At 41.4% G+C, this 48,609-nt stretch carries 39 protein-coding genes, 3 tRNA genes and 1 pseudogene; 18 read left to right on the top strand and 25 right to left on the bottom strand.

Annotation, left to right across the window (positions count from 1 at the left end; all coding sequences use genetic code 11):
- The first annotated feature begins 229 nt into the window (after positions 1-229).
- The 10 genes from H6A27_RS10345 (at position 230) to H6A27_RS10300 (ending at position 10,614) form a co-directional block, all read left to right on the top strand.
- Complete coding sequence (locus H6A27_RS10345; RefSeq protein WP_204508618.1) at positions 230-1,255, top strand: threonine aldolase family protein; 1,026 nt, start codon at positions 230-232, stop codon at positions 1,253-1,255.
- Between the two features lie 84 nt (positions 1,256-1,339).
- Positions 1,340-2,860, top strand: a complete 1,521-nt coding sequence (locus tag H6A27_RS10340; RefSeq protein ID WP_204508617.1) for a THUMP domain-containing class I SAM-dependent RNA methyltransferase — start codon at positions 1,340-1,342, stop codon at positions 2,858-2,860.
- 119 nt (positions 2,861-2,979) lie between these two features.
- Positions 2,980-5,214, top strand: a complete 2,235-nt coding sequence (locus H6A27_RS10335; protein WP_420867852.1) for a S9 family peptidase — start codon at positions 2,980-2,982, stop codon at positions 5,212-5,214.
- 101 nt (positions 5,215-5,315) lie between these two features.
- Positions 5,316-6,590 (top strand): phosphoribosylamine--glycine ligase, encoded by a 1,275-nt coding sequence (gene purD / locus H6A27_RS10330; protein WP_204403099.1) that lies wholly within the window; start codon positions 5,316-5,318, stop codon positions 6,588-6,590.
- A 45-nt stretch (positions 6,591-6,635) separates the two neighbouring features.
- Entirely contained in the window at positions 6,636-7,553 is a 918-nt protein-coding gene (locus tag H6A27_RS10325; RefSeq protein WP_204508615.1) for a hypothetical protein, read from the top strand.
- Entirely contained in the window at positions 7,541-7,999 is a 459-nt protein-coding gene (locus H6A27_RS10320) for a YqaA family protein (RefSeq protein WP_204508614.1), read from the top strand. The genes H6A27_RS10325 and H6A27_RS10320 overlap by 13 nt, the downstream gene beginning before the upstream one ends.
- 4 nt (positions 8,000-8,003) lie before the next feature.
- Positions 8,004-8,684, top strand: coding sequence for a tRNA (5-methylaminomethyl-2-thiouridine)(34)-methyltransferase MnmC2 (mnmC2, locus tag H6A27_RS10315; protein WP_204508613.1), 681 nt, complete (start codon positions 8,004-8,006; stop codon positions 8,682-8,684).
- Between the two features lie 31 nt (positions 8,685-8,715).
- Positions 8,716-9,582, top strand: a complete 867-nt coding sequence (locus H6A27_RS10310) for a metal ABC transporter solute-binding protein, Zn/Mn family (protein WP_204508612.1) — start codon at positions 8,716-8,718, stop codon at positions 9,580-9,582.
- A 14-nt stretch (positions 9,583-9,596) separates the two neighbouring features.
- On the top strand, positions 9,597-10,373 hold the full coding sequence (locus H6A27_RS10305; protein WP_204403213.1) for a metal ABC transporter ATP-binding protein: 777 nt from the start codon (positions 9,597-9,599) through the stop codon (positions 10,371-10,373).
- Positions 10,374-10,543: 170 nt separating this feature from the next.
- A tRNA-Gln gene (locus tag H6A27_RS10300) sits at positions 10,544-10,614 on the top strand.
- Positions 10,615-10,888: 274 nt separating this feature from the next.
- On the opposite strand, the gene H6A27_RS10295 is transcribed toward H6A27_RS10300, so the two are convergent.
- A complete protein-coding gene (locus tag H6A27_RS10295; protein WP_204508611.1) occupies positions 10,889-12,583 on the bottom strand; it encodes a SulP family inorganic anion transporter in 1,695 nt (564 codons plus the stop codon).
- A gap of 215 nt (positions 12,584-12,798) precedes the next feature.
- Here H6A27_RS10295 and rbr point away from each other — a divergent pair, with 215 nt between their 5' ends.
- The 4 genes from rbr to H6A27_RS10275 all read left to right on the top strand — a co-directional run bounded on the left by rbr (position 12,799) and on the right by H6A27_RS10275 (position 15,188).
- A complete protein-coding gene (gene rbr / locus H6A27_RS10290; protein WP_204508610.1) occupies positions 12,799-13,377 on the top strand; it encodes a rubrerythrin in 579 nt (192 codons plus the stop codon).
- Between the two features lie 181 nt (positions 13,378-13,558).
- A complete protein-coding gene (gene eno / locus H6A27_RS10285) occupies positions 13,559-14,839 on the top strand; it encodes a phosphopyruvate hydratase (RefSeq protein WP_204508609.1) in 1,281 nt (426 codons plus the stop codon).
- A gap of 171 nt (positions 14,840-15,010) precedes the next feature.
- Positions 15,011-15,087, top strand: a tRNA-Asp gene (locus H6A27_RS10280).
- A 27-nt stretch (positions 15,088-15,114) separates the two neighbouring features.
- Positions 15,115-15,188 (top strand) — tRNA-Asp (locus H6A27_RS10275).
- Between the two features lie 199 nt (positions 15,189-15,387).
- On the opposite strand, the gene H6A27_RS10270 is transcribed toward H6A27_RS10275, so the two are convergent.
- The 9 genes from H6A27_RS10270 to H6A27_RS10230 form a co-directional block, all read right to left on the bottom strand.
- Positions 15,388-16,209 carry a hypothetical protein gene (locus tag H6A27_RS10270; RefSeq protein ID WP_018452794.1) on the bottom strand — a complete coding sequence of 274 codons (822 nt, stop codon included), beginning with the start codon at positions 16,207-16,209 and terminating at the stop codon, positions 15,388-15,390.
- Positions 16,210-16,218: 9 nt separating this feature from the next.
- Positions 16,219-17,040, bottom strand: a complete 822-nt coding sequence (locus H6A27_RS10265; protein WP_071150056.1) for a DUF4377 domain-containing protein — start codon at positions 17,038-17,040, stop codon at positions 16,219-16,221.
- Between the two features lie 312 nt (positions 17,041-17,352).
- Positions 17,353-18,756, bottom strand: a complete 1,404-nt coding sequence (locus H6A27_RS10260; protein ID WP_204482635.1) for a coiled-coil domain-containing protein — start codon at positions 18,754-18,756, stop codon at positions 17,353-17,355.
- 226 nt (positions 18,757-18,982) lie between these two features.
- On the bottom strand, positions 18,983-19,942 hold the full coding sequence (locus tag H6A27_RS10255; protein ID WP_204482636.1) for a toprim domain-containing protein: 960 nt from the start codon (positions 19,940-19,942) through the stop codon (positions 18,983-18,985).
- Positions 19,943-20,148: 206 nt separating this feature from the next.
- A complete protein-coding gene (locus H6A27_RS10250) occupies positions 20,149-21,225 on the bottom strand; it encodes an AAA family ATPase (RefSeq protein ID WP_204482637.1) in 1,077 nt (358 codons plus the stop codon).
- Positions 21,226-21,239: 14 nt separating this feature from the next.
- The gene (locus H6A27_RS10245) at positions 21,240-21,548 is read right to left on the bottom strand and encodes a DUF3853 family protein (RefSeq protein WP_204482638.1); all 309 of its coding nucleotides are present in this window, start codon (positions 21,546-21,548) and stop codon (positions 21,240-21,242) included.
- Between the two features lie 223 nt (positions 21,549-21,771).
- Positions 21,772-22,791: a hypothetical protein gene (locus H6A27_RS10240; RefSeq protein WP_204482639.1), complete on the bottom strand. Its 1,020-nt coding sequence runs from the start codon at positions 22,789-22,791 to the stop codon at positions 21,772-21,774.
- Positions 22,792-22,798: 7 nt separating this feature from the next.
- A complete protein-coding gene (locus H6A27_RS10235; RefSeq protein WP_154043674.1) occupies positions 22,799-24,094 on the bottom strand; it encodes a PDDEXK nuclease domain-containing protein in 1,296 nt (431 codons plus the stop codon).
- 69 nt (positions 24,095-24,163) lie between these two features.
- Positions 24,164-25,447 carry a site-specific integrase gene (locus H6A27_RS10230; protein WP_204482640.1) on the bottom strand — a complete coding sequence of 428 codons (1,284 nt, stop codon included), beginning with the start codon at positions 25,445-25,447 and terminating at the stop codon, positions 24,164-24,166.
- Between the two features lie 411 nt (positions 25,448-25,858).
- On the opposite strand from H6A27_RS10230, the gene H6A27_RS10225 reads away from it, so the two are divergent.
- Entirely contained in the window at positions 25,859-27,094 is a 1,236-nt protein-coding gene (locus H6A27_RS10225) for a site-specific integrase (RefSeq protein WP_204508608.1), read from the top strand.
- Positions 27,095-27,191: 97 nt separating this feature from the next.
- Here the strand turns inward: H6A27_RS10225 and H6A27_RS10220 are convergent, their stop codons facing one another.
- The gene (locus H6A27_RS10220; RefSeq protein ID WP_204508607.1) at positions 27,192-27,470 is read right to left on the bottom strand and encodes a helix-turn-helix domain-containing protein; all 279 of its coding nucleotides are present in this window, start codon (positions 27,468-27,470) and stop codon (positions 27,192-27,194) included.
- A 260-nt stretch (positions 27,471-27,730) separates the two neighbouring features.
- Here H6A27_RS10220 and H6A27_RS10215 point away from each other — a divergent pair, with 260 nt between their 5' ends.
- On the top strand, positions 27,731-28,936 hold the full coding sequence (locus H6A27_RS10215) for a site-specific integrase (RefSeq protein WP_204508606.1): 1,206 nt from the start codon (positions 27,731-27,733) through the stop codon (positions 28,934-28,936).
- 416 nt (positions 28,937-29,352) lie between these two features.
- On the opposite strand, the gene H6A27_RS10210 is transcribed toward H6A27_RS10215, so the two are convergent.
- The 4 genes from H6A27_RS10210 to H6A27_RS10195 all read right to left on the bottom strand — a co-directional run bounded on the left by H6A27_RS10210 (position 29,353) and on the right by H6A27_RS10195 (position 34,521).
- Entirely contained in the window at positions 29,353-30,675 is a 1,323-nt protein-coding gene (locus H6A27_RS10210; RefSeq protein WP_204508605.1) for an HD domain-containing protein, read from the bottom strand.
- A 125-nt stretch (positions 30,676-30,800) separates the two neighbouring features.
- Positions 30,801-32,636 (bottom strand): reverse transcriptase domain-containing protein, encoded by a 1,836-nt coding sequence (locus H6A27_RS10205; RefSeq protein ID WP_204508604.1) that lies wholly within the window; start codon positions 32,634-32,636, stop codon positions 30,801-30,803.
- Between the two features lie 154 nt (positions 32,637-32,790).
- Positions 32,791-33,531, bottom strand: a complete 741-nt coding sequence (locus tag H6A27_RS10200) for a hypothetical protein (protein WP_204508603.1) — start codon at positions 33,529-33,531, stop codon at positions 32,791-32,793.
- Between the two features lie 6 nt (positions 33,532-33,537).
- Positions 33,538-34,521: a CHC2 zinc finger domain-containing protein gene (locus tag H6A27_RS10195; RefSeq protein WP_204508602.1), complete on the bottom strand. Its 984-nt coding sequence runs from the start codon at positions 34,519-34,521 to the stop codon at positions 33,538-33,540.
- A gap of 283 nt (positions 34,522-34,804) precedes the next feature.
- Between H6A27_RS10195 and H6A27_RS15585 the strand changes: the two are divergent.
- Positions 34,805-34,925 (top strand): annotated as a pseudogene (locus H6A27_RS15585) (IS982 family transposase); the annotation flags it as partial.
- A 681-nt stretch (positions 34,926-35,606) separates the two neighbouring features.
- Here H6A27_RS15585 and H6A27_RS10190 read toward each other — a convergent pair.
- The 8 genes from H6A27_RS10190 to H6A27_RS10155 form a co-directional block, all read right to left on the bottom strand.
- Positions 35,607-35,843, bottom strand: a complete 237-nt coding sequence (locus H6A27_RS10190; protein WP_394800084.1) for a helix-turn-helix domain-containing protein — start codon at positions 35,841-35,843, stop codon at positions 35,607-35,609.
- 138 nt (positions 35,844-35,981) lie between these two features.
- The gene (locus tag H6A27_RS10185) at positions 35,982-37,226 is read right to left on the bottom strand and encodes a site-specific integrase (protein ID WP_204508601.1); all 1,245 of its coding nucleotides are present in this window, start codon (positions 37,224-37,226) and stop codon (positions 35,982-35,984) included.
- A 483-nt stretch (positions 37,227-37,709) separates the two neighbouring features.
- Positions 37,710-37,892 (bottom strand): hypothetical protein, encoded by a 183-nt coding sequence (locus tag H6A27_RS10180; protein ID WP_022510850.1) that lies wholly within the window; start codon positions 37,890-37,892, stop codon positions 37,710-37,712.
- Positions 37,893-37,935: 43 nt separating this feature from the next.
- Entirely contained in the window at positions 37,936-39,720 is a 1,785-nt protein-coding gene (locus H6A27_RS10175; RefSeq protein ID WP_204508600.1) for an HsdM family class I SAM-dependent methyltransferase, read from the bottom strand.
- A gap of 3 nt (positions 39,721-39,723) precedes the next feature.
- Positions 39,724-40,308 (bottom strand): HNH endonuclease, encoded by a 585-nt coding sequence (locus H6A27_RS10170; RefSeq protein ID WP_204508599.1) that lies wholly within the window; start codon positions 40,306-40,308, stop codon positions 39,724-39,726.
- A 3-nt stretch (positions 40,309-40,311) separates the two neighbouring features.
- Complete coding sequence (locus H6A27_RS10165; RefSeq protein ID WP_087384149.1) at positions 40,312-40,944, bottom strand: hypothetical protein; 633 nt, start codon at positions 40,942-40,944, stop codon at positions 40,312-40,314.
- A gap of 2 nt (positions 40,945-40,946) precedes the next feature.
- Positions 40,947-43,250: an ATP-binding protein gene (locus H6A27_RS10160; RefSeq protein WP_087384146.1), complete on the bottom strand. Its 2,304-nt coding sequence runs from the start codon at positions 43,248-43,250 to the stop codon at positions 40,947-40,949.
- Positions 43,251-43,285: 35 nt separating this feature from the next.
- Positions 43,286-43,483, bottom strand: a complete 198-nt coding sequence (locus H6A27_RS10155; protein WP_087384143.1) for a helix-turn-helix transcriptional regulator — start codon at positions 43,481-43,483, stop codon at positions 43,286-43,288.
- A 525-nt stretch (positions 43,484-44,008) separates the two neighbouring features.
- Between H6A27_RS10155 and H6A27_RS10150 the strand changes: the two genes are divergently transcribed.
- Complete coding sequence (locus H6A27_RS10150) at positions 44,009-44,752, top strand: NigD1/NigD2 family lipoprotein (RefSeq protein WP_204508598.1); 744 nt, start codon at positions 44,009-44,011, stop codon at positions 44,750-44,752.
- Here H6A27_RS10150 and mutS read toward each other — a convergent pair.
- Entirely contained in the window at positions 44,745-47,363 is a 2,619-nt protein-coding gene (gene mutS / locus H6A27_RS10145) for a DNA mismatch repair protein MutS (RefSeq protein WP_204508619.1), read from the bottom strand. The genes H6A27_RS10150 and mutS overlap by 8 nt on opposite strands.
- Positions 47,364-47,467: 104 nt before the next feature.
- Positions 47,468-48,280, bottom strand: coding sequence for a CPBP family intramembrane glutamic endopeptidase (locus tag H6A27_RS10140; protein ID WP_204508597.1), 813 nt, complete (start codon positions 48,278-48,280; stop codon positions 47,468-47,470).
- Between the last annotated feature and the right edge of the window lie 329 nt (positions 48,281-48,609).

Raw genomic sequence — 48,609 nt, 5'->3', positions numbered from 1 at the left:
AGCTTTATTGTAAATTAATAGTTTGATCACTTCTAATTTACTAATAATCAGCGATAAGCACAACCTTTTATACATATTTATTTTATCAATTTAATTCCGCCAACGGGTAGATATAAGTTATATTTACAGAAAAAGTTTGGAAATTTAATAGAATATAAAGAGGCAATTCCTACATCATAATTCATTTATCATGTATATATTTGCACCCGAATTATAAAATCGAACAACAATGCTATACTTTTATACAGACTATATGGAAGGGGCACACCCTGAAGTGATGCGCCGACTGATGGAGACCAATCTTGAACATACCACAGGATATGGCTCCGACCAATATACACAGAGAGCCAAACAGCTTATCAGAGAGGCTTGCGGACAACCTGAAGCCGCAGTTCATTTCCTCGTGGGAGGTACACAAACCAATGCAACAGTGATTGACGCACTGCTCATGCACCATGAAGGAGTATTGGCTGCAGAAAGCGCACATATCAACGTTCACGAATCGGGAGCGATAGAGGCTACAGGACATAAGGTGCTGACTCTTCCTCAATATGATGGCAAAATAAAGGCTGAGGATATAGAGAAATATATATCCGACTTCTACCGTGACGAGACTTACGAACACATGGTCGCACCGGGAATGGTATATATCTCTCATCCTACGGAATACGGAACACTATACACACTTGAAGAACTGGAAAGCATCAGCCGTGTATGCCGCAAAGCGGATATTCCACTGTTCATGGACGGGGCACGATTAGGCTACGGGCTGGCTGCAGAAGGCACTGACATCACTCTGAAAGATGTGGCAAGACTGTGTGACGTGTTCTACATTGGAGGAACAAAAGTAGGCGCCCTCTTCGGCGAGGCTGTTGTAGCCGCAAATCCGAAACGTCTGCCTCACTTCTTCCCTCTGATAAAACAACACGGTGCACTGCTGGCAAAAGGAAGACTGCAGGGAATCCAGTTCGAGACTCTGTTCACCGACGGGCTATACCTGAACATCGCAAAACACGCTGTCCGAATGGCAATGAAGCTGAAACAGGCTTTCAAGGACAAAGGATATAAAATCCATATCGACTCGCCTACAAACCAGCAGTTCGTATGTCTGCCCAATACAGAGATTGACAGACTTTCACCTCATGCCGGATTTGAGCTCTGGGGACCGCGCGGAGAGAAGGAAACAGTGGTAAGATTTGTCACCAGTTGGGCCACACGCGAGGAAGACGTGGACGCTTTTATAGAATTATTATAAGAAACACCGCTAAATCGTTGATTAAGCGACTGAAATTACGTAATTTTGTACCCTAAAACAAAATTACGTAATTTTTTTTCAAACATGAATCAAGAATTCGAGCTTATCGCCAAAACATTCCAGGGACTGGAAGAAGTATTGGCACAAGAACTCACTGAATTGGGAGCCGGCAACATCGAAATTGGTCGCCGCATGGTTTCTTTCACAGGCGACAAGGCAATGATGTACAAAGCAAACTTTTGCCTGCGTACTGCAATCCGCATTCTTAAACCAATCAAACATTTTACTGCCAACTCGGCCGACGAAGTTTACGATGCTGTAAAAAGCATTGAATGGGATGAATATCTTGACAATATGAGCAGCTTCAGTGTAGATGCTGTAGTATTCTCTGAAGAATTCCGTCATTCAAAATTCGTTGCATACAAGGTAAAAGATGCCATTGTGGACTATTTCCGCGAAAAGACAGGAAACCGTCCTTCGGTACGTATCAACAAGCCTGATCTGGGTATCAACATCCACATTGCAGAAAACCAGTGTACTTTGTCACTCGACAGCTCCGGCGAGTCTCTTCACCGCCGCGGTTACCGTCAGGAACAGGTAGAAGCTCCGCTTAACGAAGTTCTCGCTGCCGGAATGATATTGATGACAGGTTGGAGAGGCGAGTGCGACCTTATCGACCCTATGTGCGGTTCGGGTACTATTCCTATCGAGGCTGCACTGATAGCACGCAACATCGCTCCAGGTGTGTTCCGCAAAGAATTCGGATTCGAAAAATGGAAAGATTTCGACCGCGAACTTCTCGACTCTATCTATAACGACGACTCGCAGGAAAAAGAATTCAACCATAAGATATATGGTTACGACAACAATCCTAAGGCAAACGAAATTGCTACTCACAACGTCAAGGCTGCAGGTCTGAGCAAAGACATTGTGCTTAAGATTCAGCCGTTCCAACAGTTCGAACAGCCTGCAGAAAAGAGTATCATCATAACAAATCCTCCTTACGGTGAAAGAATTTCATCGGACGACCTGCTTGGTCTTTACAAAATGATAGGAGAGAGACTGAAACATGCCTTCACCGGCAACGATGCTTGGATATTGAGCTATCGTGACGAATGTTTCGACCAGATAGGACTTAAGCCAAGCGTGAAAATACGCCTGATGAACGGTGCTCTGGAATGTCAGTTCCGCCAGTATCAGTTGTTCGACGGTAAGTTCAAGGCGTTCAGAAGCGGTGAAGAAGGCAAGAACTTCAAGGCTAAGAGCGAAGAAAGAAGCGAAAGACCTAAGAAAAGAGGCGAGAAGATTGAATTCAACAAGGGCGACCGCAAAGAAAGAAGACCTTTCGGCAACGACAAAGGTGAAAGAAGAGACCGAAAAGACGGCGATGCAAAACCGGAATTCAGAGGAAGAAGAGCTGGCGACGGAAAAGAATTCACACGCGAAAGAAAGAGCGAATTCAAATACCGCGACGAAAACAAACCACGCACTCCACGTCCTTCGACAGACGACGGACGTCCTAAAGCAGCGCCTGCGCCAAGATATATGCACAGCAGACGCAAGCCTGAAGATTTGCTGTCAACAGAAGAAAACAACGTTGATTAATTCATATCCTTGCAGGGTAAAAACATTACCCTGCAAGGTTTCATATTTTTTAAACGATTCTATAACGTAACAGGAAAAACATGATTCTCAAGAACAAAATTATAACCCTATTGAGTATAATGGCACTTAATATCCCTACTACAGGAATCCTGGCACAGGAAAAGACTTCGTTCACACTACAGGATGTAATACCGGGAGGTGATAACTATTTCAACCTCATTCCGAAAAGGATGTCAGGTCTGAAATGGTGGGGCGATGTATGTATCCGAACAGGAGTGGAAGAAATAGTATCTATCGACAAAAAGAACGGCAAAGAAAAGACTATCATCACCCTGGATGAAATAAATACAGCATTACAGGCTGACGAAAAGACCAAAGGTATCAAGCAGCTACGTTCGCTCATGGGTGCTTCAATGCCTTGGGGAAAGGAAAAGGAAATACTTCTCTCACACGATGGTAACATAATAGTCTATGACTTCGAAGACAAGGTCGTAAAATCGGCTATCAAAATAAACAAGGGAGCTGCCAACATTGATTTCTGCAAGGAAAGCATGACTGTGGCATATACAGTGGGAGACAACTTGCATATAGCTTCCGAGAAGATTGCAGACAAGCAGGTTAATCCTGACATCAACATAGAAAAAGCTGCATGCGGTGGCAACGATATCCACGACATCGTTTACGGACAGGCTGTACACCGCAATGAATTCGGTATCTACAAGGGTACATTCTGGAGTCCTGAAGGAAAATACCTTGCTTTCTATCGCATGGACCAGAGTATGGTGACAGACTATCCGCAGGTAAACACAACCACACGAATAGCAACACTTGAACCTGACAAATATCCTATGGCAGGCATGACCAGCCACAAGGTTACCGTAGGTATCTACAATCCTGAGACCGGAAAAACAGTCTATCTAGATGCAGGTGACCCTACAGACAGATATTTCACAAACATTTCATGGGCTCCTGACGAGGAAAATATCTACGTGATAGAAGTTAACCGCGACCAGAACTATGCTCAACTCGTTAAGTACAATGCCGAAACAGGAGAGAAAATCGGTGTACTGTACGAAGAATCTCATCATAAATATGTTGAGCCTCAGCACACTCTGACATTCCTTCCATGGGATGAAACAAAATTCATCTACCAGAGTCAGAGAGACGGCTTCAATCATCTGTATCTGTTCGATACAAAGAAACCTAGACCTGTCACATTGGAACTGATAGAAGGTATGAACAAATACAAGGAGTATGTAGAAGTGAAACAGCTTACCAAGGGCAACTGGCTGGTACAGGACATTCTCGGTTTCAACGAAGCTAAGAAGGAAGTCATTATCGCATCTACCGAAGTGTCACCTTTACAGACTAACATCTACAGCCTCAACATAAAGAGCGGCAAACGCACTCTAATAGGCAAGGAGGACGGCCATCACAGAGCACAACTCTCTGCCGGAGGTACTTACATCATCGACAACATGACTTCGTTCAGCGTAGCAGGCGAAACAAGCATATTGCCTACCAACGGCAAGAAGGGGGTTACTATCTTCACTTCAAGCGACCCTATGCCTGAGAAGTTCAATATGCCTGAGATAACTCTTGGAACAATCAAGGCTGCAGACGGCAAGACTGACCTTTACTACAGACTTATCAAGCCTGTTGATTTCGACCCGAACAAGAAATATCCTGCTATAATCTATGTGTATGGCGGTCCTCACGCACAAATGATACACAACACACGTTTCTACGATGCACGCGGATGGGACTTGTATATGGCTCAAAAAGGATATGTAATGCTTACTGTTGACAACCGTGGCAGCGACAACCGCGGAAGGGAATTCGAAAACTGTACTTTCCGTCAGCTTGGTGTGGAGGAAATGAAAGACCAGGTGGAAGGAGCAAAGATGCTACAGTCACTTCCATACGTTGATGCAAATAGGATAGGAGTACACGGATGGAGCTTCGGAGGATTCATGACTACAAACCTTATGCTCACTTATCCTGAAATATTCAAGGTTGGTGTAGCCGGAGGTCCTGTTATCGACTGGAAATACTACGAGGTGATGTACGGCGAAAGATATATGGATACACCGGAAACAAATCCGGAAGGATATAAGAATTCTAATCTGAACCTGAAAGCTGGAAACCTGAAAGGACGACTGCTGATTATTATCGGCGGAGAAGACCCGACATGCGTTCCTCAGCACAGCTATACCTTCCTGCGTTCATGCATTGATGCAGGAACACACCCTGACTTCTTCGTTTATCCTGAATCAGGACATAACATGATTGGAACAGAAAGAGTTCATCTGCATGAACACATTTCGAGATACTTCGATGATTTTTTAAAATAAAAATTAGTTTGTTAGTTTTTGAGTTTGTCAGTTTGTTTACAAGACCAGAAACTCAAGAACTTAAAAACTCAAAAACTCAAAATAACTTAAAAACTCAAAATATGAAACTCTTACTACTTGGCTCAGGCGGCCGCGAACATGCTCTGGCATGGAAAATTGCACAAAGCTCAAAAGTTGAGAAATTGTACATCGCTCCGGGAAATGCCGGAACACGCGAAGTTGGTGAAAACGTAGCTATCAAGGCTGACGACTTTAATGCCATCAAACAGTTTGTCGTTGAAAACAAAATTGACATGGTGGTAGTGGGTCCGGAAGATCCATTGGTAAAGGGTGTATATGACTTTTTCCGCGACAACGAGGCATTGAAGTCAATCCCAGTTATCGGTCCTTCTAAAGCCGGTGCAGTGCTCGAAGGAAGCAAGGAATTCGCTAAAGGATTCATGCAGCGTCACAATATCCCTACAGCAGGATATAAGAGCATTACAGCCGAAAACCTTGAAGAAGGTCTGGTTTTCCTTGAAACTCTCGAAGCTCCATACGTGCTTAAGGCAGACGGACTGTGTGCCGGAAAAGGCGTATTGATTCTCCCTACACTGGAAGAAGCTAAGAAGGAACTTAAGGAAATGCTTGGCGGTATGTTCGGAAGTGCTTCTGCCACAGTTGTTATCGAAGAATTCCTTAGCGGTATAGAATGTTCTGTTTTCGTTCTTACAGACGGAAAGAACTACAAGATATTGCCTGAAGCAAAGGACTACAAACGTATCGGCGAAGGCGACAAAGGTCTTAACACAGGAGGTATGGGTTCTGTTTCACCTGTTCCATTTGCAAATGCAGAATGGATGAAGAAGGTGGAAGACCGTATCATACGTCCTACAGTAGAAGGTCTTGCAGAAGAAGGTATCGACTATAAGGGATTCATCTTCTTTGGACTTATCAACGTGAAGGGCGAACCAATGGTGATAGAATACAACGTACGTATGGGTGACCCTGAAACAGAAAGCGTGATGCTCCGTATCAAGAGCGACTTGGTTGACCTGCTCGAAGGTGTTGCAGAAGGCAACCTCGACCAGCGTGTTCTTGAGATAGACCCTCGCTCGGCTGTATGCGTTATGCTGGTATCAGGAGGATATCCTGAAGCATACGACAAAGGATTCCCTATGAGCGGTATCGAAGATGCAAAGGCTGGTGGAAGTATAGTATTCCATGCCGGAACAGCTGTTAAGGACGGACAGGTTGTAACAGCCGGAGGACGTGTCATCGCCGTAAGTTCTTACGGAAAAGACAAGGAAGAAGCCCTTGCGATGTCGTTCAAGAATGCCGGCAAGATACAGTTCGAAAAGAAATATTTCCGCTCAGATATAGGTTTCGATTTATAATATATCATGCGTAATAGCTTTCAACATCAGATAGCAACGGGAATAATGACACTTCCCGTTGCTATTATAATATCACTGGTAATATGGATAACAGCCTACAATAATCTGCTGGAGCTTGTACCATTCATTATCGGAGGCATAACAACATATCTTCTTATAGAACTAAACACGTTCTTCGCACTTATCAGAAGTCGTTCATCATTGCCCTCTGCCTTGTTCGTTATTCTGTATTCATCGTCACTGTTTCTGCATGAATATGGCAAAGGGGAATGCTGGATATTGTTATTGTTCTTAGGAAGTTTCTATTGCCTGTTAAGAGGACATGAACTTAAAAATACCCCTGGATATACCTTTCATGCCTTCCTTGGATTGGGAATAGCAAGCATGATAGTACCCGACTTGATATATTGTATCCCATTATTGTTCATAACAATGATACAGATGAGGATGCTCAACTTACGCACTTTCTTCGCAGGAATATTAGGCTACTGTATTCCGTTCTGGATACTTACCGGTTACGATTTATATAAAGGAAACGAAATACAGGTACTGACATGGTTCAACGGTATAACCCAATGGAGCCTGCAGGATTATCTCAATATTCCTCTTCCGCAATCAGTTACTGTGGTTTTCGTATTACTACTGTCTGCAATAAGCGGAATTAACAGTATGCTGCTATCACTAAATGACAAGGTGAGAACACGAATATTCATCAGAGTAATAAACATTACCGGAATATACATTACGTCGTTGCTTGTTATCAAACCTATGATGATAAACTCTTTGTTGCCAATCCTGATGGCACTGGCATCAATATTATTCGGATATACCATGATATTGAAATCAAATAAGTTTACGAACATTTTCATGATTATCACAGTAATATTTATTGCAGCACTGGCAGCATTTAACATGATAATTCATTTTTTACCGAATATTAATTTGATACAATGGATGCAATAATTCAGTTTCTTACAGATTGGGGATACATAGGGATGTTCATTTCAGCTTTCCTTGCCGGTACAGTTCTCCCATTCAGTTCGGAAGCCGTACTTCTGGCATGTATAGGATTAGGACTCGACCCTATAGTATCAACATTATCTACAACCGCAGGAAATGCACTTGGCGGACTGACATGCTACTGGATAGGGCATCTTGGAAAAATGGAATGGATTGAAAAATATCTCGGAGTGAGCAAAAAACAAATGGATAAAGCCGAAAGGTTTATCAAGGGAAAAGGCTCATGGATAGCGTTCTTATCATTCCTTCCTGTCTTAGGAGATGCAATATTGGTGGTTCTTGGACTTATGAGGGCAAACGTTATCATAGTCACTATATCAATGACATTGGGCAAGCTTATCAGATACAGCGTTCTGGTAGCTACCACACTAAAACTTATATCGCTTTAAACTTATGGAAATAGAAAAGACAGCGGACGGAAGCTATACATTGTTCGTTCCGGAACTGGACGAACATTACCACTCCGTGAAAGGAGCACTGACCGAATCGGAACACATATTTATCAATATGGGCCTGAAACACTCGTGCGCTGAAAATCCTCATATTCTCGAAATCGGATTCGGAACCGGTCTGAACGCTTTTCTTACATCTATCGAAGCAAAAAAGGGAAAAAGGAATATCTTTTACACCACAATAGAGAAATATCCTCTGGATATGGAAACTATAAAGCTTCTTGACTATCCGGATCTTATAGCCCCCGAAGAAAATGAGCTGTTTTACTCTATCCACAATGCCGGATGGAATTCTCCGCAAACTGTCTCCAAGCATTTCACTATAGAAAAGATTGAAGGAGACTTTACTGAATATCGTTTCAGAGAAGGCTATGACATTATCTACTTCGATGCCTTTGCGCCTGAAAAACAACCTGAAATGTGGAGTCAGAAGTTATTTGACAGTTTATTCAGCATTCTCAATGAAAATAGGATACTTACTACCTATTGTGCAAAAGGAGCTGTTAGACGAATGCTTAAGACTGCAGGATTTACTGTCGAACGACTTCCCGGACCTCCAGGAGGAAAAAGAGAAATCCTCAGAGGGACAAAGATAACAATCAATAAAACTGAAAACGAATAACAAAATAATTAACCATACTAATTTATACATTATGAGAACATTACTGACATTACTGATATTGCTTCTGACAGTTTCATGCAGTAATATAAAAGAAAACGAGAAGCCTACAATAACAGTTACATTAGAACCGCTAAGATATTTTACAGAGGCTATCGCCGGTGATAAATTCAATATAGTAAGCATGGTGCCGGAAGGTAACAGTCCAGAAACATACGATCCCACACCACAACAAATGGTAAGTCTTGGTAAAAGCGTAGCTTACCTGCGTATAGGTTACATAGGTTTTGAACTGGCTTGGATAGGGAAATTGCAGGAAAACCTTCCTACGCTTAAATTCTACGATACATCGACTGGTGTAAACCTGATTCATCAGCAATGCTCGCATTCACATTCAGGAGAAACGAACGAGCAACATTCGCAAGGAATAGAACCACATATATGGAACTCTACTGAAAACGCGAAAATAATTGCCGAGAACATATATAAGGCACTTAACGAACTGGATAGCAAAAACTCTGAATACTATCAGAACAGACTTGACAGCTTATTAGGCATTATTGATGAAACAGATAATGAAATCCGTTCAATTATTTCAAATTCAAACAAAACATTTCTTATATACCATCCTGCGCTGACATATTTTGCCAAAGATTACGGGCTCGAACAGATAAGCATCGAGGAAGGCGGAAAAGAGCCTTCACCGGCACACCTACAGTCGTTGATAAAGCTATGCAAAGAAAAAAACGCTGAAGTTATTTTCGTACAGCAGGAGTTCGACATGAGAAATGCAGAAACTATAGCAAATGAACTTAACCTAAAGGTTATTCTAATAAATCCACTGAACTATAACTGGAAGGAAGAAATGATAAAAACAGCCAAAGCTTTATGCTTGCAATAGAGAACAAAGCAGAAATGAACAACAACACTATAATAAAGATAGAAAATATGTCGGCAGGATACGAAAAGAAAACAGTCCTGCAAAACATAAATCTGGAAATAACAGAAAAGGATTTTCTTGGTATAATAGGTCCCAATGGAGGTGGTAAAACCACCCTTATTAAAACTATTCTCGGTCTGATAAGGCCAACAGAAGGGAAAATAAGTTTTTTCGACAATGGAATACCTGTAAGCAGTATTGATATTGGCTATCTCCCTCAATACAGTTCTATAGACAAAAAATTCCCCATTTCTGTTTACGAAGTTATATTGTCCGGACTTAACAAACAAAAGACATTATTCAGCAAGTTCACAAAAGAACATCATGAAAAGGTAAAGGAAACTATATCTATGATGGGACTTGAAGGACTGGCTAAAAAAGCTATAGGTCAGCTCAGTGGAGGACAATTGCAACGCACATTATTAGGAAGAGCAATAGTATCAGACCCTAAAGTAATAATTCTGGATGAACCGAATACATATATCGACAAGCGTTTCGAAGCAAAACTATATTCTCTTCTTGAAGAAATAAACAAACAACGCACACTTATATTGGTAAGTCATGACATAGGTTCCGTCCTGCAAAACGTAAAAAGCATTGCATGCGTAAACGGTACTCTTGACTATCATCCTCAAAGCGAAGTATCAGCCGAATGGATAGAAGAAAAGCTTCAATGCCCTATAGAACTGGTAGGACATGGAGAATTGCCGCACAGGGTACTGAAAAGCCATTCACATCATAATCATGAATAATCAATGTGTATCTAAACAATATATCATCAATCGAGATATAAAATTAGTATATCTGTAATATTAAGTATGTATTTTTAAATAATATACAGTAAAAAACTTACATAAAATTTTGAAGATTACATAAAAAGATAGTATCTTTGCCACGCATTTCGAAAGAAAGCAATTAAGTTTGGATTATGGTGTAATGGCAGCACAACAGGTTTTGGTTCTGTTTGTCCAGGTTCGAATCCTGGTAATCCAACACAAAAACAGCTGATAGGTATCAAACTTATCAGCTGTTTTTGTTATATTCAATACGAAACGTATGGGCATAAAAAAAGGAGTACCGCTGTACTCCAACCTTTGTTAACCTTAAAATCTAATACTATGAAAAACACAGTACAAAGGTACGGACTTTCCGGTAATCTGCAAGTATTTCGGCCAAAAATCTATGCTTTATAACATAGTTTAATAAATAAAGAAAAAGCTCCATGTTTGTTAACAACATGGAGCTTTTATGTTAATTGTTAAAAGCTTTATTTTCTATTGAGTTCTTCAATTTCTTTTGTAGCTACAGCCAAGGCTTCATTTATGTTGCTACAGATATTTTCTTTACCAAGGAGTTCATAGAATCCTGATTTCTCAAGTGTCTTATGTACATGCTCGTTTACACCCGACAGGATGATATGTATATTCTCCTTCTGCGACATGTGGCAAAGTGTAGTAAGGTTATGAATACCTGTAGAATCAATAAACGGAACCTTACGCATACGTATGATACGAATCTTAGGCCTGTCACCCAACTGTGCCATCAAATCCTCAAATTTAGTTGCTATACCGAAGAAATAAGGACCGTTAATCTCGTACACCTCCACACCATCAGGAATAATAAGATGCTCTTCGTGTACTTCCATATCCGATTCCATATTAGGGTCAAGTTCATTCTTGATGACAGAAATCTGAGTTGTTTCCATAACACGCTTCATGAACAGAACACAAGCGATAAGCAAACCTACTTCAATGGCTACAGTCAAATCGAATATTACAGTAAGGAAGAATGTGATAAGAAGAACCGTTACATCCGATTTCGGATTCTTAAGCAAACCGACAAACACTCTCCAGCCACTCATGTTATATGACACTATAACCAATACTCCGGCAAGACATGCCATAGGAATATACTGAGCAAGCGGCATAAGGAAAAGAAGTATAAGAAGAAGTATCACAGCATGCACAATACCTGAAACAGGAGATTTACCACCATTATTGATATTAGTCATCGTACGCGCAATGGCACCTGTAGCAGGAATACCACCAAAGATAGGAGATACCACATTGGCAACACCCTGAGCAATAAGCTCTGTATTAGAATCATGCTTATCGCCAATCACACCATCAGCAACAGCTGCAGAAAGCAAAGATTCTATAGCTCCCAAAACTGCTATAGTTATGGCTACAGGGAAAAGATTCTGTATGGCTTCCCAATTAATCTCAGGAACAGCAGCCGAAAGAAGCTCTGCCTTTATGCTGAAACGGTCGCCTATAGTATCTATACAAGTAATGCCAGCATATTGCTTGAGGAAATACACTCCTACAGTAACAAGTATAATGGCAACGAGTGAACCAGGCACCTTCTTTGAGAACTTAGGAGTTATGGCAATTATAAACACACTGACCACACTTACTATGGCATTCCACCAATTCACTGTATCAAAATGTTTGAAATAAAGCATCCATTTTCCGATGAAATCGCCAGGAACTTTCTCTCCTCTGAAATCAAGTCCGAAAATATCTGCTATCTGTGTAGTAAAGATAGTCACGGCAATACCGCTGGTAAAACCTATAATAATAGGATAGGGGATAAACTTTATGACAGTTCCCAACTTGAATACACCTAATAATATAAGCAGGACTCCCGCCATCATAGTGGCAACCATAAGTCCACTCAATCCATATTGCTGGATAATTCCGTAGATGATAACGATAAAAGCACCTGTAGGACCACCTATCTGCACCTTACTTCCACCAAGGAACGAAATGATAAATCCAGCCACAATAGCCGTAATGATACCTTTCTCAGGAGTTACACCTGAAGCAATACCAAACGCGATAGCCAACGGCAAGGCTACAATACCTACTATTATACCCGCCATCAAATCAGTCATGAAATCTGATTTACTGTAATTCTTGAGTGTAGAAAACAGTTTAGGATGAAACTCAACCCCTTTCATAAAACAATCTTATTTCTATTTATAAATATTTTTTTGCAAAATTACGTATTTTCTGCCATATAACATACTTTTACAGCTATATAAATTATGATTTGACTGTAAAAACTTAAAAGATTATAAATTAAAAATTGTAATGATTACAAATTTGAATAAATATATTATATTTGCAATGTGAAAATGAAACAAGAAGTCAAACCCAACAAATAACTACAATTATGAAAAAAAGCATCAAAGGAACAAGAACAGAAAAGAATTTGGCAATATCATTTGCAGGCGAGTCACAGGCAAGAATGCGTTATACTTACTTTGCAAGTGTAGCAAAGAAAGAAGGCTACGAACAGATTTCTGCAATCTTCACAGAAACAGCAGACCAGGAAAAGGAACACGCAAAACGTATGTTCAAATGGTTGGAAGGCGGAATGGTGGAAATCACAGCAAGCTATCCTGCAGGAGTAATCGGTACTACACTCGAAAACCTTAAGGCTGCCGCTGCCGGCGAAAACGAAGAATGGTCATTGGATTACCCACGTTTTGCTGACATCGCTGATGAAGAAGGTTTCCCTGCAATCGCAAAAATGTATCGCGAAATTGCTGTAGCTGAAAAGGGACACGAAGAAAGATACAGAGCTTTCGTTAAGAACATCGAAGAAGGCAAAGTATTCAAGAAAGATGTTGAAACTGTATGGCAGTGCCGCAACTGCGGTTATGTACACGTAGGAACTGAGGCTCCTGAAACTTGCCCTGCATGTCTTCACCCACAGGCTTATTTCGAAGTTAAGAAAAACAACTATTGATAACAGTTCTTTATAACATATAGATACACAGGTTGCCTTGGTTAAATGTACCTACATTTACCACAGCAACCTGTTTTCTTTTTATAATACAGTGTAAAATACCTACTTTTAGGTATTGCAGATAATGATAGGTATTTACACCTTTGCAGATAAATATAAAACAATTAAACAATTTAAGATTATGAGAATAGAATCAATCAAAGGACGCGAAATTTTGGATTCACGCGGTAATCCGACAGTAGAGGTAGAAGTTCGTCTGGAATCAGGAATAACAGGTAGAGCGTCAGTTCCTTCAGGAGCATCGACAGGTGAAAACGAGGCTCTCGAACTGCGCGACAACGACAAAAGCAGATACGGAGGTAAAGGTGTTCTGAAAGCTGTATATAACGTAAACAACGTCATTGCACCCGCACTTGTAGGTTGGTCTGTCCTGCAACAGAGAGCTATAGACAACAAGATGCTTGAACTGGACGGCACAAAGACCAAATCAAAACTCGGAGCAAACGCAATTCTCGGTGTATCGCTTGCAGTGGCAAAAGCTGCCGCAAACTATCTTGATGTTCCTCTCTACAGATACATTGGCGGTGTGAACACATACACATTGCCAGTACCTATGATGAATATCATAAACGGAGGTTCGCACAGTGATGCCCCTATAGCTTTCCAGGAATTCATGATTCGCCCTGTAGGTGCAGAGTCATTCCGCGAAGGACTTAGAATGGGGGCAGAAGTCTTCCATGCCCTTAAAAAGGTACTCCACGACAGAGGCCTGAGCACTGCAGTAGGCGACGAGGGTGGATTCGCACCTTCACTTAACGGTACAGAAGACGCTCTTGAATCAATAATCTCTGCCATCAAGGCTGCAGGCTACGAGCCGGGAAAAGACATCATGATAGGTATGGACTGCGCTTCGTCTGAGTTCTACAAGAACGGAATATACGATTATACAATCTTTGAAGGAGAAAAGGGCAAGAAACGTACTTCCGACGAACAGATTGACTATCTGGAAGAATTGATAAACAAATATCCTATCGACTCAATAGAGGACGGTATGAGCGAAAATGACTGGGACGGATGGAAGAAACTTACAGAAAGAATCGGCAACCGCTGCCAGCTGGTAGGCGATGACCTGTTCGTTACCAATGTGGAATTCCTCTCAAAAGGTATTGAAATGGGATGCGGAAACTCAATCCTGATAAAAGTAAACCAGATCGGTTCGCTGAGCGAAACACTCGATGCAATAGAAATGGCACACAGACACGGATATACCTCTGTGACATCACATCGCTCAGGTGAGACCGAAGATGCTACAATTGCCGATATAGCAGTAGCAACTAACAGCGGACAGATCAAGACAGGTTCTTTGAGCCGCTCAGACAGAATGGCAAAATACAACCAGCTTCTCCGTATCGAAGAAGAACTTGGAGACCTGGCAAAATACGGATATAAGAGAATAAAATAACTTGCCCATAATTCAACGATTATCACCTCAAAACAGCCGGATTTCGGTAAAAAATGAGGTGATAATCACTTTTTTTGAAAAAAAATCGGTCAAAGTATTGCAAGTACGGAAAATTGTTGTACCTTTGCACCGCAATTGAGACATAAAACAACTCAAAAGCCGAGAATAATTGGTGCGTTAGTTCAGTTGGTTAGAATACATGCCTGTCACGCATGGGGTCACGGGTTCGAGTCCCGTACGCACCGCCAACAAAAAATAAACAGTTAGAAATAACTGGTGCGTTAGTTCAGTTGGTTAGAATACATGCCTGTCACGCATGGGGTCACGGGTTCGAGTCCCGTACGCACCGCAATAAACATTGAAAATCAATGTTTTACAGAACAAACACCCGACTTTACACCCAAGAATGTAAAGTCGGGTGTTTTTTTGTATTATTTAATTTATCATCTTTGTGGTAGAGGATAAAAATAAAGCAAACGAAAAGAACAACCAAGTTTTCTTCATTTGCTTTATATGATATGCAGGCTTATCTGCTTAATATATCATTATCAATTCAGGATGTATTCAGGAATGGATGCTGTTGCAAATGCTCCTATTATTTCATAGTCTGTTTCGGGAACGGTCAGTATCATGGTGTAGTCTCTTGGGGGAACGCTTTTTGTCGTGGCATTGCTGATAAGTTCCACCCAATCCACATCCAAATAGCTTTTGATAATTTCCAGTACTGCTTGAGAATCACTAAACGATAGGGCGAAGTCGTGGATTTCCATTGGAGCATTTTGTGCAAAGTTTCCGGATGGATCGGCTGAATAACTCAGACGCAAATAAGAAACTGTTTCCTCTCCATTCTGCTTGACAAAGAACTCATAAGTGCCTTCGGCAAGTGGTGTATTATTCAATTGGTGCTGCATATTGTCCATTGTAAAAAAATAGCAATCCCGCGCTTTATTGTTAACCAGATAGAGCATAAGGTTTGAAGTCAGCGTGGGATGATTGCTTTCAGCAATGCCGTATGCAATGTAGCAGTCTGTGACTTTCACTTCGACTGTTTCCTTGTCGCCTGTCACATTGTCCGTCAGAGTAAGCGTAGTAGTTCCTTTCTGTTTGCCTTGCAAGGCAACATAGGTACTTCCTCCTTCATTCTGAACCTTGTTGGCTTCTACTATCGTTTCGTCCGCTACGGACAGGCTGATGTCGCCGCTTCCATTGGTAATGGGAATCTCAGTGATGCCGCGCCACAATCTTACTTCATAATAGGTCTTTTCAAGGCTGAACGGGGACATTGGTTCATTTTCATTATTGTCATCGTTACATGCAGAGATAAATAGACTGATGATAATAAAAAAGGGAGCGATAAGTTTATTCATCATGACTATGTGTTATTGTTTTTTTATGGTAAATTCCACCTTTTGAAGTCCCTTTTTATAAACATTGGCAAGGATGAGTGCGTAACGAACTTCTTCGCCGGACTGCATGGATTGTGTAATGTGGGTAAACTCATCTTCGGGTACAACATCTTTGAACATCGGACCGTGTGATTCGTTGCGTACCAAACGAATTTCATCTGTAAACGGAGACAGAACAAACGAATAAATAGCCATGTAAGGCACGGACTCAAATTTCACCCAATTCGGGTCTTCTTTGTCAAGGACATCTTCCAGCCATATACGCGCTGAACTGTAGGATGGCAGCATTGAATCATACCCATCGTCATAGACTATTTTACCATTCTCATCAACAATATACCCTTTGCTGATGGCATATTTCTCAAAAGGACACAAATCTTGATATTCAATATCTTCTTCGGATGTTATCTCCTCATCGACCGGAATTTCCGGTTCTGTCACAAGTCTGTCTTGGAGAATACGGATAAGCGAATACGTACGGTCGGAACCATCCGCAGGTGGATTGGCGAGAATTGTCCGCTTTACCGATAGATAGTATTCGTGTCCTTTTATGTAAGTAAAGCCCTCAATGCTGTTGAATCCGAGAGGTTGCCATTCTTCGGAATCACCTTCCGTCTTGACGAGCATGCACTCTATGGGATTCTCCTTTTTGTCGTCGCCCCATGCATACATTACGCCTGTTTCTGCTGAAACCAGCATTCTAATCTCTTTGACTGAATCTTGGGGCTCATCATCACTGCAAGCTGATAACAGAAAAACTGTGATGAACAGAAATGAAGTGATAAGTTTATTCATATTCTGACTGTTATGTTCTTGATTGACCCTGTCAAGATGTTAAGTTAATAATAGCAGAAAACGTGAGCCAACTATGCTACGTCTTAACTTGAAGGTCGTAGGAAACCATAGATGCAGATGTAACAATAGCAGCCCACGCTATAGCGTGAGAACCACTATGCTATCCTTGCATCTAATTTGAAAATTTCCTACGTTTTCAAGTACAAGATAAGCATAACGCTTCTTCTTTTTCTCTTATGTCTTGGAAAGAGTTGCCTCAATCCGTTTGCAAAAATACAGAATTTTATTGAAATCCAATCAAGTACCATCGAATTACATCCTAAATCCTCTACTTTTTCTTGGCTCTTCTGCTGATTTACGTAAACTATGCCGTAATTTATCAAACTGTTCTTTGAACCATTCGCCAATCGGCTGTCTGTTTATGGTCAGTACCAGTTTGCTGTCATCTGTCGGATTCCTTTCTACCTTGAAAATATCATTCTTGATATCAAACTTCCGCCTGTGTTCTTCGGAATAAATCCTGCCATTGCACCTGATAGCTTCTTTCTTTGTCAGGAGGCTCTCTATCATTTCTTTGGTGAAGCCGATGGCAGCGCACAACTTTTCCATTCTCAACATCTCCCTGAGCATCGGAAACCACTTGAAAGCCTTTTCAAGCAGGGTATTCAACCGTGATATTTCCTTGTCTTTGGCTTCAAGTTCCTGATTGTGTATTCCTTGCAGGTTGCGTATCTGCTTGCCGTGCTGTTCCTGCATACGTTGCATTTGGGCTTTCAAGTCATCAATGCCCTTGTCCCGTTTGGCAATTTCCTGACGCAATTCTTCATTGGACTGCTCCAGTTTCTTCATTTTTCCGCTGCCGAAAAGAGAACCCACTCCGCTTGCTATAACCGTAGCGGCATCGGTGGCTGCACTTTTGAGCTTGTCCGTGCGTATCTCCGATTTCACCTGTCTAAGTTCCTGTTCGGCAAGGTCTACCTGTTGTTCCTTATGCCGCTTTACGGCTTCTATGCGTTGCAGTTCGGCTTTCTGCTTCTCAATGATGAAATCGTTCCGTTCCAGATGTTCTTTGCCTGTTACGGCTTTTGACTTACCACGCTCCATCAGAAGGATGTCGGATGCCAAGGTCTGCATCTGCATCATGTCATCGTCATTGAGTTTGCGGCTCTTGCCTGTATCGTGGTTCATCCAGTCGAATACGATATGCGCATGGTAATTCGGCTTGAACCACCTTTCGCCTACCTTGAAACACTCCCTGTCCTCCGGGTCAGGCTGTCCGTTCAGCCAATGTCCTTCGTCCTTGTGCAGGAAGATTTGGAGCGGTGTGATGCCCCAACGCCTTTGGCACTCCTCGCCAAACCTACGCACATCAGCCAAAGTGGTGTCCGGTCTGATGAGCAAGACTCCCTCACGGATGGGTGAACATCCCGCCACTTTGATAATCTTGCCGTTCTTCCCTTTGCGCTCACGCTCCTTCTCCTGCATGGCACGGCCTGTCTTTTCCTTGACCATGCGTTTGATGTTCTCATAATGCGTCTGCAATTCGAGACTGCCGAAATCCGGATTTATCCACTGTTCATTATCGGCTGTGAGTTCGGGCACGATGTAGATTTTGGACTTGCCGATGTTGCGCATATACTCGGCAGTTCTCCGGTTATGGGCCTCGCTTGATGCCACATTGCAAGGCTTGATATGTATGCTTGATTTTGTTGCCATCTTTTCGATTTTTGATTCGGTTTTTGACTAATTTTGTTTGCTGCTTTCCGCTCATATCCGCAAGGGGTTCTTAGAGGTGAAACCCATGAGCGGAGTTTCCAAAGAGAGGGTCACTCTTTGGTCGGGTTGCATAGGGCTGAAAGCCCTTGCCGGGTTCTTAGGGCAGCGTCCTAAGCCCCTCGGGAGAGCCCACAACTACGAAAGCGAAGCGTGTAGTTATAGTGGGCTATAACCGGAAGCCTTTCGGTTTCTTGGATAGCGTGTCATTTCTCTTTCTGACGGATTGCATTTGTTCTTTTCCATCAGCCATGCGCTTCTGCAAATACTCGTTCAGGTCTTTGCATCCGCAGTAGATTTGTGAAGCGTCCCGTATATGCCGGGTGCAGTCGTATTCCTTGCGGATTTGTTGAAGGGCTTCCATTCCTGCACGGTCATTGTCAAAAAAACAGTGGATGCGCTCATAGCTTCCCAAGGGGTAGAGTGCCTTGGAAACATTGGTGACAGAGTTCAGCACCATGTAATCCTGCCTGTCGAATTCAGGGTATTGCGGACAGCTTTCGAGCCGCAGGGTCAGAAAGGAAAGGTAGTCCATAAATCCCTCAAAAACGTAACACGTGTTCCTTTGCTCTCCCGATTGCCTGATATGGGATATTTCTTTAGGTGCAATACACCCCTTGAAATATCGGTTGCGTATCTCATAGCCGCCCGATATGTTTGGAAACGCAACGGCGAAGTACCGTTTGCCGTTGTGCGTAAACCGTGCCTCCCTGCATTCTCTTTTCGCCAGTGCCGGATTGATACCCCTTTCCTGCAAATAAGTGAGTAAGGCAGGGGAAGAAAGCGGCACGGTTTCCAGCTGCTGGAAACTCGGCTCCGTAAAGGACTGCTTGCGAAAAGAGAAAGAAACGGGACGCACGTGCGGTGCCTGTTCCTCTATGCGTTTCAAAAGGTACGGCACGCTGTCCGTTGCATAGAGGTGCGAAGCCAGCGCGATGATGTTGCCGCCCTTGCCAAGCGCAAAATCATACCATTGGTTCCGTTCGGTGTTCACCTTGAACGAGGCTTCGGTTTCTTCCCTGAACGGTGACTTGTACCACAGGTTGATGCCCTGTCGCTTCACCGGGCTATATCCCAAGCTGTGCAGGTATTCTTCCAGTCTGATTTGTTTTGCTGTCTGTATGTCCATAAATGATTGTCTTTATCGGTTATTGTTTGTTTTTTCTTTTCGCCAGTCCCTGTTTATAAGTTACTGGCTGTATAACCACTTCACTTTATTGTCGTATATATAGGATACGGCTTAAAGTGAAGCGGTTTGATGTGTCCCTGCAACCACTTCGCTTTATCCTAATATATAGACCCGGAGAATAAAGTGAAGTGATTGCAGGAAGCGTGTCAATAGTGGAAATCCGGTTCGTACCTGTACTTCCTGCCGTTCTCCTGCACTATCATCCGCTTGTTCTTCAACACTGTGATGAGTTTGACCAGCTTGTTGTCGCTTAACGGAACACCCACCAAGGCATACGACTCTTTCAATGCTTTGCTCAGTTCCTTATATCCGTATTCGTCCTGCAACGAAAATGCTGCTTCCAGTGCTATCCGGTGTTGTTGCTCGGAAATGTCCTTGCAGGCATCAAACCTTTCGCCTTGGGGTCTGCCGGGCGCTTTGGCTTCTGTCTGGTAATCCTCTATCAGTTCGGGCAATGCCCTGTCATTGATGCGGAAGGCAAACGGCTCGAAGTCCATCGCACGGATGTGCATGGCGGAAACCTTGCTTATGTCCCCGTTGCTCTTGTCCTTTTCAACGAGCAGCACGGTTTCAGCCTTGTTGTTCAGCTCCGTGCCGATATGTCCCCTCGCGTTCTCATCCCCCTTGTTCTGATGGAGTATCGTGTGGATATGTATCTGCCTGTCGTCCGTCCACTGCATCAGTTTCGATATGATGCGTGTCGATTCGCCGGGGCTGTTGATGTCATATACCATGTCACGGATGCCGTCTATTATCACCAGACCAAGGTTTTGCGTATGGTAGATTGCCTGTTCGACAATCCTGATACGCTGCTCCGGCGTGTACTTTCGCAGGGCAAGGAATTCAAGGTTTTCGTTGTCCCTGTCATCGGGCAGCCCTGCCATACGCATAATGCGCTCCATCACATTCAGGCAGTGGTGGGGGCTTTGCTCCGTATCGACATAAAGCACTTTCCGCTTGGCTTCGGGAAGTTCAGCCGCATACCTGAGCACCGTACCGTTTTTCAATGCCGCCGCCACGATAGCCGACACATTGAATGTCTTCTTACTTTTGGCTTTGCCGATGGATGCGCTGAAATTTCCCAACGTGCCGATAACGGAACCTTTCACACTGAGGATTTCAGGGGCTTTCTCGTATTTTCCCGACAGGCTCAGCCGTGAGGCTTGCCAGAGGATTACCGCCTGTTCGTCCGATATTTCCCGGATGTCTTTCATATAGTCCATAGCGATTCCTCCCGTTACTTGCGTCCGCCTGTTTTCTTCCCTGCCAGCTCAAGGGCAAGTTCCGCGTCCACGATAATCTTGCGCCCTATCTGGGTGATGGCCTTGTCTATCTTTCCGCTTTTCTTTATGCGGTTGGCGGTAGGCAGACTGCACCCGAACAGCTTGGCTATGCCGAGTATTCCGTACACATACTTTCTGCCTGTGTCCGTTACGGGCTGCGGCTGCGCTTCCGGCTGACCGGATGCGTACCTGCTTAACATGATGAACTCTTCGCCTGTCATCTGCCAGACGGGTTTGGATAATAATTCTTGGATATTTGTCATAGTCCAATCTAATTAGTCGTTAAACAATCAGCCCTGCGCACTGGCTGTTATTTCTGTTCTCGAACGATGCAAAATTAGATATGGATACGGGTGGTAAGGATGGGGATGATATAATCCGAATTTCGTTGTATCTTATTGAATATCAGAAAATAAAAATACCACTCAAAAATTAATTTGAGTGGTAAAAGTGGAACTTTCGTAAAGAATCAGGATATATCACGGATTATCTGAATATATGTTCCATTTCCTTGGCGAAATTCTGGTTGCTGTCACTGGGGAAATCAGAAACTGGCTCCTTGTACTTTGACTTGTAGTAGCTGTCATCAATATCCAGCAGTTTCAGTATTCCGGCTTTCCATTTGTCCCTGTCCTGTTTGGGGAGCTTTTCGCTCATGAGGAATATCAGATAACATACACGTATCTTCTCTCTCGGTTTAATTCTCAACTTGCAGTTGCAGGGGTGCAAGTTCATATTGGCATAAAAATCCGGTGCGGAAATTTTCTCGAACTGTTCTCCAACACATACCTCATGAATGAGCGAAAGCAATTTCATGCTGAAATACTCTTGTTGTTCATCCGCCGTTTCCTGCTGACTGATTGGCTTGCCCGGCTCGTCCTGTCGTTTCCCGTCAGGAACGTATTTCTTCAGTATATCCAGAAAAAGGCAGCTTTGGCGGTATATATCCGCACAACGGTTCTTCATATATTGGAACGCCTCTTTCCTTGCTGCCTTTTGCTGGTCATAGAGTTCGTTCAGTATGGCTCTTTCCTTGTCATATTCAGCCTTGCAGCGTTCATATTCTTTCTCCGCCTGTTTTTCCTCTTCGGCGGTATGTTCCCTGTAGCCAATGGAATCATACCTGTTGTTGGCTTCATTCAGCGGCTTGCTTAGGCTCCTTGTTACATCCTGTTGGGCTTCAATTTCAAGGGAATACCTTTCCATGTGTCGATAGCAAGCACGCTCTACGGCACTATCACTCAACGGGCACACCTCATAAGCCTGTATGCTCTTTTCTATTTCGGTTTTCAGGCTGTTGAGTATCAAGGTGTATTGTTCTTTTTGCCTGTCAAGCACCAGTTCAAGGATAGCAGCCTCAAAAGACTTCATGTCATTGTATTCCTGACAGAAATCGGAAATGAATTTTTGTCTGTCAAAAGAGAAAACGCGATTGTCTATATAGTCCCTGTATATTCTATTGAGTTCCCCGTATCGGGGAATCATCGTCTGTATCTTGTCTGCCATAGGTGTCCTACTTTTGTCTGTTCTTTTCATTGTCAAGAAGCATAGTCAGTTCTTCTTCCACCTGTTCTATGCTTGGCAACGCCGATTTCAGGCTTTCCGGCACAGCCTTGCTGAGCTGGTAATCGCTGATGCCGATAGGCTGGTCATAGCCTGTCAGTGCATATTGCGCGACAATCTCATCCTTGCCCTTGCACAACAGCAGCCCGATGGTCTTGTTGTCATTCTCTCCCCTCAGTTTGTCATCCACCACATTGATGTAGAAGTTCAACTGTCCGGCGTATTCCGGTTTGAACGGGGTAGCTTTCAGTTCCACAACTACGTATGCATGTAGTTTTATGTTGTACAGAATCAGGTCGGCATAGAAATCGCTGTCGCCAATCTGGAAATGCTTCTGCCTTGCGACAAAGGCAAATCCGTTGCCCATCTCCAACAAGTATCGGGTGACGTGCTTTACCAACTGTTCCTCTATGTCCCTTTCGTCCGCACGTTCTTTGGCTCCTGCCAAGTCAAAGATATACGGGTCTTTCAACAGGTAGTTGGCAAGGCCGCTTTGAGGTGCAGGAAGCGTGGCGGTAAAATTATTGACCTTGTGACTGTTGATTTGCCGTTCAAACAATTTGCTTTCAATCTGCATTTTAAGAACATTGCTGCTCCAGCCCATTTCCACGGATTGCTTCATATACCAGTAATCGACACCTAACGGAAGGGAACTGTTCAGCAGAATCACATGGCTTGCCCAATTGATTCTTGCAACAGGTGATGCTAGGAACAGTTTTTCCATGTCCTCAATCGGCATCCGGTAAACGACGGCTACTGTCTGGGTTACATCCTGAATTTGCGCAAGAGGTTCTTGCACAATTGCAACTTCCTTGTTGTCTGAGGATTGTATTTGCGCAAGAGGTTCTTGCGTAAATGGCACATTGTTCAGGCTTTGGATTTCATCCGTGATTTTCCGCACACTTGGAGTAATCAATTTCGCATCGGTTTCGATGAAACTCCGTAATACGGTCAATGGATATGAACGTGCGAACTGGCACATATAAGCCAAGTTCCTGACCGAATATCCTTTCTTTTCGGGATAATTGAACCGTATCGCCTGCGCCAGTTTCTTGATGACCTTGCCGCCCCAGCCTTGTCGGTTCTGGTGGTACAATATGTAGTTGCCCATCTTCCAGTAATGGAACAGCATCTGCGCATTGGCGGCACTAATGAGCCGGACTTGCGCCTGCTCTATTTCTGACCCAATGGCATTGACAAAAGCCTCGAAACTCCTTTTCTCTATATTGTTATCGTTGTTGCTCATTGTTATATGTATTGAAAGTTACAAAGATAAGCCCAATAACAGGCATCCCGTGAAACTTGCTGATTGTTTTTATAGTTGGTTGAATTTGTTCATCGCACTGGCTTTCACATCATCGGCAATGTCGATGTAGGGTTTCATAGCCTTGTAGTCGCTATGTCCCGTCCATTTCATCACTACCTGTGCCGGAATACCGAGAGCCAGAGCGTTACAGATGAAAGTCCTTCTCCCGGCATGGGTACCCAGCAATGCGTATTTGGGTGTAATGGTGTCTATACGGCTGCTTCCTTTGTAGTAGGTTTCACTTACAGGTTCGTTGATTTCGGCAAGTTCGCCCAGTTCCTTCAAATAGTCATTCATCTTTTGGTTGCTTATGACAGGGAGAGCCTTGTGCCCCTCAAATTCCACACCCTTGTATTTGTCGAGTATTGCCTTGCTGTGGTTGTTAAGTTCGATGATGAGCCTTTCTGCGGTCTTTACGGTAGTAATTTCTATATATCCGTCCCTGATGTCGCTTTTCTTCAGATTATGCACATCCGAATACCGGAGTCCGGTAAAGCAACAGAACAGAAAGACATCCCTCACCCGTTCAAGGTATTGCTTTGTGTCGGGTATCTGATAATTTTTGAGTTTGTTCAGTTCTTCCCAAGTGAGGAATATCACCTTTTTCGGTGTGCTTCGTAATTTGGGGTTGAAATCTTCATAGGCATTGTTCATGCAATACCCTTTCTTGGTACACCAGCGCAGGAACCATTTCAGATAAGCAACCTGTTTCATGATGGACGTGTTCCGCATATCTTCGGTGTCTTTCAGGAAATTCACATACTTTGTTAGCTTGGGTTCGTCCAACGATTCAAAAGTCAGTTCCTTGTCAAACTTTTCAAGATGTTTCCTTACTGCGGCAAATTTCTCATAGGTGGCATCAGACCAACCGTTTTGCGTGCCGCACTCCTTAATGAACTCATCAAATACCTCCAACGGAAGAAACACCACCGGGGCTTCCTCCTCTTCCTTTTTCCCATCGTGCAATCTGTTGAACGCATCCTTTACCTGTTCGGTAGTGGGCATGAATCCCTGCACCTCGAACTCCTTGAAGATATTCTGTATTTCGGTGTAGTATTTCAGCAAGTCCGCATTGATTTCCGATGCGCTTTGCTTCAGCTTGTTGGTGCATCCGTTCTTTACCCGCTGCTTGTCGGCATCCCATTTGGCGACATCAATGCGGTAGCCCGTTGTGAACTCAATGCGGTGGCTGGCGAAAACCACACGCATACGGATAGGGACATTCTCCACGATTGGCACTCCGTTCTTCTTCCGGCTTTCCAATGAAAAGATGATGTTTCGTTTGATATTCATAATTGGGTGCGTTTGAAATTCAACACCCAAATATACACCCAATAATTGAAATAGCAAAAGGTATTTAATGATATTTAGTAATATAGCCGATTTATAATAACTTGATTATTATCAGTATATTGCAGTTTTATGAGATTTCTTGATTGTGTAAGTTAAAGTCCCGTCCGCACCGCCAGTTTATAAAGCAAAATTAGGAAAAGCTCTGATTCACAACAGAATCAGGGCTTTTTTCGTTCTCGGGTGGAAGCAGAATATAGCGTTTCTACGAAGTTTGTCAGGTGCAAATTCAGGGTCCTTTTTTAGGGACAATAAAAAAGCACCTGAAATGTATAATACTTCATTGATTATCATGTTTTTGCGTAGGATTTTCCTGTTCCTCATTTTCTAATTTTACAACGTAAATAAAGTGGTATGAAACAGGAATCAATGAAAATTCTGTTCTTTATCCGTAAGAGCAGACTAAAGAAAAACGGTGAGGCACCAATTTTTCTGAGGGTGACAATTAACGGACAATTGGATGAAGTCCGGATTCAACGTTCTGTTCCGTTGAAGTTATGGGACAATGTGAAGGAACGCAGCAAAGGAAAAGACCGGAGTTCAACGGAGCTGAACAGCTATATTGAGGCATTAAAAGTAAGGCTGTATCAGATTCACAAGGAACTTCTCTGTCGGGAAGCCCTGATTACCCCAAAGAATCTTCTGATAAAGTTATTCTCTAAGGAGGAACGGCATCTGGTTTTGCAGACCATGCGGAAATGTATTGATGACTGGGCTTCTCTAATCGGTATGGAGTACCAGCCCTCCACCATTTCACGTTATAATAACTGTTATGAATCGTTGCAGACGGTCATTAAGGATTTCTACAGGAAAGAGGATATTACATTTCATGAACTGAGTGGGGAATTCATCGACCGGTTTGAGATGCATCTGAGAACGGTACGCAAACTTTCTCAGAATACCCTGACCAAGTATATGAGCTGTTTCCGCAAATTTCTCGGACTGGCTCGGGAAAACGGATGGCTGGAACTGGACCCGTTGGCCGGAAAACGTAAGCGTCTGTTCCGGAAGGAAGAGACGTGTCCTACGTTCCTGACCCTGGAAGAATTGAAACGGATTATGGAGAAGGACTTTTCCACGACACGTCTGAACACTGTGAAGGATTTTTTTCTGTTTTGCTGTCTGACCGGCCTGTCGTACATTGATGTGAAGACCTTGTGCCCGGCACATCTTTATAAGGACAATGAGGGGAAACTGTGGATACACAAGGCCCGCGTAAAGATTACTACTCATAAGGAAAGCTGTACCTGCAATGTCCCGCTTTTGGGACCTGCTCTTGTCATTCTGGAGAAATACAAGGACTGGAATCCGGAAAATCCTGAAGGTCCCTGTTTCCCGATTCCGTCGAATCAGAAGATGAACGAGTTCCTGAAAGAGATAGCCACCCTATGTCGGGTAAACAAGCGGCTGACCGTTCATGTGGCCCGGCACACGTTCGCGACGACTGTTACCCTTGCCAACGATGTAGCTCTACAGAATGTGTCGAAGATGCTCGGCCATTCTTCAACCCGCATGACACAGCATTATGCCCGTGTGCTGGACAACAGTATCATGAAGGACATGCAGGATGTTGCCCGAGTCTTCGGATAATCAGAAAAGGCTATACTTCACAACGCACAGTGAGGTATAGCCTTTTACATAAGGAAGAGTTGTCTACTTGTATGGATTGGCCACGTTTTTACCGGGATTATCTCTTCTTCCCTTTTTCAATCAGTCTGATAACATCTTGTCTCCGATAATAGGTCTTCCGGTCAATCTGGGAGAAGGACAAGGTACCGTTGCTTCTCATGGTCTGCAGTGTTCTCTGTGATATGTTCAGTGCCATGCATACTTCTTGATTGTCCATCCAGTCATCCAGACTTTTTAAGGTTTGCCTGCCTTTGAGGTTTTCCAGTTTTTCTTTCAGCAGTTGGATGGACATTACCATTTCTTTGAAAGTACCAGCTTCAATGTTTACGATTTCCATAAAGTGTAGTTGTTTGGTTTGAGGCAAAGATAGACGGTATGGCCTGGCTGTCCAATACCATGTCATCAGATGGCAGCACAAGTCATCAGATGTCTCATGTTGTCTGTTGCAGGAACCGGTCTTTCAGAAATATTCGATTGTTGAATCCGGAAAGTACAACCGTGCTCAGGAAAGGCATGTATTATATTTCACTATATTGCGTAATTGCGCATAGTGCTGTATTCCAGTGCGTTTACTAAGTTTGCACCAAAACAGAATGTATGAAAGGAAACACACTGCATGTAATGTTCTTCATCTTGAAGAACAAGTTGTTGAAGAACGGTGAAGCACCGGTCGTTCTTCGGGTGACAATTAACGGACAGCGGGCTGAAATCCGTATCCAGCGCTCTATACCGGTGGAGTTATGGGACAATGCGAAGATGCGTAGCAAGGGAAGGGGACGGAGTTCGGCAGAGCTGAACATGTACCTTGAGACACTGAGGGACAGAATATATGTCATTCACAGGAATTCCGTGTATGATGGGGAAAGACTGACTCCGAAGAAAATCCTGGATATTCTGTATGCCAGGGAAGGACGGCATCTGGTTCTGAAGGCCATGAAGGAATGTATAGACGGATGGGCGGCTTCTCCCGGGGATTTGCATCCTGCCACTCTGGCACGTTACAACAGGTGCTACGGATTGGTAGAGACCGTCATACGGAATGTTTACAATAAGGAAGATATCGTGTTCTCCGAACTGAACAGGAAGTTTATCACGGCATTTGAAAGGTATTTGAAGGAGACCCGCGGGCTGGCCCGGAATACGGCGGCTAAATATCTGGAGTGTTTCCGTAAGGTTCTCAAGGTGGCTCAGCAGAAGGCTTGGATGGAACATGGCAAGTTTCTGGAGGAACTGGGAGAGTTGTGCGTAAAGGAGGAGACTTACCCTTCTTTTCTGGACTGGAATGAACTGAGAACAGTGATGGAAACGGATATGCCAGCCGGACGTTTGGAACGGGTGAAGGATGTGTTCGTCTTCTGCGCTCTCACCGGACTTTCCTATCAGGGGATAAGCACCCTTTGTCCGTCGCACTTGTTTAGGGATGACGAAGGAACACTGTGGATTTGCAGGACACGTGCTGAAGGAGCGGAGGTTGGGGACAGCTGTACAAGCCGTGTTCCTCTTCTTAAACCGGCAATGGTTCTGCTGGAGAAATACAGAGGCTGGAATCCGATGAATCCCGAAGGTCCGTGTTTTCCTGTCCCGTCAGTCCAGAAAATGAATGAATACCTGAAAGAGGTTTCGGTACAATGTCGGATTTCCAAGAGGCTTACCACCCAGATGGCCCGCAATACGTTTGTCGTAACAGTTATCCTGGCTAACCAGATTCCTAAAGGACACGTCAGGGAAATGCTTGGCTATTCTTCCGACTATATGTTGCGCCATTATATGCAGGCTCTGGAGAGGAATTCCCAAAAGGCATGAAGTGGATATATACAAAATATGATAAAAAGTGAAAGGCTATACTCCAACGGATGTGGTGGTATAGCCTTTTCAATGTCAGAACGCTTCTTTCCGGTTCATCTCAAGCAGACATAATTGACAAGAATGAGTACCACTAAGACGCGGTTTATACTGAAATAATGATCCTTTTGGTAAGCCCTGACCTATAAGCAAAAACTAACCAGTAGCATCACCGTCAGAACATTCGGTTCAATATGCCGTCTAATGAATATTAGATATAGTTTGGGTAATCAATCAGGCTCCTAACCAGCCAGTGAGTGATTTGCTGATGCTCACACATCATATAGCAGTCGATATAAACCCCAATAGAAGTATACCCGTTTACATGAAGCCATTTGGTAGCGAAAATCCGAACAGCTCTACACATACTTCTAGCTTCATGACTTTTGTAGATAAGACCTGATATCATCATAGAATTCCGAATCAAAAGGCTGAAGGTTAGAATAAAAGAATCTGACTTTAATATCCGATTTGATAAGGTTCGAATTTACAGAGTTAAGATAATACTTCAGTTCAGCCAGTTCTGCAAACAACCATTCATGTTTTTTTTGTATCCAGATACATAAGAAAGGGCATTTCTTACCTGTTCCGTCAATTCGGACCAAGTCCGAATTACACCTTCTGTTGTCTTTAAATAATTCATATTGGATACACTCCTGCTGTGTGCCTTCTTTTTTTAGGGGATTGCTGCTGCTGTTACATAGTCCTTTAGTGGCACGGATATTCAAGCAAGGTTCTTTATTTACAGGCATCGCAGCCATAATTTCAGTATTCAAGAAGATGTCCACATAAATATTTTCCTCAATAGGGTGTTCGTCCAATGGAACACCTTTTATCGGATTAAACTCGACATCCAATTTATATCCGTCCGATATGAGATGCGAAATCCAGTGAAACCGGGAAAGAAGGCTCATTTGAGACCGGTTCTGCTTCAGAAGATAGTAGTCTATTCTATCATTTGCCAGATCCAACAAGTCAGCCATACGTATAAGAATCATCATATATTTAATACTGACCAACTCTTCCTTTGCCTCAGACTTCAGGCTATACACGTGTATGCTATCCCAACCATGACTTTCTGAAACTTTTGCAATCATATCGGCTTCAACTTCTGAAAGATGAGACAAGATTCCTTTCTGCCAGCTCCGGATGTATTTAGCACTGTCTTGCTGATGGGCGTTTCTGACCTTGTTCTCAAAAAAATTGAAAACCTTCTGGAAAGCTTCTACTTGCAATCTACCGATTTTTTTTCGTAATTGAAGTATTTCTGTTAGAGAAAAATGGTCTTCTTTAAAAGTCCTAGTGACATCATTCTCTATCTTTAACATTTCATCCATCCATTGGCTGATTAACACTTCTGAATCCGGATTTGATTCATTGAAAGACGCTATATTCGGATGAATCACCATACTGATGTCATGCAGATAACAGGCCTGGAATAACAAGAAATAATCCGTTGATTTTATGTTTAAAAAATCAATGTTGTTGACCATTCTCACCACATTCTTAATCAGATTAATGGCATGTTCATGGTTGTGAAGCGTATAAGCATTCAGGAACTTAGAACCATTGTGCCACAAACTTTTCACAAGCCGGTGCGTCTGGATGAGTCGGTCTATTTTCATCGGATCTTGTACTCGTTGCCTGAAAATAGTCAAAGCTTCTAAGATACCCAAGTCAATTTCCATCTTTTCATTCACGTCCTTATAATCTAATTGCTGTAGGAAGTGAAAGAAATCCTCACAATTGCATTTTCGGTTCCTTAGAATGGATAAAATACGTAATTCATAATATCTTACCGGTTTCAGATCCGTATGTAAGATAGTTAGGCTGTCTTCAACCCTGATCCTGCAAGCCAGCGAAAAGCAGCAATTAAGTATTTTCCGTTTGAATTCCGATGAATTGTTAAAAATAAAGTCCACCCAATCAGGTAATTCAATCCAACATTCTTTCTTTTTTTCTCCTTATCCTTATTCTCCTCTGCTGGAAGAAATGTTTGTTTTCCCCAAAAACCTTTTTCGTTTACAGTATGATCCTGATAGATTGTATCCAAGAACACCTCAATATTCTGAAAAGGGAAAGTGCGTAAAAGTAATTGCTTCAAGGAAGCATAGCTATCTGTTTGTTGCAGAAAATGGGTTTGTTCCAATAATTCAGTAGTCTTATAGTAATACAGCGCTTTAAAATTGCGCTCATTCGGACAGTTATAGCTTGCCAATATCTTATCAAATGATTGGATATTATTACAGAACTCCTTTAAATCATCGAAAGTCATTGCCTTGGCAAACATTCCTATTTCAGCCTGGAAGATTTCCTCCTCAAATTTATTAAATATTTCTTTGACGGCTTTGTCTTGATTTTCATTTGCCTCCATACCCAATGTCGTGATATGGAAATCATCATAGAAATCTGCTTTCATGGACTCATCAAACTGACCATTGATGATAAGTTTCAATTTCCGTTGCCGATAAATGAAATATTTCAAATATCTGGATAGCCATTTTATTCGGGTTTCGCCCCATTGCTTTTTATTAGGGTCCTTTTCTTGTTTCTTTTTTACCTCTAAAAGTTGGTTTTCTACTACCGTCTGGAGTGCATTGAGTTTCTTCAGGGATACATGTTCGTCCACTTCATCAATATTTCCATGTATCCAACCTCCCATCGAGACAGGTCGTTGCACCAGGAAGAGCCCTTCCATTCCGTTAAACGCCTCTTCAATGGTACAAATTGTACTTTTCTCGTCTTCATGAAATTTTATTTGGTAGTTAATTTTTTTCTGAAAATCCAGGTAAACTTGATTCAACTCCGGCTGTTCGTCACACTTGGCCGGTGATTCCTTGATAGTATTGTTTAGTCTAGTTATCAGTGCTCTAAAATTTCCTTGGTTAATCCCTTTAGCAAAAATAACCGAGTCATCCACATAAAAATAGGCATCTGATTGTTTCAACTCTTCGGTTGATGCCATTTTGTCCGCAATGTCAATCATACATATATTCCCGAAGAAATAAGATTGAGGCAATCCCTGAGCAATTCCTCTGTTCATGAAAACCTTTTTAAAAGACGTCGTGTCCGTATTCGGATAATAAACATCCATCCACCCCCTCAGAGAATCTTCCTGAATCTTGAAATAGAGCAGTTTCACAATGGCCTTCTTCAAGGTTTTCAAGTCGTCCTTATCGGGATATTGAGGAACTAACAGATTCAGGATGAAATTATACATTCTGGCCGGGTCTATGGAAGGAAAGAAATCTGCCAAATCAAAGTTGATTACCGTATCATATTCCCGCGTCTTCAAATATTCCCGGCTCTTGTCTTGGATAATTTTAGAATATTGCCGATACTTTTCTGTCCAATTCATAAAAAGACTATCTACACTTTCACTCGGCATATTACCAAAAAAATTATGTGGAATCATCCTTGAAAGCTCCGACTTGTTCCGCACGCTTTTACTGTCATCAAACATCAGTGGGATCAGCAAGGCGGCCATGCAGATTTGATCAATCAGACTTGCAGTATGTAACGGTCTGTAAGTAACTAACTGTTTTCCGTTTTCATCTTTCAGTTTCTTTATCTTATAGTATACTGAAACGGTAAAGAAATCATCATTTTCTTCGTTCAGTATCTTCTCAAGTTTCTTCTGGCATTTCTCTATAACATCCATGATTGTGCCGTCAAAGTCAAATTTATCCTTCAGCTGATAATAGCACTTCAGATCCTCTACCGATAGAAGATTTCGTTCACAGATGTAGGAATCCAGTGCATAAATAGCCTTGTAAATGTTCCTTCGGTGCGTGATAGTATCAAATAGACTCATGTCAATTCTGTTTTAATGTTGCATTATATTTCTTTTCTAATGATTCAACGAGGTTGTTAAACCAATTAACAGCTTGGTATAAACCACTTTCTTTGCCTTTCCCGTCACCTTGACCAGATACCATAAGCTGAGTTTTTTGGTTATTTCTTTCACACAAGTACAGACCAAAATGATAGTGATAGTTTCCTGTTCGTTTTTTAAAAATGGTATTGAAACTATCTAGATTGAGAGAGGCACTGATGATGGTATCTTTACATAAGAATAAGCGTAAAATACCATCAAATTCTAGTTCTACACATTGTTCCGTTATAAAGCCCTGTAGAGCAGTTACGTCTCTCACTACCTGATCCAGAAAGCTACACCAACCATTCAGAATCTGATCAAAAAAATCTATCTGCTGCTCAAAAAATCCAAAGTTATAATGGAAATTCTTATTGGCCGTAATGAAAAAGTGCAATCCTGTCATGTAGTCGAAGTTCGCATTTTTCCTCATCGAAATCTGTTCTTCCAGCATTGGATCAAAAAGCATCAGTGAAAACAATTCTTTCTGAACTAGATATCGGGATTCATATTTGGTATATCCCTTTTCGTCTTGTGGGTTTCCATTGGCTTGGGGCTCACCCTCAGCTGGAGCCTGTTCTAGCTCGATAAAGCTGATTTCAATGAGCTGGCTCAGCATCTCTCTGGAAAACTCTTTGAGTGAAGGCTGAATGACGTTTCTTTCTAATTTATCTTTTTCCATCGCCTTTTATTTTTTTAAGTATAGATAATATGCAGAATAATCCTTGAACAGCGCAGGAATCGTTGCGCATTTCAGACGGCATCCGTATCTAAGCAGGCTACGGTGCAAGTGATAGAAAGCACTTACTCCAGCTTTATCATTATCATGGACCATCACCAAATCAAATCCAGATAATTTATCTAGTTCCGTTTCCGGGATAGTCGTTGCACTTTGAATGGCAACAGCAGGATATCCGGCCGATAGCATAGCCAGACAGTCAGTAATTCCCTCCATTATATATAATTTGTTTCCTTCTTGCAACTTAGCTAGTAAAACCATATTGTAAAGCTGTTTACGTGAATTGCACAGCATCTTGAATCGAGGTATATTTTCGTTTGTGCCCAAGTAGCGAGATTGTAAAGCCACCAGTTTGCCTGTTCTGTCAAAATACGGTATCAGTAACGAAGGAATATTGATGGTTAATTGTATCTTGTTGTTATCTCTTTTTAACACTTTACATTTAATTAAACGCTCTTCACCAAAGGTATTCATTAGAATCTCTTTCATTTCTGTCGGATCTTCTACCGATTTGATTTTCATCTTTTCCACCACTTGGGCCGACAGTTTCCTTTCCGTAAAAAGAAACTCCTTTCCTTTGGCTTCCAAATCAGCTAGGTTTATGATGGCTGAAGCCACGTCACCATCAAAATCAGGCCTACTTTCTTCCCTGTCGATAACAAGAGTTCTTCTGTGTCTGAGTTTAGGTCTCTTTTTTGTATTTTTCAGGTTAGTTGAAGGCATGTAAATATGGTATTGTTCGCAAAGCCACGTACATGCTTCTACAAACGAAAGATTACATTTTTCTTCCACTAGAGAGATAGCATCTCCACCTTTATCGCAAGCAAAACATTTCCATAAATTGTTCTTAAAGGCAAGGCTAGGCCTTTTGTCCTGATGCATAAAGCAATGAGCCTGATGCATATTGACTTCCAATCCTAGTCTTCTAGCCACATCCTCACAATTCAGTTCGTGCAGTTTTTTTATTGTTTCAGGAGAAATCATAGAAAACTTTTGATTTTAAAATTATCTATATATATCATTTTTTTCTTTAAATTGAGACATCCTTTCAGCGTGGACCTTTTTAGTTAATCACACATAACTCTTTATTTGATAATTTCTATATTTAATGTAAGTTCGATATAAACGAATAAATATTTCATTGAAAATTAGGAATATAACAACAAAAAGTGTTCAATCTATAGTACTCAATTATAACATTTAAACGATTACTGTTATGTTCTCAAAATTTAAAATTACAGAATTTTTTTTGTATGGCCGATAATTTTTGCAAGGAATTTGTATTGCAGCAGGGAAAATATATGATTGAAGACAAGAGGGCTAGGCATCGTACCAAGAATACAGAGACTTATGGAGAAAATGAAAATGGCCATTAGGGTGGTCACAATCCCCATATCATATAAGCGAAGTCGCATTCTCCATTCTACGAGAAACCTGTTATATAGCATGCTAAACAATTCATAATTTATGGATTGTGCAATAGATTCAGGTTGTGTACCCTATTGTGAAGCATGAACTGTTTTAGATTGGGCCTCTATTTCAGATTTTGGTTCTGTGCTATTGTTCATGATTTATTGACATTTGTAGGTAGCTTATATTTTAACATTATCTATCCCTTCCGGTTATTCAGGTACTATTACACCATCTTCTTGAAGCTGCAGGGAAGTGTTTTATAAAGTGTGTCCGAGGTAAATTTACCCTAGGAGTGATGTACAAATTTAATTTTTTATCTTGTATCAAAATCGTTGATTTTGTGATGATGCCGGACGAAAAAATGGGCTTTGTTGAGGAGTGGTGCGTTAGCAATATAAAGGTATCTGGGAGTCGTTATGCGAGTGTGTTTTTTACTACTTAGCAGACATTCTTTTGGGAGCAGTATCCAATCGCAAAATTACAACTAGACTATATAAAGTAAGAATTAACTGAAGTACATCTTGAGTACATATTATAACAACATGAGGGTGCATCAAAATGTACATTTTGAAGTGCACCCTCTTTCCCATAAATAGAACCGGATGTCAGAACGCTTCTTTTCGGTTCTTTTCCAGCAGTCGTACGATATCGCTTTCCCGGTATAGGATTTTTCCTCCTATCTGGTAATAAGGCAATATGCCGTTGCTTCTGTAGTCCAGCAGCGTACGCTTGCTTAGCTTGAGCTTTCCGGCTAGTTCCGTATCTGTCAGATAGTTTTCCCCGTCCAATAAGTGCTGGTTGTCCATTGGCAAATGGTCGATGAGATCCGATACCCTTTTCATTTCATCGAAGAAATGAAGCACTTCCTTGTCTGATCTGGTGATGATTGTTCCCATAATCTGTCCTTTTTGGTTTGAAACAAAGATATCCGCATTCCCATGCCACTGCAAACCGCCGGAGCCTGTTGTCATCAGATTTCATTAAATGTCATCAGATTTCATCGGACCGGATTCCGGCTTCCAGTCCTTCAGCTTGTTCTTTAATACCTTCATGTCCTCCGTGACTTTTCTGTATGTGATTTTGGCATAGGCTTGTGTAACCCTCAAATTGGTATGTCCGAGCATTTTGGAAAGTGTTTCTATTGGAAGTCCGTTTTCCAGACAGACGGTCACGGCGAACGTGTGCCGGGCCACATGAAATGTCACCCTTTTTCTTATATGGCAGATGTCGGCAAGCTCTTTAAGGTAGGCATTGCTTTTCTGGTTCGAGATGGTCGGGAATAGGTATTCCGATTCGCCTTTTCTTATGTAAAAACTTGCTATTTTCTTGGCTTGGGGAAGGAGAGGGATGAATGCGGGGTGGTTGGTCTTGGTCCTGTACAGATGGATATACATGCTTTTGTCAGAATCTGAAATGATTTGATCCTTTCTCAACCGACAGATGTCTGAGTAGGAGATGCCTGTGAAGCAGCTGAAGATGAATATGTCACGGATGGAAGCCAGTCTAGGAATATCCAGCCGCTTGCCCATTATTCTTATTATTTCCTGCCTGTTCAGGTATTGTTTCTGGCTTTCTTCCTTCTTTATTCGGTAAGTTGAGAACGGATTGGTCAGGATAATTCCGCACCGGTATGCCCATAGGATTCCTTTTCTTACCATACTCATCATCTTGGCTGTTGTATTGATTGATAGCCTGCAGTCAGTCCTGAAGAAAAGTTCTAGTTCGTATATCATCTGCCGGTTGAACTGTTCCAGTGGCATATCTTGTCTGCCCATTTTCTTGCAGAATTCCTCAAGCCGCCTGTAGACTAGTTTATGTCTGTTGGAATGGGACATGCTGATTTGTCCGGCATGTGCCAGCCTGTCCGCATCTTTTACCTGTTTGTCAAACAACTCTAGAAGGGAAGGCGGATTGGTTCCTGTGGCCATGAAGCGTTGTTTCAGCATGCTTGCCGTAAGCTGTTTTCCTTCTAGTTGGGCCTGTCGGTAATGATGCTGCAATGTGGAACTTACTTTGTCCAAGTATGCATTGATGTCGTGTGCTTCTGGATTCATGTCGGAAACACGCCTGTTCTGTTTGTCCCAATGCTCCTGTAGGATGGACGTCTTCAGACTTACATCTGCGGCCTTGTTGTTGACTATGATGCGGAGCATGATTGTTGACTTGCTGTCTTTTTGAAGCTTTCTACGTTTCAGATAGAAGTAGATGGAAAAACTATGTCTCATAAAAAATAAATATTAATTGTGTCCATATCACAGACGGATGCATAGGACACGGATAAGACATAGATTATGGTTTTGAATGGAATGTAATTGTTGATTATTAATAGTTTTAGATTAAATGAAATAAGAGAAGAAAATAAAGTAAATATGTAGTTTTCAGATATTTGTTTAGGTCATAGAAATAGGTTCGGATCCGCTTGGGGCCCGAACCCAGAGCCCCAATCTGCCTTGGAGTAATTGGATGGTATGTAATGTGTTTATTATCAAATGTTTGCATCTTTGTAGTTCGGCATTGCTTACAAAAATAGGTTCAATTCCTACATTATTTGCTGGTGAACCTTGTAGGATATTAGCATTCAACCAGATACATCAGACTGCTAAGTGCGGACTTTTCAAATAACCACCTCTTTTCATCTGCATCAGAGAAGAATTTGACGTTACGGAGGTAGTGTTCTTCGGCTCGCCGGAATGGACAGGAAAAGTCGGTTATTTCCGTTCCTTTGGGGAAATCTTACATTCCGCAGTTTTAGCATGTCCGTTTACATAGGTACGGGCTTCTTCACGGAATCTTTCACGTTCCGATGTTCCAAGTTTGCCGAACTGGGAATCTATGAGTTCGTCGATGTTTGTTAGACCGTTTTCTTTTAGAATTTTCTTTTCTGTATTCATCTTAAAAAAAATAGCTTAAAAAGCTTATTAGAGTTTTTTTATACTATGGCACATTTCTTTTTTTAATAGTAGGAATACAAAAATTTTTAATATCAACTCCACTAAGCGAATAGTATCCAGTTGAATATGGTTTTGCGTTCTTGACAAGATAGCTCCAAAAAAGATCACTATCAAGAACGCTTTTCAAGACTTGCAACTTTTCAAGGTCATCGCTAACAAATGCAACGCCATTGTATAGCATCAGGTCTGCATCATCTTTCAAAACGCAATGAAGAGGCTTGTTTGCGAACTTCGGAAAGAATAATTTATATCTTGGCATTATGAGCGACTGAGTTCTACCATAGGCATACCATGTGGGATACTTATCTGTCTTGCCTTTGTCACGTGTAGCGAGTTGTTTGCGTTGGGATAAAAGATAAGTATAAGTATAAGGAAAAATGGTCTTCATGACTGACTCCTCAATAATTGTAGCTCGCCCTTCATTAATACAGTATGGGAAAATCAATTTCTCGATAATGCTTTCGAAAGAAACCTCCGAATTGAGTTTGTTGGAATTGATGACATTTCTACATATTGCTTTTTCTATAGGGTAGCGTCCATCTTTAGATTCCAAATAATAATAGTTATCGTCCTCTGCGACAGGTTTGAATATGTAAGTCTTGTTACTAAGTGTAGCTATACCGTGGCGAGACTGACAATATTTGCCAATAGGAATTCCTGTGGACTCCATTTGGCGTACTGCATCAAAATCATTGAGACTCCACCCTTTTTTGTTATCAAGTTGATCATATAAGATATTAGTATATTTGGGTGTTACGTTTAAATCTCCATTCTCATTAACGGCATAATGTAGTGTATCTGATGCTTGATTCTTTGTGAGGAAGAAAAGACATGTATATGTACTTTTCTTTTGAAAAATCTGATAACCACGAAAATCCAATATTGAAATATCATGAATTCCACGAGAAAAATAATTCCGTACAGCTCTACCATTGACTGAGCGGATAAAACTATTCATTGTGATGAAGCCCAACTTTCCACCATCATTAAGCATTTCCGTTGCTATTTGGAAAAAAGGAATATACAAATCTGGATGTCCAGACAGACAAACTTCATATTGCAACATCTTTTCCTTTATGATAGCATCTACATTGCGCGAACAAACGTATGGCGGATTGCCAACAATAACATCAAAATGCGTGTAAGTCTGATTCCATTCCGCTGTGTTAAAATCTAGTGTATCTGCTTGAAGAATATTGAAATCAAAGTCTAAATCCTCATTATAAAGCAAGGCTAAAAGTGAAAGCAGGATTTTTGTCCTTTCCACAGAATACTCTTGGACATCAATCCCATATATTGATTCTTGATAAATATCACAAAATGTCCTCCCTGTATTATTGCGTAGAAACAATGCAACATCCATTAAAAAACCACCACAACCACAAGCGATGTCTGCCACACGAACATGTTGCATTTGTTCATTTGGCATTGTATTTAAGCAAGTTTCAATGATCTTTTTTCTTACAGACTTAGGTGTATAAACAGCTCCTGTTACAATACGGTCAGCTGGCGAAACGACAAATTCAAAGAGACTAATCATGTCTTCTATTGTCATTGGTGTAGGATGGAAATGGCGAATCTTTGATATAAATTCCTGCAACAAGTCAAAATCTTTATCATCCTTGTCTATGAGCAATCCTTTTATAATATGATTATTCTCAATCTTCAGATCACTAAGCGACACAAAAGAAGACACGAACAGGCGATTAACTGTCCGTGTATCTGTGAGTTGTTTTCGTTTAAGATATGCGAAAATTTGAGAGTTCATTGATTAGTCAAATTTTGGTTTTCCTCTTAATTGTTCCTCTAGGTTGTGGTATAATCTATTCAGTTTTTCTTTGGCTCTTAGTTCCTCCAACGAATCAATGTTCACTTCATCTAATTCTTTAAGCATAATTTTAATTTCTTCTAACTTCCATCTCACTCGGTGAGCAGGATTTCCAAAATTAAGTGCAGACCACATCCAATCACCAAGATCAGTAATTGAGTGTATAGAGCCATCTGCCAGTCTCTCAAATTGTGCTGCGTAAGCATCATCGCAAGGGTCTATGAAACCTTGTTTCCCATCGTTATGTATATTCTCATCCCCCGTAGGCCACTTTGCGCGTTTGGAATTATTGCAAGATCGGCATGAATAAACCAAATTAGAATATTCTGTAGGAGATATGTTCACAAGGCTCTTTTTAGGGACAAAATGATCAACCTCATAATAAGTATCCCTAAAGAACTCATGATTCCCACAATAACCGCAGCGTTGATGAAAATCTTCGCGTAGCAATGGCTTATATTCGTTATGAGTCTTATATACTGGTACTGATTCTCGACGAGCAGGGGTTATTTTTCTGAAATCTGACATAGTTTACTTCTTGTGTAAATCAACAATACTTTGGGCGACTTTCAACAATTCCTCTAATGTCTCATTTGATTTGCTTGTAATCAAATCAGCATGAACGCTATTATCCAAATCCAACTCTGACAAGTAAAGTTCAGCCTCAAACCTTGCGACCGACTCTTCATTTGTCAAGTTCTCTCCTTTGGAAACTTTATCTTGAAGATGTTTAATTATATTTTCAGCCGAAGCCTTACGACTATTGTAATTATTTACATTTGCCGTAATAATACTCTTTAGCTTTTCGTACTGATTTGCATCAGTAAATAATTCTTTACCACGGATTATTTGGGCTTCTTTACACTCTATTAATGCATTACTCTCAAATGATGTTATAATGAACATTGGTAGATGTTTGTTGTGACGATGAAGTACATGTATCACATCATCGCCAGTATATGATACTACCCCTGTATTATTCAAGCGATAATCAATTAATACAGCTTGTGCATCGAATTCGCATATCTCCCGCCAAATATCTTCTATATTTTGAGGCATAGATTGTGGAATGTGAAGCTGAAAGTCGTTCTTCAGTACAGAATGAGCTTGTGACTGCCAGCCCTCATCTTCATCTAAATAGACTAATCTGATTTTATCGTTCATAATTATTTGATCTTAAATATTGTTCTTATTCCAAAGCCTTTCTCAACAGGCAGTAATGCAATCATTGCATCCGGATATTTGCTGATAATGCCTTTCGCGATAAACAATCCCATGCCAGTGCCAATCTTATTGTTCTGATTATCCACTATAGATGTCTCGAAAGCATTAAAAATAACATCTGGGGTATTTTTATATTCTTGAGAAAGTCCGATACCATTATCAACAAAATCTATTACAGCATATCCATGGTCATTGCTCACACGTACTGAAATCGTTTTATTCTCTTCCTTTGAAGTGAGGAATGCAGATATGGAATTTGTTACAAAATTATTGAATATACTATCCAAATCCATTTCGAATCCTTTTAGGAACGTACCATCCATGTTTATTAATTGGAGATCAATATGTATCAATTTTCTTAATAGGATAGGCTTCCATGACTCAATAAACAAAGTAAAGTAATTCGACAAATCAATATCTACCCAATCCCTTTTACTTCGACGTATTGAGTTTAAAGAATAAAGGAGCCAATTATAAAGTTTCTCGTCTTCTGCTTTCATGTTTCTTAACTCCTGATATGGATTGTCGAAACGCATTCCTTCAAACTGTTTTTCTGGTAGATATTGCAGAAGAATATTCTTAAGCAACTCGTTTCTCGGTAAAAGACGAAGCATTACGCTTCGGAGTTCATGGGTAAATGTAGCAGAAGATATTCCCATACTCGCCAGTCCACGAAGCATTGAAAGTTCAGCCTCCTTGTCACTGAGTTCTGTCTCCAAAGACTTATAATCAGCAGCAAGAATCTTTAAATCTTCTGCTTCTTTCGACAAATTCTCATCTTTAGACTCAAGAGCCTTATTGGCAATCTCCTTTGCTTGTGCTGTCTGTGGATGTTCTTCTTTGTACAGTTCCGACAGATTGTACATGATGGTATTACGATCAAGCTCGAAAGCCGAGATTATCTGCAACAACAGATTTTTAAACAAAGCGAAAACCGCATTTTCTTGAATACCCTCTCGACTTGATTTATCCTCGAAAGCCGCATTTGTCAATCTTGAAATCTTGACGACACCAGCAATCTGATTGGGACGGATTCTATAACCGCCCATTTTCTGACCGGCACCACCAGGACTCTTTGCCTGTCTGCGACCTAAACCCAACCAATCATCCCCGTTCTCTCCGTACGGACGGACACGGAACTCATCGCGATAGATACGCACACCGCCAAACCTGTCAAGCCAATGAGTACGGGCTGATTCATCAAATAAATTGTATGGATATTTTTGATTCCCATCCTTGTCTCGATCATCCTTTAACGTATTTTTTAGAAAGAAGAATGTAAATCCAAATTTCCCGACCTGCTCTAGCAGATTAGCATCAACCTTTTCGTTTATTTGAATAGTTTGAGTGATTTCTCTTTTTTGAAAATCCTCTAAACGAAATGGTTCTACTTTCATTGCATCTCGCAGAAATACTTTGCTGTAAAATGTTTCAAGTTTAGAAAAGTTCAATTCATTTCTCTCAATCTTTATCTGTATTTCACGACCTCCTTCATACTGAGCAGAAATTTTATAGTCATAATCCTCATACTCCATCGGATTAACCTTTCCACTCCACTGCAAATCATGCATCTTGTACAGATACAATTCAAAAGATGATTGTAACTCTGCGGGGATGAGCATCTCAAGGTTCTTCAACAATCCATTCAGAGCATCGTCATTCCAATCGTCATTCAGATGGGATATACAAAGGATTGTTCCGTGAAAATTTTCAGAAACTAATTTGTCATATATTGGCAATCTGTTAATGCCATATTCATTAAGTTTACTTGCCAAATAGTCAATAGTAATTTCTTCTAAGTTTGCTTCTACATCCGAAAGCACACGTGCTTTATCAAACTTTTTCCAATCAACATTCCACACATAACCTTTGCCAAACTCGTTACTAGCAAAAGACAACATCTCTGCAGAAGTCCCTAATCTGTTCAAAGCAAATCGACCAATACCTTTTGCCCCACTTTTAACACGCTTTTTATTTGAAGAACGGGCATTGAGAAGCTTATCATCCGTGCCAATTGTCATCCAATGCTTGATGATAATTTCATCTGTCATTCCTGAACCATTATCAATTATGAACAGTTTGGATTTTACATTATCTTCTCGGATATCTGCCACTACTACACAAGTATCCGCATCCGCGTCATAAGCATTCTTTACCAGCTCTATAATAGCTCCTTCAGCATTGGCAAAGTTCTCCATACCAATAAGATGCGCTGTTCTTGCTGATATCGCAAATGGAATTTTCATTGTCGTACGTTAAATAAACTTGAAAAAGATATCTCTCAATCCACAATAAGTTCGCTTAATTTCACGTCAAGCAGAGTCGCAATCTGGTTCATGGTCTGCAAATCTGGTTGTGACTTTTGAGAGCACCATTTGCTCACTGTACAAGTTGACTTACCTAATTTTTCCGCAAGCCATTTGCTTGTCAGGTGTTTCTCCACTAAGACAACCTTAATTCTATTCAAGTCTTTATTCATAGCTGTAAATCTAATAAATTAAACTATCACGCAAATTTAATGAAATATTTTTTATTCCTCAAAGCGTTGCTATATTAAACTCAATTTATTTGATAAATGGATGTTACAAGTGAAGTACAGCTTGATTACATTACATAATCTCATCGTTCCTTTCCTCTTGGTAGCTACATTCTTGAAAGTCTGATTGGCATTAATAATGTTTATCCGCTTGATTATCCAATATAAATCATTAACTTTGTAATGTTGGAACAAGGCAAATTCCTATCGGAAAAACATAGAAATGAAGCAGGTGCAGAGCTGGGTGCTTTTTATGGAAGATTCTTATAACAGACTGAATATCAGTTTTGATTAAAGACTCCGTTAGTCCCGTACGCACCGCAAAAAACCTTCACTCATTCGGGTGAAGGTTTTTTTATTATATCTATATTATGTCTTTTTAACACATGACGATGCACGAATTCCCGTAATAAAGCATTTAACGTATAGACAAACATTAAAAGTTAACACGTTAAAGATTAAATTATTATGAGACTACGTTCATTATTAAAAAATGCTTTGGTGGCTTCAGTTGCCATTTTCTCGCTTCAGTCATGCAATAACAATGACGACTACGATTATTCTCTTATGTTTCCTAACGCATTGGTTACTGTAAAAACAGATGCTAACGATACTTTCTACCTCCAGTTGGACGATGAAACGACTTTACTTCCTGTAAACATAACAAAATCACCTTTCGGAGAAAAAGAAGTTAGAGCATTGGTTAATTTTGAAGAAACAACTGATCCTACGGAAGGTTTCAGCAAGGCTGTTCACATCAACTGGATAGACAGTATCCTGACTAAACCTATCGCAGCAAACCTCGGTGAAGAAGAAAACGACAAGACTTACGGAAATGATCCTGTAGAAATTCTAAACAGCTGGATGACTGTTTCGGAAGACGGGTATCTTACACTACGTTTCAGCACAGTATGGGGCAATCCTGGTATAAAACATTTCGTAAACCTTATTTCGACAAATAATTCTGAAAATCCATACGAAGTGGAATTCCGCCATAACGCTTACGGAGACGTAAACGGACACCCTGCCGACGGTATTGTAGCATTCAAGCTTGATCAGCTTCCTGACACAGAAGGAGAAACTGTGAAACTGAAACTGATTTGGAATTCATTCAGCGGAGAGAAGAGTCATGAATTTGACTACTGTACACGCCAGTCAACTCCGGTCAATCCGGATATGACAAGCGTGAGAGCCAAGAATTTCATCAATTAAGAATTTTCTTTATTTCATTTAATTTGTTCAAAGCCTCAACAGGGGTGAGATTATTGATATCCAAATTGATAATTTCATCCCTTATTTGGCTTAATACGGGGTCGTCAAGCTGGAAGAAATTAAGCTGAATGCCGTCGGAAGACGATGACGACTCTTTCTTTTTCTTTATATCCGAAGTTATCTCCTTTTCCTTGCCCGATATAGACCCCTGACGGTTTTCTTTCTCCAGAAGTGCCAGAATCTCGTCAGCGCGTTTTACGATAGATTTAGGCATACCTGCCATCTTAGCCACATGAATACCGAACGAGTGTTCGCTGCCTCCAGGTTCCAGTTTACGAAGGAATATTACCTTATTATCAACTTCCTTTACAGATACATTATAGTTCTTTATGCGGCTGTAGGTATGTTCCATCTCGTTCAATTCATGATAATGGGTTGCAAACAGAGTGCGCGCCTTAGCCTTCGGATTCTCATGTATATGTTCCACAATGGCCCATGCTATGGATATACCGTCGTATGTAGATGTACCTCGTCCAAGCTCATCGAATAACACAAGGCTGCGTTGCGACAGATTGTTCAGTATATCGGCAGCCTCGTTCATTTCGACCATAAACGTTGACTCTCCCACAGAGATATTGTCACTCGCGCCTACACGTGTGAATATCTTGTCCACAATACCTATGTGCGCACTCTCGGCAGGTACGAAACAGCCTATCTGCGCCATAAGAGTGATAAGGGCAGTCTGTCTTAACAAAGCCGACTTACCAGCCATATTTGGACCCGTAATGATTATAATCTGCTGTTTCTCAGTGTCGAGATAAACATCATTTGCTATATATTTCTCGTCCAGAGGAAGCTGTTTTTCTATCACCGGGTGTCTTCCCTGACGTATATCAAGCACCTCATCCTCTGATATTACCGGACGTATATATCCGTTAGCCTTGGCTACAGTAGCAAACGAAAGCAGACAGTCGAGTACAGCTATCTGGGTGGCATTTATCTGTATGGCAGGAATAAATTCCGCCAGCGACATAACCAACTCATTATATATACGGGTTTCCAAAGCAAGAATCTTATCCTCGGCACCAAGGATTTTCTCTTCGTATTCCTTAAGTTCCTGAGTGATATATCTTTCGGCATTCACAAGAGTCTGCTTTCTTATCCATTCGGCAGGCACCTTGTCCTTATGCGCATTACGCACCTCTATATAATAGCCGAACACATTATTGTATGCAATTTTCAGACTCGGTATTCCGGTAAGTTCGCTTTCCCTTTGCTGTATCTGAAGGAGATAATCTTTTCCGGAATACGATATACGCCTTAGCTCGTCCAGCTCTTCGGACACACCATCGGCTATCACACCTCCCTTATTAACAAGCAGGGGAGGGTCGTTGTTAATTTCACGGGCTATCTTATCACGTATGGAAATACACAGGTTAAGCTGTTCGCCTATTCTGCGCAGACTTTCATTGTCAGCTTCAAGACAAGCCATCTTGATAGGTTCTATGGCCTGAAGCGCCACTTTGAGCTGCACAACTTCACGTGGAGATATTCTTCCTACAGCAGCTTTAGACACGATACGCTCCAGATCACCTATTCTGTGAAGGCAATCTTCAACAGTTTCCTTGAAGTCCGGCTGACGGAAGAAATATTCCACTACATCGAGTCTTCTGTTGATAGGTTGCACATCCTTGAGCGGAAAAATAATCCAGCGTTTCAGCATACGTGCCCCCATCGGACTGATGGTATGGTCTATCACGTCGAGCAGACTCGTTCCGCCGTCATTCATACTTCCCATCAGTTCCAGACTACGGGCAGTAAACTTGTCTATACGCACATACTTCTCTTCTTCGATGCGCGACAGCGACGTGATATGCCCGACATGCTCATGCTGAGTCATTTCAAGATACTGAAGAATAGCTCCAGAAGCTATTACACCATTCTTCAGATGTTCTACTCCAAAACCTTTCAGATTCTTGGTCTCGAAATGTTTGAGCAGTTTCTTCACAGCCGAGGTCTCTGTGAAAACCCAGTCATCAAGCTCGAAAGTAAAGAATTTGCTCCCGAAATTACCTTCGAACATAGGTTTCTTTCCACGTTCGAAAAGCACTTCCTTAGGAGAAAAATTATTGAGAAGTTTATCGATATAATCAAGTTTTCCTTCGGCTGTCATAAACTCGCCTGTAGAAATATCCAGAAAAGCCACACCGCAAGCTGTCTTTCCGAAATGAACAGCAGCCAAAAAGTTGTTTTCCTTATAAGAAAGAATATTGTCACCTATGGCCACACCTGGTGTAACAAGCTCGGTTATACCGCGTTTCACCAGTTTTTTGGTAGTTTTAGGATCTTCCAGCTGGTCGCAGATAGCCACACGTCGTCCTGCTCTGATAAGCTTCGGCAGATATGTATCAAGAGCATGGTGCGGAAATCCCGCCATCTCGATAGTCTTGTTCTGTCCGTTGGCCCTCTTTGTAAGGGTAATGCCCAAAATCTCGGATGCTGCCACCGCATCTTCCGAATACGTCTCATAAAAGTCTCCGCATCTGAAAAGCATGATAGCATCCGGGTGCTTCGCCTTCAGGTCGAAAAACTGTTTCATCATGGGGGTCATTACTACTTCGCTGTCTTTTGCCACGGTAAAATCCTTTCTTTATATATTTGTGAGTAAATAAAATTTCTATCATGCAAAGATACTTCAAAATACACAAATATCTTTTAAGCCTGCAAGTTATTTTCTTCGTAACACCGCACAGGTTCCTTCACAAGCTTTTTCCTTATAATTAGAATACATACCGCGGTAATAACAATTCCTATCAACGCCAGGATTAAAGCTCCCGTTTCGCCAAGCGATGAAATCATTGTCGCATCAGGATCGCCCGACAAAACATAAAGCAACACCGAGCTTCCATTATTGATAAAGTGCATCAGCATTCCAGGAATAAGACTTCCTGTGAGGTAATACATCCATCCGAGAGCCATTCCAACCACAAAGGCAAACGGAATCTGGGCGGGATTGCCATGCACCACACCGAATATAAGCGACGATACTATAATGCCAAGATAAGGCATTTTCCACTTTCGCATCAGGTGTCCCTGTATCGCACCGCGGAACAGCAGTTCTTCCACCAGCGGAGCCATCACTACAATGGATATTATCCCCAGAGGATTGTTCATCATCTGCTCGAACACATCCTTCATATTGTCAGGCAGTCCTGCAAGCTCGCTGAAATAATTGGTCCACAAGCCCATAGCCACTATAAACATTACAGAAGCCAGCAATACACCCCATTTATTAGGAGTACTCAATCTGAAAACATCAATTGATACATATTTTCCAATAACTACATGAAGTCCTATAGACAATGTGGAAAGAAACTGCGCCCACATAATGACAGACATATACCCACTGCCGGACACGTCCGGCATTTCCATAACCCCGTTCTTTAGCATATACACTCCAACAAGCACTCCGAAGAACGCCAGCTGATAGGCGAAATAAAGTAAGAGTAATTTTATTGTACGTCCCATAAAAATCCGATTTATTACACCACAAAATTATACAGTTTGACGAAATAAAGCAAACATCACCAAAAGCTTGTATAAAATGATCTGATAATAAAGCAAAAACATCTTTTCATATTCTATAAATATAAACTGTGTATATATAAATACAACTTGTATCTTTATAAATATAACTTGTATTTATAAAAACATAAGTTGTATTTATAGAATTTGTAAAGACGAAATTATAAGTAACTATTCAAAATTAATTTTATACATATGAGTAATTCACAAATAAGTTCGTACCTACAGATGCCAGTGCCCTGTTTGTACAATAGAAAAGCGAGTCCTTAGTA

Source organism: Bacteroides caecigallinarum, from assembly GCF_016902295.1.
GTDB lineage: Bacteria > Bacteroidota > Bacteroidia > Bacteroidales > Bacteroidaceae > Phocaeicola > Phocaeicola caecigallinarum_A.
This window is presented reverse-complemented; position numbering and strand designations above follow the sequence as displayed.

Excerpts from the sequence above, each read along its gene's own strand:
- H6A27_RS10345 (WP_204508618.1), top strand. The coding sequence starts at position 230 with ATGCTATACTTTTATACAGACTATATGGAAGGGGCACACCCTGAAGTG.
- H6A27_RS10340 (WP_204508617.1), top strand. The coding sequence starts at position 1,340 with ATGAATCAAGAATTCGAGCTTATCGCCAAAACATTCCAGGGACTGGAA.
- H6A27_RS10335 (WP_420867852.1), top strand. The coding sequence starts at position 2,980 with ATGGCACTTAATATCCCTACTACAGGAATCCTGGCACAGGAAAAGACT.
- purD (WP_204403099.1), top strand. The coding sequence starts at position 5,316 with ATGAAACTCTTACTACTTGGCTCAGGCGGCCGCGAACATGCTCTGGCA.
- H6A27_RS10325 (WP_204508615.1), top strand. The coding sequence starts at position 6,636 with ATGACACTTCCCGTTGCTATTATAATATCACTGGTAATATGGATAACA.
- H6A27_RS10320 (WP_204508614.1), top strand. The coding sequence starts at position 7,541 with ATGGATGCAATAATTCAGTTTCTTACAGATTGGGGATACATAGGGATG.
- mnmC2 (WP_204508613.1), top strand. The coding sequence starts at position 8,004 with ATGGAAATAGAAAAGACAGCGGACGGAAGCTATACATTGTTCGTTCCG.
- H6A27_RS10310 (WP_204508612.1), top strand. The coding sequence starts at position 8,716 with ATGAGAACATTACTGACATTACTGATATTGCTTCTGACAGTTTCATGC.
- H6A27_RS10305 (WP_204403213.1), top strand. The coding sequence starts at position 9,597 with ATGAACAACAACACTATAATAAAGATAGAAAATATGTCGGCAGGATAC.
- H6A27_RS10295 (WP_204508611.1), bottom strand. The coding sequence starts at position 12,583 with ATGAAAGGGGTTGAGTTTCATCCTAAACTGTTTTCTACACTCAAGAAT.
- rbr (WP_204508610.1), top strand. The coding sequence starts at position 12,799 with ATGAAAAAAAGCATCAAAGGAACAAGAACAGAAAAGAATTTGGCAATA.
- eno (WP_204508609.1), top strand. The coding sequence starts at position 13,559 with ATGAGAATAGAATCAATCAAAGGACGCGAAATTTTGGATTCACGCGGT.
- H6A27_RS10270 (WP_018452794.1), bottom strand. The coding sequence starts at position 16,209 with ATGATGAATAAACTTATCGCTCCCTTTTTTATTATCATCAGTCTATTT.
- H6A27_RS10265 (WP_071150056.1), bottom strand. The coding sequence starts at position 17,040 with ATGAATAAACTTATCACTTCATTTCTGTTCATCACAGTTTTTCTGTTA.
- H6A27_RS10260 (WP_204482635.1), bottom strand. The coding sequence starts at position 18,756 with ATGGCAACAAAATCAAGCATACATATCAAGCCTTGCAATGTGGCATCA.
- H6A27_RS10255 (WP_204482636.1), bottom strand. The coding sequence starts at position 19,942 with ATGGACATACAGACAGCAAAACAAATCAGACTGGAAGAATACCTGCAC.
- H6A27_RS10250 (WP_204482637.1), bottom strand. The coding sequence starts at position 21,225 with ATGGACTATATGAAAGACATCCGGGAAATATCGGACGAACAGGCGGTA.
- H6A27_RS10245 (WP_204482638.1), bottom strand. The coding sequence starts at position 21,548 with ATGACAAATATCCAAGAATTATTATCCAAACCCGTCTGGCAGATGACA.
- H6A27_RS10240 (WP_204482639.1), bottom strand. The coding sequence starts at position 22,791 with ATGGCAGACAAGATACAGACGATGATTCCCCGATACGGGGAACTCAAT.
- H6A27_RS10235 (WP_154043674.1), bottom strand. The coding sequence starts at position 24,094 with ATGAGCAACAACGATAACAATATAGAGAAAAGGAGTTTCGAGGCTTTT.
- H6A27_RS10230 (WP_204482640.1), bottom strand. The coding sequence starts at position 25,447 with ATGAATATCAAACGAAACATCATCTTTTCATTGGAAAGCCGGAAGAAG.
- H6A27_RS10225 (WP_204508608.1), top strand. The coding sequence starts at position 25,859 with ATGAAACAGGAATCAATGAAAATTCTGTTCTTTATCCGTAAGAGCAGA.
- H6A27_RS10220 (WP_204508607.1), bottom strand. The coding sequence starts at position 27,470 with ATGGAAATCGTAAACATTGAAGCTGGTACTTTCAAAGAAATGGTAATG.
- H6A27_RS10215 (WP_204508606.1), top strand. The coding sequence starts at position 27,731 with ATGAAAGGAAACACACTGCATGTAATGTTCTTCATCTTGAAGAACAAG.
- H6A27_RS10205 (WP_204508604.1), bottom strand. The coding sequence starts at position 32,636 with ATGGATGTTATAGAGAAATGCCAGAAGAAACTTGAGAAGATACTGAAC.
- H6A27_RS10200 (WP_204508603.1), bottom strand. The coding sequence starts at position 33,531 with ATGGAAAAAGATAAATTAGAAAGAAACGTCATTCAGCCTTCACTCAAA.
- H6A27_RS10190 (WP_394800084.1), bottom strand. The coding sequence starts at position 35,843 with ATGAAAAGGGTATCGGATCTCATCGACCATTTGCCAATGGACAACCAG.
- H6A27_RS10185 (WP_204508601.1), bottom strand. The coding sequence starts at position 37,226 with ATGAGACATAGTTTTTCCATCTACTTCTATCTGAAACGTAGAAAGCTT.
- H6A27_RS10180 (WP_022510850.1), bottom strand. The coding sequence starts at position 37,892 with ATGAATACAGAAAAGAAAATTCTAAAAGAAAACGGTCTAACAAACATC.
- H6A27_RS10175 (WP_204508600.1), bottom strand. The coding sequence starts at position 39,720 with ATGAACTCTCAAATTTTCGCATATCTTAAACGAAAACAACTCACAGAT.
- H6A27_RS10170 (WP_204508599.1), bottom strand. The coding sequence starts at position 40,308 with ATGTCAGATTTCAGAAAAATAACCCCTGCTCGTCGAGAATCAGTACCA.
- H6A27_RS10165 (WP_087384149.1), bottom strand. The coding sequence starts at position 40,944 with ATGAACGATAAAATCAGATTAGTCTATTTAGATGAAGATGAGGGCTGG.
- H6A27_RS10160 (WP_087384146.1), bottom strand. The coding sequence starts at position 43,250 with ATGAAAATTCCATTTGCGATATCAGCAAGAACAGCGCATCTTATTGGT.
- H6A27_RS10155 (WP_087384143.1), bottom strand. The coding sequence starts at position 43,483 with ATGAATAAAGACTTGAATAGAATTAAGGTTGTCTTAGTGGAGAAACAC.
- H6A27_RS10150 (WP_204508598.1), top strand. The coding sequence starts at position 44,009 with ATGAGACTACGTTCATTATTAAAAAATGCTTTGGTGGCTTCAGTTGCC.
- mutS (WP_204508619.1), bottom strand. The coding sequence starts at position 47,363 with ATGACCCCCATGATGAAACAGTTTTTCGACCTGAAGGCGAAGCACCCG.
- H6A27_RS10140 (WP_204508597.1), bottom strand. The coding sequence starts at position 48,280 with ATGGGACGTACAATAAAATTACTCTTACTTTATTTCGCCTATCAGCTG.